Annotated in this window: 45 protein-coding genes; 26 read left to right on the forward strand and 19 right to left on the reverse strand. The window is 70.4% G+C overall.

Annotated features, from left to right (window positions below):
• The first annotated feature begins 112 nt into the window (after positions 1–112).
• The 13 genes from ADX84_RS14730 to ADX84_RS14790 all read left to right on the forward strand — a co-directional run bounded on the left by ADX84_RS14730 (position 113) and on the right by ADX84_RS14790 (position 13838).
• Positions 113–412, forward strand: coding sequence for a hypothetical protein (locus ADX84_RS14730; protein WP_049573950.1), 300 nt, complete (start codon positions 113–115; stop codon positions 410–412).
• 141 nt (positions 413–553) lie between these two features.
• Positions 554–1531, forward strand: a complete 978-nt coding sequence (gene mshD / locus ADX84_RS14735) for a mycothiol synthase (protein WP_049573955.1) — start codon at positions 554–556, stop codon at positions 1529–1531.
• A 283-nt stretch (positions 1532–1814) separates the two neighbouring features.
• Positions 1815–2780 carry a phosphate ABC transporter permease subunit PstC gene (gene pstC / locus ADX84_RS14740; RefSeq protein ID WP_049573959.1) on the forward strand — a complete coding sequence of 322 codons (966 nt, stop codon included), beginning with the start codon at positions 1815–1817 and terminating at the stop codon, positions 2778–2780.
• The gene (gene pstA, locus ADX84_RS14745; RefSeq protein WP_017544214.1) at positions 2777–3856 is read left to right on the forward strand and encodes a phosphate ABC transporter permease PstA; all 1080 of its coding nucleotides are present in this window, start codon (positions 2777–2779) and stop codon (positions 3854–3856) included. Before pstC ends, pstA begins: the two co-directional genes overlap by 4 nt.
• A 15-nt stretch (positions 3857–3871) precedes the next feature.
• The gene (gene pstB, locus ADX84_RS14750) at positions 3872–4651 is read left to right on the forward strand and encodes a phosphate ABC transporter ATP-binding protein PstB (RefSeq protein ID WP_049573962.1); all 780 of its coding nucleotides are present in this window, start codon (positions 3872–3874) and stop codon (positions 4649–4651) included.
• Between the two features lie 102 nt (positions 4652–4753).
• The gene (locus ADX84_RS14755) at positions 4754–7234 is read left to right on the forward strand and encodes a CRISPR-associated helicase/endonuclease Cas3 (RefSeq protein WP_049573965.1); all 2481 of its coding nucleotides are present in this window, start codon (positions 4754–4756) and stop codon (positions 7232–7234) included.
• Positions 7235–7269: 35 nt separating this feature from the next.
• Complete coding sequence (locus ADX84_RS14760; protein WP_049573969.1) at positions 7270–7623, forward strand: hypothetical protein; 354 nt, start codon at positions 7270–7272, stop codon at positions 7621–7623.
• A 146-nt stretch (positions 7624–7769) separates the two neighbouring features.
• A complete protein-coding gene (gene casA, locus ADX84_RS14765) occupies positions 7770–9437 on the forward strand; it encodes a type I-E CRISPR-associated protein Cse1/CasA (RefSeq protein ID WP_049573974.1) in 1668 nt (555 codons plus the stop codon).
• Positions 9430–10008 carry a type I-E CRISPR-associated protein Cse2/CasB gene (casB, locus tag ADX84_RS14770; protein ID WP_156208091.1) on the forward strand — a complete coding sequence of 193 codons (579 nt, stop codon included), beginning with the start codon at positions 9430–9432 and terminating at the stop codon, positions 10006–10008. Before casA ends, casB begins: the two co-directional genes overlap by 8 nt.
• A 46-nt stretch (positions 10009–10054) precedes the next feature.
• Complete coding sequence (gene cas7e / locus ADX84_RS14775; RefSeq protein WP_049573980.1) at positions 10055–11329, forward strand: type I-E CRISPR-associated protein Cas7/Cse4/CasC; 1275 nt, start codon at positions 10055–10057, stop codon at positions 11327–11329.
• A 5-nt stretch (positions 11330–11334) separates the two neighbouring features.
• Entirely contained in the window at positions 11335–12099 is a 765-nt protein-coding gene (cas5e, locus tag ADX84_RS14780) for a type I-E CRISPR-associated protein Cas5/CasD (protein WP_234003980.1), read from the forward strand.
• Positions 12090–12794 (forward strand): type I-E CRISPR-associated protein Cas6/Cse3/CasE, encoded by a 705-nt coding sequence (cas6e, locus tag ADX84_RS14785; RefSeq protein ID WP_049573983.1) that lies wholly within the window; start codon positions 12090–12092, stop codon positions 12792–12794. The genes cas5e and cas6e overlap by 10 nt, the downstream gene beginning before the upstream one ends.
• Before the next feature lie 78 nt (positions 12795–12872).
• Positions 12873–13838: a nucleoside hydrolase gene (locus ADX84_RS14790; RefSeq protein ID WP_049573988.1), complete on the forward strand. Its 966-nt coding sequence runs from the start codon at positions 12873–12875 to the stop codon at positions 13836–13838.
• Here the strand turns inward: ADX84_RS14790 and ADX84_RS14795 are convergent.
• The 3 genes from ADX84_RS14795 to ADX84_RS14805 all read right to left on the reverse strand — a co-directional run bounded on the left by ADX84_RS14795 (position 13825) and on the right by ADX84_RS14805 (position 16123).
• Positions 13825–14244, reverse strand: a complete 420-nt coding sequence (locus tag ADX84_RS14795) for a PaaI family thioesterase (RefSeq protein ID WP_049573992.1) — start codon at positions 14242–14244, stop codon at positions 13825–13827. The two genes, ADX84_RS14790 and ADX84_RS14795, sit on opposite strands and share 14 nt — an antisense overlap.
• Positions 14245–14331: 87 nt before the next feature.
• Positions 14332–14784, reverse strand: a complete 453-nt coding sequence (locus ADX84_RS14800; RefSeq protein WP_049573997.1) for a GreA/GreB family elongation factor — start codon at positions 14782–14784, stop codon at positions 14332–14334.
• A gap of 79 nt (positions 14785–14863) precedes the next feature.
• Positions 14864–16123: an FAD-binding oxidoreductase gene (locus ADX84_RS14805; protein ID WP_049574001.1), complete on the reverse strand. Its 1260-nt coding sequence runs from the start codon at positions 16121–16123 to the stop codon at positions 14864–14866.
• 163 nt (positions 16124–16286) lie between these two features.
• Here ADX84_RS14805 and ADX84_RS14810 point away from each other — a divergent pair, with 163 nt between their 5' ends.
• Entirely contained in the window at positions 16287–17837 is a 1551-nt protein-coding gene (locus tag ADX84_RS14810; protein ID WP_049574006.1) for a CdaR family transcriptional regulator, read from the forward strand.
• A gap of 18 nt (positions 17838–17855) precedes the next feature.
• Here the strand turns inward: ADX84_RS14810 and ADX84_RS14815 are convergent, their stop codons facing one another.
• A complete protein-coding gene (locus ADX84_RS14815) occupies positions 17856–18473 on the reverse strand; it encodes a DUF47 domain-containing protein (RefSeq protein ID WP_017544221.1) in 618 nt (205 codons plus the stop codon).
• 452 nt (positions 18474–18925) lie between these two features.
• On the opposite strand from ADX84_RS14815, the gene ADX84_RS14820 reads away from it, so the two are divergent.
• From ADX84_RS14820 to purM, 3 genes are all read left to right on the forward strand, one after another.
• Positions 18926–19390, forward strand: a complete 465-nt coding sequence (locus ADX84_RS14820; RefSeq protein ID WP_049574011.1) for a sterol carrier family protein — start codon at positions 18926–18928, stop codon at positions 19388–19390.
• Positions 19391–19434: 44 nt separating this feature from the next.
• A complete protein-coding gene (gene purF / locus ADX84_RS14825; RefSeq protein ID WP_049574092.1) occupies positions 19435–20931 on the forward strand; it encodes an amidophosphoribosyltransferase in 1497 nt (498 codons plus the stop codon).
• 132 nt (positions 20932–21063) lie between these two features.
• Positions 21064–22128 (forward strand): phosphoribosylformylglycinamidine cyclo-ligase, encoded by a 1065-nt coding sequence (gene purM, locus ADX84_RS14830; protein ID WP_049574016.1) that lies wholly within the window; start codon positions 21064–21066, stop codon positions 22126–22128.
• Between the two features lie 169 nt (positions 22129–22297).
• Here the strand turns inward: purM and ADX84_RS14835 are convergent, their stop codons facing one another.
• Complete coding sequence (locus ADX84_RS14835) at positions 22298–22525, reverse strand: DUF3073 domain-containing protein (RefSeq protein ID WP_017544226.1); 228 nt, start codon at positions 22523–22525, stop codon at positions 22298–22300.
• A 253-nt stretch (positions 22526–22778) separates the two neighbouring features.
• Here ADX84_RS14835 and ADX84_RS14840 point away from each other — a divergent pair, with 253 nt between their 5' ends.
• Together ADX84_RS14840 and bldC are read left to right on the forward strand one after the other, a co-directional pair.
• A complete protein-coding gene (locus tag ADX84_RS14840; protein ID WP_199776598.1) occupies positions 22779–23612 on the forward strand; it encodes a hypothetical protein in 834 nt (277 codons plus the stop codon).
• 716 nt (positions 23613–24328) lie between these two features.
• Complete coding sequence (gene bldC / locus ADX84_RS14845) at positions 24329–24532, forward strand: developmental transcriptional regulator BldC (protein ID WP_013155387.1); 204 nt, start codon at positions 24329–24331, stop codon at positions 24530–24532.
• 176 nt (positions 24533–24708) lie between these two features.
• Here bldC and ADX84_RS14850 read toward each other — a convergent pair whose 3' ends face one another.
• A complete protein-coding gene (locus ADX84_RS14850; RefSeq protein WP_369801085.1) occupies positions 24709–25902 on the reverse strand; it encodes a hypothetical protein in 1194 nt (397 codons plus the stop codon).
• Positions 25903–26362: 460 nt separating this feature from the next.
• Here ADX84_RS14850 and ADX84_RS14855 point away from each other — a divergent pair, with 460 nt between their 5' ends.
• Entirely contained in the window at positions 26363–27250 is an 888-nt protein-coding gene (locus tag ADX84_RS14855) for an N-acetylmuramoyl-L-alanine amidase (RefSeq protein WP_049574026.1), read from the forward strand.
• 128 nt (positions 27251–27378) lie between these two features.
• Here ADX84_RS14855 and ADX84_RS14860 read toward each other — a convergent pair whose 3' ends face one another.
• The gene (locus ADX84_RS14860) at positions 27379–28596 is read right to left on the reverse strand and encodes an LPXTG cell wall anchor domain-containing protein (protein WP_234003982.1); all 1218 of its coding nucleotides are present in this window, start codon (positions 28594–28596) and stop codon (positions 27379–27381) included.
• Positions 28597–29263: 667 nt separating this feature from the next.
• Between ADX84_RS14860 and ADX84_RS14865 the strand changes: the two genes are divergently transcribed.
• From ADX84_RS14865 to ADX84_RS14875, 3 genes are all read left to right on the forward strand, one after another.
• Positions 29264–29947: a DivIVA domain-containing protein gene (locus ADX84_RS14865; protein ID WP_049574033.1), complete on the forward strand. Its 684-nt coding sequence runs from the start codon at positions 29264–29266 to the stop codon at positions 29945–29947.
• A gap of 117 nt (positions 29948–30064) precedes the next feature.
• Positions 30065–30994, forward strand: a complete 930-nt coding sequence (locus ADX84_RS14870; RefSeq protein WP_082206519.1) for a M48 family metallopeptidase — start codon at positions 30065–30067, stop codon at positions 30992–30994.
• Between the two features lie 229 nt (positions 30995–31223).
• A complete protein-coding gene (locus tag ADX84_RS14875; RefSeq protein ID WP_049574103.1) occupies positions 31224–31484 on the forward strand; it encodes a DUF6504 family protein in 261 nt (86 codons plus the stop codon).
• A gap of 80 nt (positions 31485–31564) precedes the next feature.
• On the opposite strand, the gene thrS is transcribed toward ADX84_RS14875, so the two are convergent.
• The 3 genes from thrS to ADX84_RS14890 form a co-directional block, all read right to left on the reverse strand.
• Positions 31565–32848 carry a threonine--tRNA ligase gene (thrS, locus tag ADX84_RS14880; protein WP_255352575.1) on the reverse strand — a complete coding sequence of 428 codons (1284 nt, stop codon included), beginning with the start codon at positions 32846–32848 and terminating at the stop codon, positions 31565–31567.
• Between the two features lie 92 nt (positions 32849–32940).
• Positions 32941–33411, reverse strand: coding sequence for an NUDIX domain-containing protein (locus tag ADX84_RS14885; protein ID WP_049574041.1), 471 nt, complete (start codon positions 33409–33411; stop codon positions 32941–32943).
• A 39-nt stretch (positions 33412–33450) separates the two neighbouring features.
• Entirely contained in the window at positions 33451–34032 is a 582-nt protein-coding gene (locus ADX84_RS14890) for a GNAT family N-acetyltransferase (protein ID WP_049574045.1), read from the reverse strand.
• 60 nt (positions 34033–34092) lie between these two features.
• Between ADX84_RS14890 and ADX84_RS14895 the strand changes: the two genes are divergently transcribed.
• Positions 34093–35325 (forward strand): ROK family transcriptional regulator, encoded by a 1233-nt coding sequence (locus ADX84_RS14895; protein WP_049574050.1) that lies wholly within the window; start codon positions 34093–34095, stop codon positions 35323–35325.
• A 273-nt stretch (positions 35326–35598) separates the two neighbouring features.
• On the forward strand, positions 35599–36756 hold the full coding sequence (gene xylA, locus ADX84_RS14900; protein ID WP_049574053.1) for a xylose isomerase: 1158 nt from the start codon (positions 35599–35601) through the stop codon (positions 36754–36756).
• A gap of 78 nt (positions 36757–36834) precedes the next feature.
• On the opposite strand, the gene ADX84_RS14905 is transcribed toward xylA, so the two are convergent.
• The 6 genes from ADX84_RS14905 to ADX84_RS14930 all read right to left on the reverse strand — a co-directional run bounded on the left by ADX84_RS14905 (position 36835) and on the right by ADX84_RS14930 (position 44439).
• Positions 36835–37512, reverse strand: coding sequence for a hypothetical protein (locus tag ADX84_RS14905; RefSeq protein ID WP_049574056.1), 678 nt, complete (start codon positions 37510–37512; stop codon positions 36835–36837).
• Positions 37513–37538: 26 nt separating this feature from the next.
• On the reverse strand, positions 37539–38261 hold the full coding sequence (locus ADX84_RS14910) for a hypothetical protein (protein ID WP_049574059.1): 723 nt from the start codon (positions 38259–38261) through the stop codon (positions 37539–37541).
• 158 nt (positions 38262–38419) lie between these two features.
• Positions 38420–38791, reverse strand: a complete 372-nt coding sequence (locus ADX84_RS14915; protein ID WP_017544239.1) for an STAS domain-containing protein — start codon at positions 38789–38791, stop codon at positions 38420–38422.
• Positions 38792–39100: 309 nt separating this feature from the next.
• On the reverse strand, positions 39101–40165 hold the full coding sequence (gene meaB / locus ADX84_RS14920) for a methylmalonyl Co-A mutase-associated GTPase MeaB (protein ID WP_049574064.1): 1065 nt from the start codon (positions 40163–40165) through the stop codon (positions 39101–39103).
• A gap of 69 nt (positions 40166–40234) precedes the next feature.
• Positions 40235–42472: a methylmalonyl-CoA mutase gene (scpA, locus tag ADX84_RS14925; RefSeq protein WP_049574069.1), complete on the reverse strand. Its 2238-nt coding sequence runs from the start codon at positions 42470–42472 to the stop codon at positions 40235–40237.
• Positions 42469–44439 (reverse strand): methylmalonyl-CoA mutase family protein, encoded by a 1971-nt coding sequence (locus tag ADX84_RS14930; RefSeq protein WP_049574073.1) that lies wholly within the window; start codon positions 44437–44439, stop codon positions 42469–42471. The genes scpA and ADX84_RS14930 overlap by 4 nt, the downstream gene beginning before the upstream one ends.
• A gap of 227 nt (positions 44440–44666) precedes the next feature.
• On the opposite strand from ADX84_RS14930, the gene ADX84_RS14935 reads away from it, so the two are divergent.
• Positions 44667–45341, forward strand: coding sequence for a hypothetical protein (locus ADX84_RS14935; protein ID WP_049574077.1), 675 nt, complete (start codon positions 44667–44669; stop codon positions 45339–45341).
• 82 nt (positions 45342–45423) lie between these two features.
• Here ADX84_RS14935 and ADX84_RS14940 read toward each other — a convergent pair whose 3' ends face one another.
• From ADX84_RS14940 to ADX84_RS14950, 3 genes are all read right to left on the reverse strand, one after another.
• Positions 45424–45825 carry a hypothetical protein gene (locus ADX84_RS14940; protein ID WP_049574081.1) on the reverse strand — a complete coding sequence of 134 codons (402 nt, stop codon included), beginning with the start codon at positions 45823–45825 and terminating at the stop codon, positions 45424–45426.
• 11 nt (positions 45826–45836) lie between these two features.
• On the reverse strand, positions 45837–47474 hold the full coding sequence (locus tag ADX84_RS14945) for a serine/threonine-protein kinase (RefSeq protein ID WP_049574085.1): 1638 nt from the start codon (positions 47472–47474) through the stop codon (positions 45837–45839).
• Between the two features lie 169 nt (positions 47475–47643).
• Positions 47644–51275 (reverse strand): FtsK/SpoIIIE domain-containing protein (locus ADX84_RS14950; RefSeq protein WP_049574106.1); only part of this gene is annotated, 3632 nt, incomplete at its 5' end.

The raw sequence follows: 51275 nt of genomic DNA on the forward strand, positions 1-51275 counted from the left end.
CCCGTCCGGCACGCCCACGCCCTCCCCCTCGGCGAGCGAGAGCAGCGCGGGCGGCGGTTCCGGGAACGAGCGCGGCCCCGCCCGGACCCCGAACCAGCCACCGCGTTCGACCGTGAGCACCGCCCCCACCAGCGGCGCGAGCATCCCCACGCTTCCCCGCAACGAGGCGGACCTGCCCGACCTCTCTCCCGGGGAGGCCGAGGACCTGGCCGAACTGCCGCTGGTCACGCCCACGGCCGACGAGGACACCGAGACCGAGGTCGCAGCCGACCACTCGGACATGGGCCCCTCGATCGCACCGGCCGTCCTGCTCGCGGCGTTCCTGCTCGCCCTGTTGCTCGCCACCCCGCTGGCACCCACCCGCCGGGTCCGGCTCGGCGGCGGTTACCAGGGCAGGCGACGCAAGGTCTGACACGTCGACGAGCGGCCCGGGGCCACGAACGCGCGTTCCGGCCCCGGGTCCGCTCACGTCCGCCCACCGGATCGCCGTCCAGGGAGGCAGTACGGGCGTCGACGTGGGGAATTCGGCCAACACGATCTAGGATTCTGGCTCATGAGTACCCCGCTAGTCACTGACAACCTCGCACCGGAGATGGCCGGGCCCGTACTGGCCCTGGCCGAGGCCGCGCGCGTGCGGGACGGGGCCGCCGCCCTGTCCGAGCACACCCTGCTCCGGATCAGACACGGCGCCCCCTCCGGCAGCAGCCGCTTCCACGTCGTCTCCCACGACGACCGGGTCGTGGGGTTCGCGTTCGTGGAGAGAGGCGAGGGCGAGCCGGACTCCGGCGAGGTCGTCGTGCACCCCGAGCACCGCCGAAGCGGACACGGATCCACGCTGCTGCGCTCGATCCGTGAGGACGCGGGTCCCCACGGGGTGCGGGTGTGGGCTCACGGGCGCACACCCGGTGCGGTCTCGGTGGCGGAGTCCGAGGGCTGGGAGCCGGTCCGGGAGCTGCACAAGATGCGCATGCCCCTGCGCGACCTGGGCCCCGAGGTCCCGGGCGGCCCGTGGACCGCGCCCGAGCTGCCCGAGCCCGTCCTGCGGCCCGAGGTCTCCGAGAAGGTGCGCATCCGGCCGTTCGTCGTGGGCCAGGACGAGCAGCCGTGGCTGAGGGCCAACGCGCTCGCCTTCGCCGACCACCCCGAGCAGGGTTCGCTCACCCTGGACGACCTGCTCCAGCGCGAGGTCGAGGACTGGTTCGACCCCCGGGGGTTCCTGGTGGCGTCCACCAACAGCGGCGCGATCGCCGCCTACCACTGGACCAAGACGCACGCCGACGGTGCCGGACTGAGCGACGACGAGGCCGTCGGCGAGGTCTACGTGGTGGGGGTCGACCCCGCGTGGCAGGGCACCGGGCTGGGCCGCGCCCTGACCCTGGCCGGACTCGTCCACCTGCGTGACGCCGGGCTGCCCTGGGTCCACCTGTACGTGGACGGTGACAACGAGGCCGCGGTGCGCCTGTACGAGTCCCTCGGCTTCACCATGTGGGACACGGACGTGATGTACGCCCCCTCCGAGCCCCGGAGCTGAACGCCGGTGCGGGCCGCCCCCGAAGGCCCGCGCGACGTGCGGCTTGTCACATTCACCGGACGAACCCCGGTGCGCCACAAGAGTGCGACACCGCGTTCACCTTCCGTTCATCTTCTCTGGGACAACTGGTCACTTCCTGCGCCTACCTTCGCAATCGGCGCGGTTCGGCTGTTTTCCGTGCGTTGGCCCTGGCACCGCGGTCGGGTCCCGCGTGGTTCACCGCCGTCCCGCTGGGACGCGGACCGATGACCAGCCCCGCACAAACTTCCGAACCGGAGAATCCATGACGACCACGGACGCGCCCAAGGCGGCACCCCCGCCCACGGGCAAGCGCCGGATCGGCGATGTCGTTTTCGCCGGGCTCGCCCGAGGATCGGGGCTCCTGATCCTGCTGATCCTCGCGGGTGTGGCCGCCTTCCTCCTGGTCCAGGCCTGGCCGTCGCTGCTGGCCAACACCTCGAACTTCCTGACGGACCAGTCGTGGAACGCCAACGTCCGGGAGAACCCGTCGTTCGGTGTGGCGGCACTGGCCTTCGGTACCGTCATGGCCGCCGCGATCGCGCTCCTGCTGGCCACCCCGGTGGCCATCGGCATCGCGCTGTTCATCGTCTACTACGCGCCCCGACGGCTCGCCACGACGCTCGGCTACCTGGTCGACCTGCTCGCCGCCATCCCCAGCGTGGTCTACGGCCTGTGGGGCATGATGGTGCTGGCCCCGCAGCTGGTGCCCGTCTACGAGGGCATGACGAAGTACCTGGGCTGGATCCCCCTCTTCGCGGGCCCCGCCTCCACCTCCGCCCGCACGCTGCTCACCGCGGGCGTCGTCCTGGCCGTGATGATCCTGCCGATCATCACCGCGATGTCCCGCGACGTGTTCCACCAGGTCCCGCAGGGCCACCGTGAGGCCGCGCTCGCCATGGGCGCCACCCGCTGGGAGATGATCCGCCTCGCCGTCCTGCCCTTCGGCAAGTCCGGGATCGTCGGCGGCGCCATGCTCGGCATGGGCCGCGCGCTGGGCGAGACCATGGCCGTCGCCATGATCCTCTCCCCGTCCCTGGCGATCTCCTTCAACCTGCTCCAGAGCGGCAACCAGACCATCGCCGCGCACATCGCCCTCCAGTACCCGGAGGCCACCGGCTACGGCGTGTCCGCGCTGATCGCCGCGGGCCTGGTGCTGTTCGCGATCACCCTGGCCGTCAACATGGGCGCCCGCTACGTCGTGGCCCGGGGCAACAAGGAGTCCGCATGAGCATGACGACGACGCAGCCTCCTGCCCCCGACGCGGGCCCGGCCGGGAACCACCTCCGCTCCGGCGCCCTGCCCAACCGCTTCCCGCTGGTCCTGCTGGTCGCGTGCGGCATGGTGGTGGCGGGCGTGCTGGCCGCCTTCTCCTCCTTCGGCGTGGTCCTGTGGGCCCTGCTCACCGCCGTCTCCTACGTGGTCATCGTCGTGACCGCCTCGGCGCGGATCGAGGGCGGCCGCAAGGCCAAGGACCGCCTGGTCACCTCGCTGGTCTACTCCGCGTTCCTGCTCGCCATGGCGCCGCTGGTGTCGCTGCTGTACACGGTGGTCGGCTACGGGCTGGACCGCTTCGACGGCCACTTCCTGTCCGTGTCGATGAACGGCGTGCTGCCGAGCATGGACGCGGGCGGCGTGTATCACGCGATCGTCGGAACCCTGGCGATCACCGGGATGGCCACGCTGATCTCGGTGCCGATCGGCGTGCTCACCGCCGTCTACCTGGTCGAGTACGCCCAGGGCCGCCTGAAGAAGGTCATCACGTTCTTCGTGGACGTCATGACCGGCATCCCGTCCATCGTCGCCGGTCTCTTCGTGGTGGCGCTGTGGATGATGCTGTTCGGCCCCGGCAAGACCAACGGCGCGGCGGGCGCGATCTCCCTCGCCGTGCTGATGATCCCGGTCGTGGTCCGCTCCAGCGAGGAGATGCTCCGCCTGGTCCCCCGCGACCTGCGTGAGGCCTCCTACGCCCTGGGCGTGCCCAAGTGGCGCACGATCACCAAGGTGGTGCTCCCCACCTCCGCGGCCGGGCTGACCACCGGAATCATGCTCGCCATCGCGCGCGTTATCGGAGAGACGGCACCGCTGGTCCTCACCGCCGGGTCGTCGGCCGTGTCCATCAACTGGAACCTGTTCGACGGCCAGATGATGAGCCTGCCGGTGTTCATCTACTCGCAGTTCCGCATGGGTGGGGCCGTCAACTACGAGAGGGCCTGGGCCGCCGCCCTGACGCTGGTCCTGACGGTCATGCTGCTGTTCGTCCTGGCCCGCGTGATCGGCCGCCTCTTCGCACCCAAGACCCGCTAAAACGAGGAACACCCTGTGGCGAAACGAATCGACGTCTCCGGACTGCACGTCTACTACAGCGACTTCCTCGCGGTCGAGGACGTGTCCATGACCATCGAACCCCGCTCCGTGACGGCGTTCATCGGCTCCTCCGGCTGCGGCAAGTCGACCTTCCTGCGCACCCTGAACCGCATGCACGAGGTCACCCCCGGCGCCCGCGCCGAGGGCAAGGTCCTCCTGGACGACCTCGACATCTACGGTCGCGAGGTCGACCCGGTGATGGTCCGCAGCGAGATCGGCATGGTCTTCCAGAAGGCCAACCCGTTCCCCACGATGTCGATCTACGACAACGTGATCGCCGGGGCCCGGCTCAACAACACGCGGATGAGCAAGTCCGAGGCGGACGGGCTGGTCGAGGAGTCGCTGCGCGGCGCCAACCTCTGGGAAGAGGTCAAGGACCGCCTGAACAAGCCCGGCTCGGGCCTGTCCGGCGGCCAGCAGCAGCGCCTGTGCATCGCCCGTGCCACGGCCGTGAAGCCGTCCGTGCTCCTCATGGACGAGCCCTGCTCGGCGCTGGACCCCATCTCGACCCTGGCGATCGAGGACCTCATTCACAAGCTGAAGGAGGACTACACGATCGTGATCGTCACCCACAACATGCAGCAGGCCGCCCGCGTCTCCGACCGGACCGCCTTCTTCAACCTCTCGGCCCCGGGCAAGCCCGGCAAGCTGATCGAGATGGGCGAGACGAACCAGATCTTCACCCGCCCGGAGAAGAAGGAGACCGAGAACTACATCACCGGCCGGTTCGGGTAGCCGACCACGGATCGGTTCGGCTCGAATCCGTTCTGTCACTGCCCTGTGCTTCCCTGAGGGGGTCCCGTTGATCGGGGCCCCTTCTGCGTTGGAAAGCAGGACATGTCACCTCCTGAGTACACCGCGTTCACGTCACCGATCCAGATCGAGAAGCTGGTCCTCACCGCCTGGGGAAAGCTGGGACCGAAGACGGACGCTGAGCCGCACGCGCTGATCTGCCACGCCCTGGACACCTACGCAGCGGCCGAGGCCCTGTACGAGGTCTTCCTGGGGCCGGAGATCCGCCGAGAACTGGAGGAGGGGCTGTCCCCTCTCGCGAATCAAGGTCTGGATCCGGAGGAGGCGAGGCAACAGGTTCGCGCCTGGATCTTCCTCCTGTGCGCCCTGCACGACCTCGGCAAGCTCTCCCCCGCGTTCCAGGCGCTCCGGAAGGACCGGGCCAGGGTCCACATCCCCGAGGAGTTCCACCGGAGCCTGGAGGGCGACTGGCGCAAGGCCCGCCACGAACGCGTGACCGCGGTGCACTTGGAGACATGGCTCGGAAAGCGGGGCGCGCCCTGGTCGGCCAGGTACAACATCGTCGACGCGCTGGGCGGCCACCACGGTTGGCTCCCCCATCCGAAGCAGACCCGCCAGGCCGCGGCGCAGGCACACAACCTGGGTGACGAACGCTGGGAACGGGCGAGGCACCTCTTCATCGAACTCGTCGCCGGTGCCGTGGGACTGGCTCCCTACACCGAGGGTTGGCGGGAGACCCATCTCTCTCCGGCGGCTGCGGTGGGGCTGGCCGGGCTGACCATGGTCAGCGACTGGACCGCCTCGGACGAGACGACCCTGAAAGGTGAGTCCTACCCGCGTCGCAGCAGCCTTTCCGTGGACGAGCTGCCCGGCTACCTGGACAGCGCTCGTACCTGGATCCACACCAACCTCGGCCGGGTGAACTGGGTGCCCTGGGAACCTCCTGCGGACACCTCCTTCGGCTCTCTCTTTCCGAAGGAGAAGGGCGCCCGGCCGCTCCAACAGGCCGTCTCCCAGCTCCTGGAGGGAGTCAGCGGGCCCGGCATCCTCGTGGCTCAGGCGCCGACCGGAGAGGGCAAGACCAAGGCCGGGCTCCTGGCCTCCACCATCCTCGCCGCACGGCTGCGGCGGGCAGGTGCCTACCTCGCCTCTCCCAACCGTTCCCTGGCCCGGGACGTGCACGCTCAGGCGAACGACCTGCTGGACCGTGCCGGGTCGGGACTCCGCTCACACCTGCTGTACGCCAAGGATCCCCACGACCCGGACAGCGACCCCACCCTGCTCGAGACCCTCGCTCCGAGAGACGTCTGTCCTGAGGATCACGAGATCCGAAAGTGGGCCCTGAAGACGTTCCACATCAACCGAGGCATCATCTTTCCCTTCGGAACCGGAACCATCGACCAACTCCTCAAGGCCGCGATCCGCGGCAAGAGCGTCACCATGCGTCTGTCCGCCGTGAGCAACAAGGTCCTGCTCCTGGACGAGGTGCACTCCTACAACGCCCACATGTCCGCGTTCCTCGAAGTGCTGCTCTGGTGGTGCGGTCGTATGGGCGTTCCGGTCGTAATGCTGTCGGCGACCCTCACCGACGCCCAGAGGACGAAGCTCGTCAACTCCTGGCGCAACGGTGCCAGGGTGCGACAGGGACTCCGCCCCGAGTGGGTGGAGATCCCCTCCCAGTCGGGTGACCCATGGAAGCTCACCTGGGCCGAGCCCTCTGATATCCCGCAGGTCCAACCGGTGAAGCTGTCCGAGGACAACCCCCTCCGGACCATTGAATGGGAGCCAGTCCCCAACGACCCCCAGGAGATCGCTGGCCAGGTCCTCGATCGGCTGGGCGAGGGGGGTTGCGCGGCGGTCATCCGCAACACCAAGAACGGGGCTCGCGACGTGTTCGAGGCGTTGGAGCACCAGTTGGAAGCACGTGGGTGGAATGGGACCGCGACACTCCTCCACCTGACCGGTGATCGCACCTACCAGCGCCGCCGGCGGGAGAACGAGGCCACGCTCAACGAGCTGCGCGGTCCGGAGTCCGTTCAGCGGGAGAACGCCGGCGCCGAGCGAGTCATCGCCGTGGGTACCCAGGTGCTGGAGCACGGCGTGGACGTCGACTTCGATTTCATGGTGACGGACCCGGCACCGGTGGACCATCTGTGCCAGCGGCTCGGGCGGCTACACAGACACCGAGGGCGCTCACGGCCCGCACCGGTGGCCGAACCACGGGTCCTGATCATCAGGGGCAACACCCCCGGGACCTTTCCTCCCGGATCCGCGATCATCTATGCCAGGAGTCTGCTCCTGGCGACGGAGGGTCTTCTCTCCGAGCGGAGTTCCATCGCCCTGCCCCACGACCTGCCCGAGCTGGTGCGCAGAGCCTACGAGGACCACTCTTCCCTCCCTGTCGAGTACGGCCGGAGAGTCGCTTCCGCTGAACTCGAACGCCGAATCCGCATCGATCGGGAGTGGACCGGTGCTCAGACCCGCCGGATCGAACGCCTGGTGGACGGAGACCGCATCAACCAGCTCACCCACGACGCCCACTCCAGCCGAGGCACTCGGGACTGAGCCCGAAACGACGCTCCACACTCGAAGGAGGTTCCATGGACGAGGAACTGGATGGCCTGACGCTCATTCCCCTGTGGGAAACGGAGGGTGGGCACCGAACACATTTCGGCAGGAGAGTCAACCTGTCAGCGGTTCGGATCGACTCCGACACCGTGTCCGCGCTGAGAGACTCGTCGATCCTCCTGGAGGTCGACGAGGAGATCACCGAGGAGATACTCGAAGCCCTTCGTGATCAGCTCGGCCTTCCAGAGTCCTTCGAGGCGACCGGTTGGTTGAGCGGGCACCGTGTCCTGCACGTGGGTCCTGACGACCGCGCGACCGTCGGACCATTCACCTTTACCCTGCATCCGGTGTTCGGGCTGGGGATCGTGAACTCGGACTCCGTCTGACCATTACCGGCCAGCTTTTTCCGGCGAGAGCTTTCGAATTCCGAACACAGGGCACAGCAGCTCGGATAGGGTCGGGCCCAGACTCCCTTCTTCCTTGCCACCCCTGGCCCCATCACTGATGAACGATCGGCACGGAAAGACGAGCATTGAGGTTCGACCTTCTCCGAGAACCCTGGATACCGGTAGTCACCCTCAAGGGCGAACCGGAAACTGTCGGTCTTCAGGAGGCCCTGGACAGGGCACACGAATTCCGCTGGCTCCAGGGTGAGACCCCCACTGTCACGGCAGCCCTGCACCGACTGCTGGTCACGCTGACCTTCCGCGTCTATTTCGACGGGATCGAGAGCGCGGGATGGCGCACGCGGTGGTCCGAGCTGTGGCACCGAGGGCCCTTCCCCACGGAGCGGCTGGACCGCTATCTGAACGGTGAGGGGGATTCCCCCGGATACCGCGACCGGTTCGACCTGTTCGGAGACCGCCCCTTCTTCCAGACGCCCGACATCCCGGAAGAGTTGCTCGGCTCCACCGCCAAGCTCACCATGTTCCGCGCCGCGGGCAACAACGCCACGCTCTTCGATCACAGCACCCAGGAAGACCAGGTGGAACTGAGCCCCGCCGAGGCGGCTCGGTGGCTGGTCACGGTTCAGGCCTTCGACACCGGCGGCCTCAAGACGGGGAAACTTCCCTCGCAGCCGTCCCTGGGCAACAGCTCAGCGACGGTCCTCATCGAGGGTTCCACCCTGCGCGAGACCCTCCTGCTCAACACGACCCCGAACTGGGGCGACGACACTCTGGACCCGCGACCGGGGCCCGGCGATCGGCCCGTCTGGGAACGTGACCCCACGGACTCCCAGGGTTCGCAGGAGGCCGACAAGCGAGGCCGCGCCCCCTATGGTCTGCTGGACCTCCTCACCTGGCCGTCACGCCACGTGCGGCTCCGTGGTCGGGTTGGCGCGAACGGCGTCGTCATCGACGGGGTGGCCATCCTTCCCGGCCCCCGGCTGAGTACGGATCTCCGTCTCGTCGAGAACATGGCGGCCTACCGTCGCACCTTCACCAAGAAGAAGAACGTGCCCGGCAAGGGAGTCGCCAGCCCTTGGAAGCCCGTCCAGCTGGAGGAGCTGCGTGGGGTGTGGCGGCACTGCCGCGAACTCCTGTTGGCCGACGAGGACAACGACAGTCAGCGAGAACGCTTCCGCCCCCGAAACCTGGACCACGTGGCCGAAAGGCACCAGGGGAGGGACGCCCTGCCCGGATCCACCGTCTACACGATCCGTGTGCTGGGGCAGCAGCTCGACCCCAACCGAGGCGCGGTGCACACCTGGCTGGAGGAGGTCGTGCCCGCCCCCGCAGCTGTGCTTCGGGCACGGCCGCAGGAGACACGGCTGGAACCCCTCATGGGATTGGCCGTTTCCCTGGCCGATGACGTGGGTGACGAACTCGGAAAACTGGAACGGGAATATCACGCACTACTCCGGGATACTCCGAGAGCGGAAAGGAAACTCCTCCAGCAGTGGTTCTGGCCTCGGCTCTCCGAGCACTTCAACGACTACCTGGTCGATCTCGGCGAGAAAATCAAGGAGGACCACGAAGGTGCCTTCGGGCCCACGGAGAACTGGGCGAACGTCGTTGAGGAGACCGCGGAGGAGGCCCAGCACCGATGGGTGGAGATCCTTCCCCGAAGATCAGCGAGAAACCTCCTGGCGCTCGCGGAATGCACCTCGGGGTTCCAGGAACGGGTGCGTGGGATCCGGCACGAATTCGACAGGAACCTGAGGAGCTACGACCCCAGGCCGAGGACAGAGGATGAGTGACATGAGCACCCCGGGCCCCCGGATCCACCGAGGCCGAAAGAACTTCGTCCACGGACTGTACTCACTGGGGCGTGACCTGGAGTCCCAGGAGGCGAGCCGGGTCGCGAGGGCGCGGAGGATCCTCGCCCGGGTACGTCGGAGTACCAACGATCCGCACTACCTGCCCGACGTCGTCGACCTCGTCCTCCCCCACTCACCCGAGCCGGACGAGAAGGAGGTCTGGAACTTCGTCGCGGTCCTGTTCTCCCTGAACCCGCGATCAGCCACGAGTGGATGGCGAAGGCCCCTCGGCATCGCCATGAGGGACTGCGGGACCGGCTCGTCCGCCGAGGCCCGTCTGCGCCAACTGCTCACCTCCGACTGGAACGTCCTCCAGAACCGGTTGCGCCAGGCCGTGCGGATGCTTCAGCAGCAGAAGGTGGCGCTGGACTACGGCCAACTCCTCGACGACCTGGTCGATCTCCGTCAGGCGCCAGCGGGGAGCCCACGTGCGCACCAGGTGCATCTGCGTTGGGCCGAGCACTTCCATACCGGTCGGACCGCGCCACGGGATCAGAGTCCCACCCGGTAACGCCTTCTCCCACCCCTCGACAGCACACACCGCACGGAGTCCGCACGTGAACATCGAACTGCACCTGCTCCAGTCCTTCCCCACCAGCAACCTGAACCGGGACGACGTCGGCCAGCCGAAGAGCGTCACCTTCGGCGGGGTCGTTCGCGGCAGGGTCTCCAGTCAGTGCCTGAAGCGCTCGGCCCGGACGCTCTTCCCCCGATACGGGCTCGACCAGTCGGAGCTCGGTGAGCGCACCAAACGCCTGCTACTCGTCACCGCACGGTTGCTCGACGGCGCGTCCGACGCCGATGTCCCCTCCGACGAGGCACGTGGAATCGTCCAGCAGGCCTTGGCCTGGATGGGTTTCGCCATCGCGGAGAAGGACCTCACGCAGTACCTGTTCTTCCTGGGCCCCAAGGCTGCCGAAGAGCTCGCCGTGTACTGCCGCGAGCACTGGGATGATCTCGCTGAGCAGGGCGACAAGCGGCGCAAGCTCATGAGCGACCTCGAGAAGGCTCAGGAGAAGCACAAGCTGGCCGAGGGCGAGGACCGGAAGAAGACCAAGACCCAGGTCGACAGCCACAAGAAGAAGCTCGACAAGCTCGACGAGGTCCCGGCCGCGAAGAAGAAGGAGACGAGGACGGCCGCCGACCGCGTCCTCAGCGCCGGTCGTTCCGTGGACATCGCGCTGTTCGGTCGGATGATCGCGAACAACAAGGATTTCAACGTCGACGCCGCTTCCCAGGTCGCGCACGCCATCTCCACGCACGCGGTGTCCACCGAGTTCGACTTCTTCACCGCAGTGGACGACCTCAAGGTCAACGAGGCCGACCAGGACGCCGGTGCGGACATGATCGGGGTGGTGGACTTCAACGCAGCCTGTTACTACCGCTACGCCAACGTCGATCTCGATCAGCTTCGGCGCAACCTGGTCAGCGGTTCGGGAGCCACAGCGGACGACGGCGAGATCAACGAGCTCATGGATCGGGCTCTGGGTGCCTGGATCCGCGCGTTCGTGAACGCGACTCCCAGCGGCAAGCAGAACTCGATGGCCGCGCACACGCGACCCGACACCCTCATGATGGTGGCCCGCGAGCACGGTTCCTGGAACCTCGCCAACGCCTTCCTCAAGCCGGTGGAGGGAACCGCGATCATGGAGGACTCCACTGAGCGCCTCTTCGCGCACTTCAGCAAGCTCCGGGGCTTCTACGGCGACGACGAGATCAGCGAGGTCGCCGCCTCCTCGTTGTCCGGTGAGGTCAGCGGCCTGAAGGAGGGGGAGACCGTGCCCTCGCTGGACGCTCTGGTCGAGCGTGCCGTGGCCGCGTCGCACGGGTGAACCACGTGCACACACAGACACTCGCCCTGCGTATCGACGCCCCCATGCAGTCCTGGGGCGTGCGGTCGAGGTTCGTCAAGCGAGACACCGCCTCGGAACCGACCAAGTCGGGGGTGGTCGGGTTGTTGGCTTCGGCACGCGGCATCGACCGGGACGACGACGCGGCACTCGGGGAGATCTCGAAGCTGAAGTTGGGTGTCCGGGTCGACAGGGAGGGCCTGCTGGAGCGCGACTTCCACACCGCGCAGGAGGTCCCCAACACCATGGGAACCAGCCATCGGACCGTGATCAGCGATCGCTACTACCTCGCGGACGCGCTGTTCCTGGTGGTGTTGGAGGGCCCGGCCTCGCTGCTCCAGGAGCTTGAGGAAGCGGTGCGCCGACCGCACTGGCCCCTCTTCTTCGGCCGCAAGGCCTTCGTCCCCGCGGCTCCCCTCGTCGAGCCCGTCGCCGAACGTGGGCGATGGGGTACCGGTCTCTCCCAGCGACCCTTGGAAGACGTGCTTCGGGACCATCCCTGGCTGGAACGGGACCCCGAGCGCCAGCGGGAGATGCTGGGTCTCGAACCGGACCAGCGGAGGCTGCGGACGGTGGTCGACGTCCGCCCCGACCACGAATACGCCGAGCGGCGGCACGACCTCCCGCTGTCCTTCACCGAGGGGGCCCGTCGTTACGCTTCCCGCGCCGTCCGGGTCGACCAGGTCCTCCTGACCGACGGCATGATCAGCGGCCACACCACCGGCGCGGAAGGAGAGACCCCGTGTATCTGAGCCGAGTCCCGGTCAACCCCCTGTCACCGGCCTTCCGGCGGGACTACGCCGATGTCCACGACATGCACCGCACGCTGATGGCACGGTTCCCCGAAGCCCCGGACGGCGTGCCCGCACGGGAACACCAGGACCTGCTGTGGCGGCTCGAAGGGCAGGGGCGCGAACTCGTCATGTACGTGCAGAGCAGGGACCATCCGAACTGGGGTTCCCTCCCGGAGGGGTACCTCAGCGGCCGCGCCCTGGTGAGAAGCCTTCAGCCGGTCCTCTCAGCGGTCACGGACAAGGCCGAGTTCAGCTTCCGCCTGACCGCCAACCCCACCCGGAGCGTGTCTCCGCCCTACTCCGGGCAGAAGCGCCCCCGAGGCGTGCGACGCCCCATCCACGACCCCGAACTCCAGGTCCAGTGGCTGGTCCGTCAGGGGGAGCGCCATGGCTTCGCCCTCCTGGACTCCTCCGCCGACGCTCCGGACGTCGTGGCCCTGCCCCGTCCCCCGGCCGTCGGGTACAAGAAGGCTCCGGAGAACTCCCGGGGGCCGGACCGGCTCAAGATCACAGTGGCCTCGGTGACGTTCGACGGTCGACTCCGGGTCACCGACCCCGAGGCGTTCCGAGCCGCGCTGGGCAACGGGATCGGTCGGGCCAAGGCCTACGGCTGCGGCCTGCTCAGCCTGGCTCCCGCACGCAGAGCAGGTTAGACAGCCGGGACCCGGGCTGATAGACACGCGATGCCCGGGATCCCGGCATTTCACCCTCCCTGCGGAAGGACTCGACTGATGGCCGTTCCCCTGGTGATCGACACCGACACCGCCCAGGACGACTGTGTGGCGCTCCTGGTGGGCCTGCTGGACCCGGCGGCCGACCTGCGGGCGGTCACGATGGTGGCCGGGAACGTGGGGTTCGACCAGCAGGTCCGCAACGCCTTCATGACGCTGAACGTCGCGGGCGGGCGCTCCGACGTGCCCGTGTATCTGGGCTGTCGGCGTCCGCTGGTGCGTGAGTGGGTGAGCGCCGAGAACGTGCACGGGGACGGGTCCGGCGGGCTCTCGATGGACCAGGACGGGCTGGAGCCCCGGAGCGAGCACGCCGTGGACGCCCTGGTGCGCATGGCCGCCGAGAATCCCGGTGAGCTGTCGATCGTGGCGATCGGACCGCTCACCAACATCGCAGCCGCGGTGGTCCGGGACCCCGACTTCGCGGGCAACGTGAAGTCCCTGTTCGTCATGGGCGGGTCCAACAACGGCCGGGGCAACATCACCGCCGCCGCCGAGTTCAACTTCTACGTGGACCCCGAGGCCGCCAAGGCGGTCTTCGCCGCCGGATTCGACGTGACCGTGGTGCCCTGGGACCCGCTCACACTGCGGCAGGCGGTGTTCGGGCAGGACCGGTTGGACCGTATCGCCGAGCTGGACACGCCGCTGTCCCGGTTCTTCACGACGATCTGCGCCGCCACCCTGGACTTCGACCGCAGGGTGGGCATCGACGGCACCACCCACCCGGACTCGTTGACCGCGGCCGTGCTCCTCCACCCGGAACTCGTACTCGCGGCCTCTCCGTACCACGTGGACGTGGAGACGGCCGGGGAGCTCACCCGCGGCTACTCGGCGATGTCCTGGGGCGTCCACGGGCTTGAGCCCAACGCGCGGGTCATCGAGGAGATCGACGCGGAGGGCTTCTTCGAGTACCTCCTGTCGCTGCTGTCCCGCGAGACCCTGCCGCCGAGGGTGATCACCGGTCCGTGAGGGCGATGGTGCCCTGCGCGGCCGCCACTGTCCTCTCGGAACCCTCGTCGTCGACCATCACGAGGTCGCAGCGGCACACCGCCCTGCGGCGGGTGGACTCCACCACGTGGGCGCGGGCGCTGAGCAGGCGTCCCCGGGCGGGTCGCAGGTACTCGACGGAGAACCCGCTTGTGAGCACCGAGGCGCCGAGCACGGTACCTCCCGCGAAGGTCAGCGCTTTGTCCGCCGCGTAGGCGAGCACCCCGCCGTGCAGGAAGCCGTTCTGCTGGCGGAGCTCGTCGCGGACGTCGACCTCCAGGACGGCCCTGCCGGGCTCGAAGACGGCGATCCGGGCCCCGACCAGCTGGCTGAAGGGCTGGGCGGCCAGGACGCGGTTGGCGAGCTCCGGGGTGATCTCCTCGGCCATGGGCTTCCTTCCTGAGGCGGGTACCGCCACCCTAGGGCCATGTCCGGGGGCGGGGCCGATCCCGATGTGAGCGACCCCGCCCCGGACTCAGGGAACCTCGACGGCCTCCGAGCCGTAGGGAACGGCGCGCACCAGACTCACCCTGAGTGTCCGCCCGTTGGGTGCCGTGTAGGTGCGCTCCTCCCCCTGCTCGGCGCCGAGGATGGCCTGTCCCAGGGGCGACTCCGTCGAGCACACCGGCATGCCGTCGGAGTCCGCGCGGTCGCGCACGCCCAGCAGGAAGGTCTCCGGGTCGGGGTCGTCGCCGTAGCGGACGGTGACGACCATGCCGGGCTCGGCGATGCCGTCGTCCGGAGGGGCCTCCCCGATGACCGCGTCCCTGAGGATCTCCTGGATGCGGTTGACGCGGGTCTCCCGGGCGTCCTTGTCCTCGATGAGGGGGAAGCCCCCGGTTCCCGGAGCGGACGTGCCGGTGAGGACCGCCAGTTCGGTGGTGAGGCGTTGGTGGGTGCCCGGGGTCAGCCAGGTGCGGTTCGTCATGGGGTCTCCTTGTACGAAGGCGCCCCGCCGGGGTTCGGCGGGGCGCGGACGGGACCTGCTGGGTTTCGTGGAACGGACCTCAGCGGGTGGGGTCGAAGGGGCGCAGTGCCGGGGACGGTGCGCCGGTGGCGACCGCGCGCGCCAGGAGGCGCCCGGTGACGGGCCCGTGGGTGAGCCCCCACATGCCGTGCCCGCCCGCCACGTGGAGCCCCGGGACGTCGGTCTGCCCGATCAGGGGCAGGCCGTCCGAGGTGACGGGTCTGGAACCCACCCAGTCGTCGGTGCGCTTGTCGAGGTCGACCCCGTCCAGGTAGGGCGCGGCCGACTCGGTGATCGCCCTGACCCGCTCCGCGCGGAAGGGTGCGTCGATGGCCCGGAACTCCATGGTTCCGGCCACGCGCAGCCCCTCACCGTGCGGTGTGCAGGCCACCCGGACCTCGGGCAGGTAGACCGGGCCGGGGACGATCCGCTCCGTGGGGACCATGAAGCTGTAGCCGCGTCCGGCGCGCAGGGGCACGTTGACGCCCCACGGCCTGGCCTGTCGTCCCAGCCACGCCCCCGTGGCCACCACGACCGCGTCGCCGGACTCGGTCTCGCCGTGCGCGGAGTGCAGCCGGAACCCGCCGTCGCGGGCGGCCTCCACCTTGGTGACCCGGAACTTCTCGATCACGCTCCCGCCGCGTTCGCGCACGGAGTCCGCGAGCGCGTGGGTGTACACCCCGGGGTTGACGTAGCGCTGTCCGTCGATGCGCACGCCCGCCTGCACCTGATTCGAGGCGAGCGGGACACCGGCTCGGGCGGCCTCTCCCTCGAGCGCCGAGTAGGTCAGCGGCAGACCCGCCTCGCGGGCGGTGTCCAGCTCCATGAGCAGCCGGGCGGCGTGCTTCCTGGAGGTGAACAGCGCGGTGATCGGGGACGACTCGACCTTCGCGGACACACCTCCCTCGGAGAGCTCCTCGAAGGCGTCCAGGCAGGCGGAGCTGAGCGGCACGTTGCCGCGCAGCGCCCGCTCCCAGGTCCGCTGACCGCTGTTCAGGGCGAACGACGCGAGGAAGTGCAGGAGCCCGGTGTCCGTGGTGGGCGGGACGGACAGCGGCGCCCGGGGGTCGAACAGGGCCTTCAGGCCGTTGCCGAGCACACCAGGCTCGTTGAGCGGGATCGCCAGACCGGGCGAGATCCAGCCCGCGTTGCCCCAGGACGAACCCGAGGCCACCGTGTCGCGTTCGACCACGGTGACCCCGACCCCGTACTTCTGGAGGAACCAGGCGGTCGAGAGGCCGACGATCCCGGCCCCGACGACGATGACGGTACGCGGTGCGCCCGCGCCCTTCCCGGACATGGCGAGTTCTCCTGTGCGTGCTGGACGGCGGGTGCGGTGCCGCACCCGACCAGAGTCTCTCCCGTAAGCGCACCGGACCCTTTGTCCGTGCCCGACAATCTCGGCGTACGCTCGTGTGGAGATCACACAACGTGAGCGTTCCATGCCCAAGGGAGTGGCTTCCATGGTGTTGCTGGACCGGCTGGTCACCATCCTCGGCACGTACGGAACCCGGCTGGTCGGCCCCCGTCCTGCCCCGGACACGGTGCTGCGCGGGGTCGCGGTGCACGATCCGGCCGACCCCGGGCCGGAGGAGGCCGACGTCCTGCTCGCCGTGGGCGTCCAGGACCCGCTCCACGCGGTCGAGCTGGCCGAGCGCTCCCGGTCCCTGGCCGTGGTGGTGCGGATCGTGCGGGAGGGCGGGGTCGACCCGTACGGCGAGGCCGCCGCCCGAGCCCGGAACCAGGGGATCGCCCTGCTCACGGTGGACCCCTCGGTGTCCTGGGGCCAGGTCGCCGGGGTGGTCTACGGGCTGGTGCTGGAGGGCGGGGAGACCGAGGCGGGACGGGGCCCCGCCGACCTCCCCGCGCTGGCGGACACGATCGCCGCGCGGGTTGGCGGGCCGGTGACCATCGAGGACCCCCGTCTGCGCGTCCTCGCGTACTCGAACCGCCAGTCCGAGGCCGACCAGGCCCGCTGGGACACCATCCTTGGGCGCGGGGTCCCCGAGGCGCTCCAGCGCCATCTGGAGGCCACCGGGGTCGTCACGCACCTGGCCTCCTCCGCCGACCCCGTGTACCTCCCGCCGGAGCCGGGGCTGGGGCTGGGCGGCCGTACGGCGGTGGCGGTCCGGGTGGGCCGGGAGTTCCTGGGGTCGCTCTGGGCTGCCTGTGAGGAGCCGCTGGACGCCGAGCGTTCGGCCCTGCTGGCCGAGGGTGCCCGCACGGTGGCGCTGCACCTGCTGCGTACGAGGGTCAGCGCGGACCTGGAACGCCAGGTGGAGTCGGATCTGGTGAGCCGCCTGCTGGAGGGCGCGATGGACCCGACCGAGGCCGCCGGGCGCCTGGGGTTGGCAGCCACCCCGCACCGGGTGGTCGCCCTCCAGGCGCACACGCCCGACGAACGCCACTCCGCCACCCTCATGACCTTCGAGCGGGCCACCACCGGTTTCGGCTGGTCACGCCAGGGGCGGAGCACGGTGTTCGGGAGCACCGTCTACACGGTCCTGCCCTGCGGGGCCGACCCAGCACCGGCCCGCGCGTGGGTGGCCGAGACCACCCGCGGGCTGCCCGCGCACGTGGTGGTGAACGCGGGGATCGGCGCCCCGGCCGACCTCGCCGGTCTGACCGCGAGCCGCAGGGAGGCGGACGAGAGCCTCACCCTGCACGCGGCCCGGCCCGAGGGAGCGGCGGTCGCCTACGACGAGTCCTGGGGCGACGTGCTCATCCACCGCCTGCGCATGGCCTCGGCGTCCGGCCGCCGCCCCGCCGACGGCCCGGTGGCCGCCCTGACCCGGCACGACGCCGAGCACGGCACGGACCACGCCCGCACTCTGCGCGCCTGGCTGCGGGCCCAGGGAGACCCCACGGCGGCGGCGCAGGAACTGGGGGTGCACCCCAACACCGTCCGGCACCGGATGCGGAGGATGGCCGAGGTGACCCCGCTCGGCCTGGACCAGCCCGGCATGCGGCTGGCCCTGGCCATCGCGCTGGAGGCCTACGCGCCCGGGGGTTGAGGCGCGGGGCCGGCCCTCCTACCCGTTCTTCACCACGATGGTCTCCACCGTGTTGGCGACGTGCTCGAAGGCGTCGGCGGCGGTCTCCAGCTCCTCGATGACATCCTTGAGCTTGAGCACGGTCAGGGCGTCGTACTCTCCGCTGAAGAGCTTCGCCAGCAGCTTGCGGTAGATGCGGTCGGCCTGGTTCTCCAGCTGGTTGATCTCGATCCAGTAGCGGGTGAGGTCCCGCATACTCCGCAGTCGGGGCATGGCCTCGGCGGTGAGTTCGGCGGCCCGCTCCAGCACCTCGATCTGGTCGATGATGCCCTTGGGCAGCTGTTCCAACCCGTACAGGTTGATGAGATCGACGGCCGCCTCCATGGAGTCGATGACGTCGTCGAGGTTGGAGGCCAGGCGGTAGATGTCCTCACGGTGCAGGGGAGGCGCCGAGCTCTTGTTGAGTCGGCGCATGATCGCGTGGGTGGCGTCGTCACCGGCGTGCTCACAGGCACGCATCTTCTCGGTGATGGCCTCCCTGTCGGCCCCGTCGCTCATCAGCTCCACCAGCAGGCGGGCTCCGATGACCAGGTTGTTCGCCGAGTCGGTGAACAGCTCGTAGTAACTGTCATCACGCGGGCGCAAGCGCAGGCGCACGTCGTTCTCCCGATGGTGCGGTGGTCTTCCTTGGTGGATGTTAAGGGCGCTGACCAGCTGCTTCAGCGCGACAGTGCGGATGCCGCACGTCCGGACCCCGGTCGGGGGAGGCGGGTCCGGGTATGGTCACCCCTCGTTCGTCTGTCTGTGTCGACGCGTGGATCGCCATCTGCGCGGGTCCCCTCGCAATCCTCCCAATCTCGGACGACACCGGGACGGTTCGGGACGCTACCGTGTCCCGCTCCCCCTGGCCAGCGGGGCGTTGAGACACGAATCACTCGATCGCTCGGAGACCAACGGACAGTTCCTGCTGAAACCCCCGATATCCACCTTCGGTCCATTGACCCGTAATAACAAGCACCCCTCGCGTCCACCTTCCTCATGACTCGGGCGCCAGGGCCGTGACCTCGGCGAACCCGCTTCGGTCGGCGGCCCCGCCTAGGATCTCGTCCATGCCTTCAGCCCTGACGCCGAGCGCCGCGCGCCGGTTGCGCGCCGCCCTGGACGACCAGCTCTCCGCCCTGGGCGAACCCGCCTTCGCGGGCACCGACGAGGAAGCCGTCGCGGCGGCCACGCGGGCGGTCCTGCGGGCCGAGGAACCGCACCGTCCCGCGCTGAAGGCCGCCGTCAGGTGCAGTCTGGCGGTCCTGGCGGACCGCGCCCCGGGCCGCAGCCTGGAGGTGCGCGTCCCCCCGTACGGCGCGGTCCAGGTCATCGAGGGGCCCACGCACACCCGGGGAACCCCGCCAGGGGTCGTCGAGACCGACCCCCTCACGTGGCTGAGGCTGGCCGTGGGCGCGGCCGAGTGGGACGACACCCTGCACGACCACGGCGTTCGCGCCAGCGGTGTGCGCTCCGACCTGTCCGCCCACCTGCCGCTGTGGCCGGGCGAGGGGGCGGGGCAGGCGTCCGCCTGACCCCGAGGGGCCACCCTGCGTCGGCCAGCGGCTAAGCTGTGCGTGTGTCGTACTCCGACGGCCGGCTCTCCATGGACCTCGATCCGCTCGAACGCGGCCCGCAGGACGCCTGCGGCGTCTTCGGGGTCTGGGCACCCGGCGAAGAAGTCAGCAAGCTCACCTACTTCGGCCTCTACGCGCTCCAGCACCGCGGGCAGGAATCCGCGGGCATCGCCACGAGCGATGGGGAACGGATCGTCGTCTACAAGGACATGGGACTGGTCTCCCAGGTCTTCAACGAGGCGACGCTCGATTCCCTGAAGGGCCACCTCGCGATCGGCCACTGCCGTTACTCCACCACCGGTTCACCGGTGTGGGAGAACGCTCAGCCGACCTTCTACACCGCGCGTGAGGGAGGTCTGGCGCTCGGCCACAACGGCAATCTGATCAACACCCCGGAACTGGCCGCGATGCTTCCCGACCAACGGCGGGACGCGACCACCGACACCGAGGTGCTCACCAACCTCCTCGCGGCGCGCGCCAGGGAGGGACTCTCCCTGGAGGACGCGGCGCTGGAGCTGCTACCCCAGGTGCGGGGCGCCTTCTCCCTCGTCTTCATGGACGAGAACACCCTCTTCGCCGCGCGTGACCCGCAGGGCATCCGCCCGTTCGTGCTGGGCCGCCTCGGCGAGAACTCCGGCTCCGGCGGGTGGGTGGTGGCCAGTGAGACCGCCGCCCTGGACATCGTGGGCGCCAAGGTGGTCCGCGAGATCGAACCGGGCGAACTCCTGGTGATCGACGGGGACGGGGTCCGTTCCACCCGCTTCGCCCCGGCCAAGCGCAAGGGCTGCCTGTTCGAGTACGTCTACCTGGCCCGCCCGGACACCACCATCAACGGGCGCAACGTGAACTCCACCCGCGTGGAGGTGGGCCGCCGCCTGGCGAAGGAGCACCCGGTCGAGGCCGACCTCGTGATCCCGGTCCCGGAGTCCGGCACGCCCGCCGCGGTGGGTTACGCGGAGGCGAGCGGCATCCCGTTCGCCCAGGGCCTGGTGAAGAACTCCTACGTGGGGCGCACGTTCATCCAGCCCAGCCAGACCCTGCGCCAGCTGGGCATCCGGCTCAAGCTGAACCCCCTGCGGGAGGTCATCGAGGGCCGCCGCCTGGTGGTCGTGGACGACTCGATCGTGCGCGGCAACACCCAGCGGGCGCTGGTCCGGATGCTGCGCGACGCGGGCGCCGCCGAGGTGCACGTGCGCATCTCCAGCCCGCCCGTGCTCTGGCCCTGCTACTACGGCATCGACTTCGCCACCCGCGCCGAGCTCATCGCCGCGAACCTGTCGGTGGAGGAGATCGCCGAGTCGGTCAACGCGGACTCGCTGGCCTACGTGGACCTGGAGGAGCTCATCGCCGCCTCCGAGCAGCCCAAGGACCAGCTGTGCCGGGCCTGCTTCGACGGGGTCTACCCGTTGGAGGTCGACTCCGACGCCCAGGGCAAGTACCTGTTGGAGAAGGCCTGCGGCACCCCCGAGGGCTCCACCCTCGCCACCAGCCAAAAGTAACGCGCGCGGCGGGCCACGGCTCGCCGCGTCCGGCGGGAGCACCCTTCCGGATCCTCCGGCGTGCCCCGGGACGGGGCCCGGAGGCTCGCACAGCAGCGAACACCGCACACACCGAACACGAGGAGAACTCGCGTGGCAGCCGACAGCACAGGGGCGACGGGCGCGTACGCGGCCGCGGGCGTCGACATCGCCGCCGGTGAGCGCGCCGTCGACCTGATGAAGCGTCACGTCGCGCGCACCCGCAGGCCCGAGCAGGTCACCGACGCCAGTGGTTTCGCCGGCCTGTTCCGTCTGGACACGGCCAAGTACAGGGACCCGGTCCTGGCCACCTCCACTGACGGCGTCGGCACCAAGGTCATGCTCGCCCAGCAGATGGACAAGCACGACACCATCGGTATCGACCTGGTGGGGATGGTCGTCGACGACCTGGTCGTCAGCGGCGCCGAGCCCCTCTTCATGACCGACTACATCGCGACCGGCGCCGTGGTGCCCGAGCGGGTGGCCGAGATCGTCGGCGGCATCGCCGAGGGCTGCCACCAGGCGGGGTGCGCGCTCATCGGCGGCGAGACCGCCGAGCACCCGGGCGCGATGGACCCGGAGGAGTACGACCTGGCCGGCGCCGGTACGGGTGTGGTCGAGGGTGACGCCATCCTGGGCCCGGACCGGGTGCGCGAGGGCGACGTCGTGATCGCGATGGCCTCCTCGGGTCCGCACTCCAACGGCTACTCGCTCATCCGCCACATCGTGGACCAGGCCGACCTCGACCTGTACTCCGAGGCACCCGAACTGGGCGGTGTCCTGGGCGAGGTGCTGCTCACCCCGACCCGCGTCTACGCGAAGGACTGCGTGGCGCTGACCTCCGAGGTCGAGGTGCACGCGTACTCGCACATCACCGGTGGTGGTCTGGCCGCGAACCTGTCCCGGTCGCTGCCGGAGGGCCTGGACGCCGAGCTGGACCGCTCCACGTGGGCGCCGTCGCCGGTCTTCGGCTACCTGGCGGAGAAGGGCTCGGTCAGCCGCGAGGACATGGAGGCCACGTTCAACATGGGCGTGGGCATGGTGGCGGTCGTCGCCGAGGACGACGCCGATCGTGCGCTGAGCGTGCTGGCCGGGCGCGGCGTGGAGGCCTGGCGCCTGGGCGTGGTGAAGGGCGGTTCCGGACGGGCCGTGCTGAGCGGCGAGTACCGGAACGGCTAGGCGGGTCGGTTCGCGCCCGAAGGACGCGAACATAGCCGGTGCGAACCACCGCAGTGGTTCGCACCGGCTATATCCACCTGTCCGCGACGACCCCCCGACGGAGAGCCGTGACCGCTACAGGTCAGCGGTTGTTGTCCGAGCGACCCGAAAGACTCGACGGTTCCGACGTCTACTTGTCGGAGTCCGAGTACTTGTCGGCAAGATCCGCGTAGCGGTCGACCAGGTCGTCCTGAGGTTCCGTGTAGGAATCGTCCGGACCCGACGGCCCGGAGGGAGACCCCTCGTCCTCAGCGACACCCAGCTCCGACCGCAGCCGCTCAAGGTCGGTCCCACCGGAGCTGTACTTGAGCTTCCGGGCGACCTTCTGCTGCTTGGCCTTGGCTCGGCCGCGCCCCATTGGCTCGACCCCCTCAACGATTGGGTTCCGACGAACCCCAGATCACTTACTAACCCGCACTACCAGGCTGACGGCCGTCAAACGCGACTGACGTCTGGCGCCAGCTTACGTACACATACAACCGTACCTGGTCGGACCCCACCGTGCCTACGCCACCCGGGTGTGACGGATGTGGTGTGCGCACGGAACCCCTTCCAGCCTGGCCGTTCTCACGGTGAGTGCCAGACGGAACGATCTGTGCCACGATGCGATCGTGCTGCCCTACACCGCCTATCTGCGCGTCTACCAGCCGATCACGGCCTTCTCCCCTCGTGACCGAAGGTACTGGGAGGGGTACGCGGAGTCCGCGGATCGGCCCAAACGCGTGAACGCGCTGGCCGCGGAGCACGCGGAGAGTCTGGGCAGAGCCATCACGACCCCGCCGGTGGTCGCCCCCGCAGAGGAGAGCGGGAACGCCTACCTGCGACGGGTGAGCGAGCGGTTGTACGTCTGCCCCTGGCAGACCCGCCTGCGCTCATGGCGCGCGTTCGGCGAGTTCGCGGAGTCCATGCCGCGTCCGCTGGTCGAGGCGTTCGTCCCCGCGCGGGAGGCCGACCGCGCCGAGACGGGGTACCGGCAGTGGCGCGACTCCGGGGCTCCGGCGCAACCGGGAATCCTGTCGAGCAACTGGACGATCCCGATCCCGTGGTTCGTCGCCTTCGAACCGCAGGAACGCTGCCTGGTCCTCTCCGCAGGGCCCACCAGGGCCCTGCTCTACCTGACCAGCACGGCGCAGGCCAGGCGTCGACTGGACCACACCGCCGCCGTCCTGCGTGAGCGTGTCGGAGAACACGCGGTGTCCACCTCGGCCGAGCAGCTCACGGAGTGGCTGGCCACGACCGCCCACCCCGATTCCCTGCTCGAACTGGACTACGGGGGGCTCCCGCACCTGCTGAGCGACGAGCACCTCAGCGAGGACCACTCCGTGGCCGAGGTGTCCCAGGCCGTGGAGGCGCTCGCCAAGGGCGAGGGGTCGCGGGTGAAGGAACTGCGCGGACGACTCACCCGGCGCTGGAGGTCGGTGCGCGCCCTGGAGCACGCCAACTGACGGTCATGACTCCGTCGAACTTTCATGGACACTTCACACACCCTGTCGCCATCCCTACCGGGGACCGGGCCTTGAGGGGAGGCGCCACGCCGTGTCCCAACCTGGTACACCAGGTTTCTCGGTCGCACGAATCCGTCTTTTCGCACGTGACGACGGCGGGCGGGACCGCCTGACGAGAACACTCCACCAAGCGCCGTGAAACTGGGCATAACGCCCGATAGGGATCGGCGTAGACTGTAGCGAGTCGACCACGGAGAGCACTCAGAGTAACCAGGAAAGCCTTGCCACGCCAGGGATCCGCGTGGCCCGACCCCTCGGGCACAGCGGACCGGCGCCACGCACGCCACCCCGCACCATCCCGTCCCGAACCGCGACCGACCAGGGGCCCACACCCTCCTCCCCCAGGCCCGGACCCCGGGTTTCGGTCAGCCCCGCCCTAGCACTTCGGATTCTCCGGATCGAGAAAAACGAGGCCCGAGAACGAAGTTTTGACCGAATACGCCACATGCCACTAAACGTGTCGCTAGAATCACTTAGCGTGACGCGGCCACGGGCGGCTTTCAACGGCCTCCCACGTGCAAAGTTGCTTGGAGTGGTCGCGCAAACACCTCGGGTGATATCAATAGGACTCAAGTGGGACTATTGGACATCCGGGCCAAGTGCCAGGAATCAGGCTCAAGGATCGGCACACAGATCCAGGAGGAGAGGCCGTACACATGTCGACTCGCACGCCCGAGGCGGAGCCCCTGTTGACCCCCGCCGAGGTTGCCACCATGTTCCGCGTTGACCCCAAGACCGTGACACGCTGGGCCAAGGCGGGCAAGCTGACCTCTATCCGCACCTTGGGTGGCCACCGCCGCTACCGCGAGACCGAGGTCCGCGCCCTGCTGGCCGGAATCCCCAGCCAGCGCACGGAGTGATCTCCCCGGTCTGTGCCGATTCCGGGGGGAACGGCTGGACGCGCTCCGGCTGCTGACAGATTTCTCAGGGCGGGCCACCCAGACGGGGTGGCCCGCCCTCCCTCACCCACCACGCGCCCCACACGACTCGGCGGACCCGGTCACCCACGGCCACCGCCGGGGAATCCCGGTCACTGTCAGTCCTCGATCTGGTCGTCCATAGCGGTGGTCCGCTTGCGCGCGAGGAAGGTCGCCGCGGCCCCGCCGCCGACCGCCACCACCGCGGCGGTGACCAGCGCCGCGAGGGAACTCCCGGTGGTGGCCAGCCGCTGGCTCGCCGCCGTCGTCTCCCGTTCCCCCTCGCCGCGTTCCCCCTCACCGGGCGCGTCCGGCGCGATGTGGGTGGAGCCGATCGCCCAGGCGTCCGCGAAGTCCACCGCGAACGCCCGCGCCTGTTCGGGGTCGCCCACCTGGACCAACACCGAGAGCGAGGAGCGCACGCCCTCGCCCTCCCAGTCCCCGTCCTCGTCGTCGAAGGCGTCGGAGCTGGTCACGAAGCGCACGCTGACGGGCACCTCGGCCAGCGTCCCGCCCTTCTCGTCGAGGATCTCCAGGGTCTCCTCCACCAGGTGATCGCCGTCGAAGTCCACCACCGGTTCACCGAAGGCGGTCAGTTCCCCGTACTCGAAGGACGTCTCCGTCGCACCGTCGTAGGCCGCCGCAGCGCTGGTCCGCACGTCCCTGAGCGTGAACTCGACCGCGTTGGCGTCGGAGGAGACGGTCTCGGAATCCCCTTCGCCCAAGGCCACCACGTCCTCCTCGGTGGGCGTGGCGCCGGGCTCCTCCGAGGGGTCCTGGAAGGGTGTGTCCGGAGTGGGCCGGTCCGACCACCGGGGTTCCGGGGCGCCGGGCTCGCCCTCCTCGGCCGCACCTTCCCCGTCAGCTTCCTCAGCCGGCGGCTCGGTCTCCGTCTCCGGTTCCTCCGAGGGGGTCTCCTCGGCCCCGGCGTCCGGGCCGTCGACCGGGTCGATCATGCCGAGGCCGATCAGGTCGTCGACTCCGATCCGGACCGTCGCGCTCTCCACCACCGACTGGGCCAGGGCGCCCCTGTCGTTGACCAAGGTGCGGCTCTCCCCCTTGACCCGCGTGAACTCGGCCAGTGCTCCCACGACGGGGTCGGCCCCGGCCTCGTCCTCGGTCTCACCGCCGAAGCTGATCGCGGTGGAGTACCCCGAGACGATGTCACCGTCGCCGACCCAGGCCTGTGCGTTGGCCCAGACCAGCTGGTCGGCCGAGGCGGGGAGCGCGGACACGACCCCGAGCGCGCCCAGGGCGGCGAAGAGGGTGCCACCCGCCAGGAGGCGGCGAGCGGACATTCTGGCGGGAGTCACCACAACACTCCTGTTGTTGCTGGGGGATGACCGGCCCTGGGACCGGTCCCGCCCCGGCGCTGTCGCGGCGGAGCGGGGTGTTCCGACCGGCCTGGCGGCCGGGAGCGGTGTTCCGGGGTGGGGCCTCGCGCCCCTTTCCCGGTCGAGGTACGGGTTCGGTGTGGAGTGCCGTGTGCGGGGCGGTCCACACGGCGAGCCTAGTCGCTTGATCACAAAACGGAAACCGTTCTGTCGACGCGGGGGCGGTGGTTCGCGGGCTCCGAGGGGTCGGTGGCGCACCGTTCTGAGCTGGCGGAACGCGGAACCGAAAGGGATGGCGCACCAGGAGGACGTGACAGGTGGGGGGCGTGGGGACCGTGCCAACTCCGGCGCTCGTCCGGACGCGGGAACTCAAAGGGACCCCGTACGTCCTGCTTTGTTGGGGTACGACGGGGTCACGGACTGCCGCTACGTTTGGGGCATGCTCGTCTGCGTACCAACAGGGCGCCGGAGCCGCGCCACCCGCGCTCTGGCCCTGCTCTCGCTCGCCGTCGTCTGGACCGCGGGCTGCTCGTCCCCTGCGGGCGGCGTACCCGGTACCGACCCGACCGCGGCGCCTCCGCTGCCCGGTCCGGAGGACGGGTCCGGTGCCCCAGGAGATGACGGTTCACCCGCTGACGACGAGGCGGTCCCGCCCGGCGGCGGCCCGCTCGGTGACCGGATCGTGGTCATCGACCCGGGTCACAACGGGGGCAACGCCGACGCCCCGAGTGAGATCAACGCGCTGGTGCCCGCCGGACCCGGCGAGAAGGCCTGCGACACCGTCGGCGCCGAGAGCGTCAACGGCTACGCGGAACACGAGTTCAACTGGGACCTGTCACTGCTCGTCCAGGAACGGCTGGAGGCGGACGGCGCCACGGTGATCCTCACCCGCGAGGACAACGAGGGCGTGGGACCGTGCGTCAACGAGCGGGCCGAGATCGCCAACGAGAACGGGGCCGACGTCGCCCTGTCCATCCACGCGGACGGCGGACCCGGTTCGGGACGGGGCTTCCACGTCATCACCCCCGGTGAGGTGAGCGGGTTCACCGAGGAGATCGTCGAGCCGTCCGCTCTCCTCGCCGAGGACATCCGCCGTGAGTACCTCGAGGGCAGCGAGATCCCCTACGCCGACTACCTCGCGGAGGAGGGCCTGGACGAGCGCACGGACCTGGGCGGACTGAACATGTCCACGGTTCCGAAGGTGTTCCTGGAGGCCGGGAACATGCGCAACACCGACGACGCCGAACTCCTGGAGGACGCCGAGTGGCGTGAGCGCGCCGCCGACTCCATCGCCCGCGGGCTGGCCACCTACCTCCTGCGCCGGTAGGAGCGGACCCGGACGCAAACAGGGCGGGCCCCGGGGATCCCTCCCCGGGGCCCGCCCCGGCGTCGGTCGGACCGAACCGTCCGCGCCGCTCATCTCACACGGCCCGGACGGTGTCGGAACCGGACCGGCTAGCCCTCGTTGGTCTCGGGGGCCTCTTCACCGCTCTTCTTCTTGCGACGCGCCAGGTAGGCGGCGGCGCCACCACCGGCGGCGATCGCGGCACCGGCAGCGATCAGACCGGCGATCGGCGAACCGGTCTTGGCCAGGGGCTGGGCGTCCTTGGCCTCCGTCTTCGGGACGGTGTCGGTGTCGCGCTCCTTGACCGGCGGGTTCTTGGCGTCGTCGTCGCCACCGTCCTCGCCACCATCGTCGACCGAGCCGGTGGTGATGCCCGCGGCGCTCTCGGCGATCAGGAAGCCGGAGACGATCTCGTCGCCGACGCTGAAGGTGATGTACATGTCGGTGACGGCGTCGTTCCAGACGAACCCGGCGTCCTCGGTCTCGAAGACACCGCTGACGGGCTCAAGCGACACCTGGAGCTCGACGGTCTCGTCCTCGACCTGGGCCTGGAGCGTGGACTCGCCGAGGACCCCGGCGTCGAAGCCGTGGTTGACCGAACCGTCCCAGCCCTGGCTGGTGGAGACGCTCGCACCGTTGATGGTGGCCTCGAGCAGGATCTCGCCGCCGTTGTCGACCAGCTCGGAGTTTTCCTCGTCGAGCTCGATGACGTCGGCGGAGGCCGTGGTGTTCTCGTTGTCCTCGTCGTCGTCACCGTCCTCGGCGGGGTCGGCGGGCTCGTCGGACGGCTGCTCGTTGGGCTGCTCGGTCGGCTGGTCCGTGGGCTGGTCGGTGCCGCCGTCGTCCGGGACGTCGGTGTCACCCCCGCCGTCACCGGCCTCCGTGGTGTCGTCACCTTCGGGGGCGTCGTCGTCGCCCTCGTCTTCGGCGGCCTCGGTGTCCTCGTCGTCCTCGTCCGGGGTCTCCTCGTCCTCGTCCGCGTCGTCCTCGGGGTCGAGGATTCCGGGGAGGTCGGCCTCGGTGATGACGATGCGGGCGGTGTCCACGACGGCGGTACCGGTGGCTCCGCTGGAGTTGACGGTGGCGGTGGTGGTGCCCTCAACGGTCAGCCAGCTGCCGATGGCGCCGCTGAAGGAGTCCGAGACCGTCTGGTCCTTGGTGATGTAGGTCTGCGTGGGGCTGGAGGCGCCCAGGGCCGAGGCGTAGCCCCACCCGTAGGTGTCGGCGTGGGCGGGCGAGGCGGCAGCCAGGGTGAGGGCGCCCAGCGCGGCGAAGGCGGCACCGCCCTGGAGCACGCGGCGTGCGGAGATTCGAGAAGCGTTCTTCAAGATCAATCCTCGTTTGGATCATCCAGGCCCACATGAGTCGGGGCCAGGCCTGGTCTGGGCTTCCACCGCCGGAACACAAAGGCGGGAAGTCTCGGAACGCGGAATCACGGACCAGGGTCGAATGGGGGACGGCCAAGGCACACAGAAGCCCGTGACCTGCGGAAATAGAGAGCGTGCACGGTTTCGGCCCGCAGAGGGCAAGAGCCGGAAGAACCGGCCGAGTTGCTTTCCATTCCCTATGGAGACAATACAGTCACCACAAAGATCAAATACATGATCACTGATATCGAAAAGGTCACGATGGATCTTCGAACGCACTGAGTAATCGCCATCGACAATTCCAGTCATTCTTTTTGGTTCCGGTAAACCTTCACCGGAATGGGGCGTCTTACAAGGAAGACCGCGCCCGAGAGGACGCCTGGTCACGGCCGGAGTCACGTCCACACCCGGCCAGAACCACCGGTCGTGTGGCGCACGCCACGTCCACTCGGCATAATGCAGGCCATGAGTCTCCCCCGGCCCTTCCGCGCCCGCGTTCTGTTCGAGTCCCCACGCGGCAGAGGACGCCTGCGGGCCACCTCCCGCCGAACACCGGCGTCCGACCGGGCGGCCCCGGACTCACACGCGGATGCGTGATACCGCACCTACGAACCTCGTGAACTGCACAATGGGGACCATGCCTCTGACACCGGCGGACATCCGCAACAAGAAGTTCCACACGGTGCGTCTGCGCCCGGGCTACAACGAGGAGGACGTCGACGCGCTCCTCGACCGGATCGAGGCGACACTGGTGGCGCTGGAGGGCGGTCCGCGCACGGGCCCGTTGCTCACCGCGGACGAAATCCGCAACTCCCGGTTCCGCACCACCCGGATGAGCCCCGGCTACCGCGAGGACGAGGTGGACGACTTCCTCGACCTCGTCGTCGCCGACCTCGCCGGACGCGGCCTGGGCCAGCCCGCCTCGCCGCCTCCCCTGCCTCCGGGTGCAGGCCAGGCCGACCCCGGACAGCCCCACCCCGGCCAAGGGCAGGGGTACGCGGACCCGAACCGGACCGACCTGCCGTCCGACGGTCCGGGGATGGCTCCCCGGGACATCAGGGAGAAGCGCTTCGCCACCACCCGGCTGACCACCGGCTACAACGAGCAGGAGGTGGACGACTTCCTGGACCGCGCCGAGTACAGCCTGGAGGTCCTCCTCCAGGGGCGCCCGGACCGGGCCACGCTCACCTCCGCCGAGGTGGAGCGGGTCCAGTTCGCCACCACACGGGCCCGCCCCGGGTACGACCCGGCGCAGGTGGACCAGTTCCTGGACGAGCTCGCCGAGGAGTTCCGCCGCCACGAGCGCTCCTGAGCCCGGACACGCCGCCCCCGCCACACCACACAAAGGAAAGCGGAAAGTAATATTTGTGCACAGGGAGTAGTCATTCCCTGTCAAGGGCGGCCCGAGGGGAGCAGTATGCGACATTCCATGCCGTCTTGGGGTACCTCCCCGACGAGCACGGTCCAGGGGATTCCAAGCTGCACCACCATCCCCGGACCGTGGCCCGCGCCCCGGCCGCCCTCTCCGCGTGGGCACGCGGCCGACCCGTACCCGACCGACGCCGACACCGACGAGGAGGTCGTCCCGGCCTCGGCACACCCGTGGGAGAGACCGCTGCTCGCGCTCAGCATGACGGTGACGCTGGCCCTGGCGGTGATGCTGGTGAGGCTGGTGTGGTCAGCCTCGGGTTCCCTGCTGTGGACGGCCCTGGCGCTGGCCACGCTGCCGTTCGTGTGCTGGTCGGCACGTGGTCTCCGGTACGCCCGTGAGCGCGCGGAGTCGGTCCGGATCTCGCCCACCCAGTTCCCCGAGGCGTACCGGGTGGTGGTCTCGCTGGCCCGGGACATGGGGCTGGCCCGCCCCCCGGAGGCGTACGTCCGCCCCGGCCCGGTCTCTGCTCACGCGGACGCCGCCGCCCACGGACTCCGGCGCTACCTGGTGCTGCCGGACGCCCTGCTCGACGACAGGGGCCTCCCGCGCGACCGGGAGGCCCTCGCCTTCCTCGTCGCCCACCAGGTGGGTCACCTCGCCGCCGGGCACACCGGCTACTGGCGGCGGGTGGCCACCCTAGGCGCGGACCTGGTCCCCGGCCTGGGCTCGGCGCTGTCCCGGGCCTGCGAGTACACGGCCGACAACCACGCGCACGCGCACGTTCCCGAGGGGTCCCACTCGGTGCGGCTCTTCGCCGGTGGCCCCACCCTGTATACGCGAGTGAACCTGGGCGAGATGGCCGCCCGGGCACGCACGGACCGAGACTGCTCGCTGATCCTCTACCACCTGCTCTCGCGGCGCCCCAGCAACACCCGCAGGATGGCCGCCCTGCGCGACCGCGACCGCCGCGGCCGGGTGTTCCTCTAGGCAGCGCCCCTGGCCGCCTTCACAGGTGCCATCGGCGCGAACGGCCGCGCTGCGAGCGGTCTGAGGGCGGCGCGAGGACACGCCGCCCGCGGAACTCCCTCCGCTGGGGGCACAGGCGCGCGACGATCGCACCACAGCGCCCCGACCAGGGTGTTCTCGACGAAAAGCGACCCGTGCCACCTCCCGGAGACTTGACGTGTTCGAACACCTGTTCGATACACTGTTCCTTGTGAGTCTCCTGAACGAACAGATCGACGTCCGTTCCACCGACCGTGGACACCCCGCCAAGTTCACGTGGCGCGGCCACACCTTCCGCGTGCGCCGGATCATCGGCGACTGGCCCGCCCGGCCCGGGGCCCCGGGCGTACCGGCCACCCACATCCACCTGCTCCGCGTCTCCGCGGAGTCCGAGACCGGGCACCCCAGCATCATCGACATCTCCCGGGACGCCGCCTCGGACCGCTGGACCATGCGGCGCCAGTGGGGCTGACCGGCCCACCGGACGCGACCCCGGGTCCGACCGAGTCCCCGGGTGGCCCGCCGGGCCGAGACCCGGCGGGCCTGCCCGTCTCAGGCCCAGAGTTCGACTGCGTGCGCCCCCACCAGGTCACGAGCCCGTTCCGCGAACGCGTGCGCGGGCATCGGGTCCAGGCGACGGCCGTCCCGCAGCCGCACGGCCACGGTGTCCTCCACGGTCTCCCTCGCACCAATCACCACCTGGTAGGGCACCAACCGGGCCGCCCTGATCCGCGCGCCCAGACTGCCGCGTTCCGGTGGGGCGACCTCCGCGCGCAGTCCCAACTCCGCGCACCGGTCCACCAGCCGGGCCGCGTCGGCGACCTGCTCTCCGGAGACTGGCACGGCCACGACCTGCACCGGTGCGAGCCAGGCTGGGAACGCGCCGCCGTGCACCTCGATCAGATGGGCCACCGCCCGTTCCACACTGCCGATCACGCTCCGGTGCACCATGACCGGCCGGTGCCGCGCCCCGTCAGCGCCGACGTAGGCCAGATCGAACCTTTCCGGCTGGTGGAAGTCCACCTGGACGGTGGAGAGGGTGAACTCCCGCCCCGCGGCGTCGGTGAACTGCACGTCGATCTTGGGGCCGTAGAAGGCCGCCTCGTCCTCGGCCCGTTCGTAAGCCATCCCCGATCGGTCCAGGGCCTCAGCGAGGAGTTCGGTGGACCGGCGCCACAGGTCCGGAGCGTCCACGTACCTGCCGTTCGGACCGGGTAGGGACAGCCGGTGGCGGGACGCCACGATCCCCATGGCCGCGTGCGCCCGCCGCACCAGTTCCAGTGCCGCCACCACCTCGTCCACGACCTGTTCGAGAGCGCAGAAGACGTGGGCGTCGTTGAGCTGGATCGCGCGGACCCGGCCCAGCCCGCCCAGGACCCCGGACCTCTCTGACCGGTACATGCCGCCGATCTCGGCTATGCGCAACGGGAGCTCGCGGTGGCTGCGCGAGCGGGAACGGTAGATCACCGCGTGGTGCGGGCACAGGCTCGGCCTCAGCACGAGCTGTTCGTCACCGCCGCCCAGGTCCATCGGCGGGTACATGTCGTCGCGATAGTGCGACCAGTGACCGGAGATCTCGTACAACTCGCGTTTGCCCAGGACCGGCGAGTACACGTGCTGATAGCCCGCGCTCCGTTCGGCGGCCCGGACGTACTCCTCCAGGGCGTGCCGCACGGCGGCTCCGTGCGGCAACCAGTAGGGCAGGCCGGACCCGATCAGCGGATCGGTGCCGAAGAGCTCCAGCTCACGGCCGAGCCTGCGGTGGTCGTGTCGAACAGTCATCTCGTTCCTCCTCGTGTGGGGACGAGTGACCGCAAGACGAAGGCCCCGGGGCACTCGCCCCGGGGCCTGTCGAAAACTCGGTTCAGCGCGCCGGGACTGGTTCCGGCGTCGTCGTCACTGCGGCGCGCTGCATGTCGGTCACCGTATCAGCGCTCGTAGTACGGTTCACCGTCGTCGCTGCGGGCCCAGCGGACACGTTCCAGGATGCGTTCGGCCATGGGCGGCATCTCGGACTCGGCGAACCAGTCCACGTCCAGGCTCTCGTCACCGTCGACCCGGGGCCGCCCGCCGACCGGACGGCACCGGAAGGCGAGGTCGAGGAACTGCACCCGGTCGCCGTTGGGGTAGGTGTGCGGTTCCTGACCGATCACGGTGACCAGTCGGTCCACCTCGACCCGCACACCGGTCTCCTCCCACACCTCGCGGACCACCGCCTGCGCGGGCTGCTCCCCCGGTTCGAGGATGCCGCCGGGGGTGGCCCAGCGCCCGTCGTCGGAACGCTGGTGCAGGAGCACGCGCCCGTCGTCGTCGAGCACCACACCGGTCACCCCCACCAGGGGCAGGAGGGAGTGGCCGACGTGCTCGCGCAACTGGGTGACGAAGTCCGGAACGGGCATGGCACCGACACTAACGCCGAACCGGGCGGGTCCGGCTGATCAACCACGCCCACGGCGGAGTTCGGCGTACTCGTGGTCCAGGACCGACATCAGGACCGCGTCGTGCCAGGCGCCGTCCCAGCGCAGGTGCTCGCGCCACACTCCTTCGCGGACGAAACCCGACCTGGCGTAGGAGCGCTCGGCGTGGGTGTTGAAGGCGAACACCTCCAGGGCCACACGGTGCAGACCGGCGGTCTCGAAGGCGTACTCCAGGACCAGGTCGGTGGCCTCCGTTCCGAAGCCCTGGCCGGTGACCGCCATGGAGCCGAGGGCGATCCGGTAGTGCGCTTCCGCGTTGTCCGGGTCCAGTTCGATGAGCGCGCACTCCCCGAGGACCGCGCCGTCCGCCCGCGCGCGAATCACCCAGTCGGCCCGGTCGTGTCGGTGCTCACGCGCCGTGAACACTCGGAGCAGCTCCTCGGCGTCGAACTCCCGGTGGGTGCCAGTGAGCCTGCGGACCTGCGGGTCCATGTCCACCAGGCCGGGGATGAGCTCGTGCGCGTTGACGGCTCCGAGCGGTTCGAGCCGGACCCGGTCACCGCAGAGGGAGGGCTGGTCGCGGAAGACGTCGGGAGGCACCATGATGGGAATCCAACCAGCGCCCCCACACGCGGGCAACGGGTTTTCGAACGGGGGGTACGGGTGGCGGCCGGTACGGGCACGGCGGGTCTGCACACCATTCGCGAGAACAACCTCCGGGCCGTGCTGAGGACCGTCCGCGCGCTCTCCCCGTGTTCGCGCGCCGCCGTCGCCACGGCCACCGGGTTGAACAAGACCACCGTGTCCAGCCTGGTCACCGACCTCATGGACCGCGGCCTGGTCAGGGAGACCGGGCAGACCCCACAGGGTCGGGTGGGCCGCCCCGGCGTCCTGCTGGCCCTGGACGACCGCTCCGTGGCCGCCGTCGGCGTGGAGGTGAACGTCGACTACCTCTCGGTGGTGGCCGTGGACCTGGTCCACCGGGAACTGGCGCGAGGGCACGTGCCGCTGGACGCCCGTTCCGCCGGGGCACACGCCTGCGCGGACCGGATCGCGACCGCCCTGCGCGAGGTCACCGAGGAACCCGCGATGAAGGGCCGCACGGTGGTCGGGGTGAGCGTCGCGGTGCCCGGGCTGATCGACGCCCCCTCGGGCACGGTGACACGGGCACCCAACCTGGACTGGCGGAACATCCCCCTCCGCGACCTCCTGCGCACCAGGTTGGAGGGTTCGACTCTGGCGGAGGCCACCGTCCTGGTCGACAACGACGCCAACCTCGGCGCCATGGCCGAGTACCGGTTCGGTTCCCTGGCCGGTCTCGGCGACCTCGTGTACGTGACCGGTGAGGTGGGGATCGGTGCGGGCGTGCTGACCGGGGGCGAGCTGCTGAGGGGAGCGGGCGGCTTCGCCGGGGAGATCGGCCATCTGGAGCTGACCGCCGACGGCCCGGAGTGCTCCTGCGGGCGACGGGGCTGCCTTGAGGCGTTGGCCGGGATCGGGGCGATCCTGCGCGCCGCCCTGCCCGATCTGGTCGCGAACCGCCCCCTGAACGGCGGGGACGTCGCGGACCTGGTGGACACCGTGGTGGCCCGCGCGTCGGCGGCCGACCCGACCGCCGTCGACGCCCTGGAACGGGCCGGAACCTGGTTGGGGCGCGGGGTGGCGACCCTGGTCAACGTGGTCAACCCCGGGGCCGTGATGGTGGGCGGGTACTTCGTGCCGATGGCCCCGTGGCTGCTCCCCGCCTGCCGCGCGCAGGCCCGGGCCCGGTCCTTCGCCCCCGAGGCGGGCGGGTGCCGGGTGGAGCCCTCCGACCTCGGCATGAGCGCCGCCTCACGGGGTGGCGCCGCCGTGATGATCCACGGCCTGGACTCGGGTGACCTGCCGCTGCCATAGGCGGAACGGCGGGACGTCGGGGCCCTCCCCTGCGGGCTCCCGGCCTGGTCGATTCGCTGGAGCCCGGCCGGCTCGTGCTGTACCCCGACCTCCACCACGACGCTCCCTGGCCCGTTGGACGGTCGGAGATCCACCGCCGACGATCCGGGCCGACCTCGACCAGGCGTGCGCGACACCCGGGCTGGACGAAACGACCCGTTGACAATTAGTTGTGACTCTAGACAAACTGGCCGGGTCCGATGCCCTCCACGGACCGACCCCCCAGGAGCACACATGACCGACCTCCGCCCCACACCCGAGGACCGCTTCACCTTCGGCCTGTGGACCGTGGGCTGGCGCGGCGTCAACACCTTCGGCGACCCGGTCCGCCCGGTCCTCGACCCGGTGGACGCCGTGCACCGCCTCGCGGACCTCGGCGCCTACGGCATCACCTTCCACGACGACGACCTCGTCCCGCCTGGCAGCACCTCCGCTGAACGGGAGGAGATCCTCCGGCGCTTCCGGGGTGCACTCGACGAGACCGGGCTGCGGGTGCCGATGGTCACCACCAACCTGTTCAGCCATCCGGTCTTCCGGGACGGCGGGTTCACCTCCAACAGCAGGGACGTGCGCCGCTACGCACTGCGCAAGGTCATCCGCAACATCGACCTCGCGGTCTCCCTCGGCGCGCGGACCTTCGTGTGCTGGGGCGGCCAGGACGGTGCCGAGACCGAGGCGGGCAAGGACCACCGCGCGGCCCTCGACCGCCTGCGCGAGGCCTTCGACCTCCTGTGCTCGTACGTGCTTGAACAGGGGTACGACCTGCGCTTCGCCATCGAACCCAAGCCCAACGAACCGCGCGGCGACGTGCTGCTGCCCACGGTCGGCCACGCCCTCGCCTTCATCGAACGGCTGGCCCACCCGGAGATGGTGGGGGTCAACCCGGAGGTCGGCCACGAGCAGATGGCCGGTCTGAACTTCGCGCACGGGGTCGCCCAGGCGCTGTGGGCGGACAAGCTCTTCCACATCGACCTCAACGGACAGCGCGGAGTCAAGTACGACCAGGACCTGCGCTTCGGCGCGGGCGACGTCAAGGAGGCCTTCTTCCTCGTCGACCTGCTGGAGCGGTCCGGGTACGAGGGTCCGAGGCACTTCGACTTCAAGCCGCCCCGCACCGAGGACGTGTCCGGGGTGTGGGAGTCGGCGGCTGGCTGCATGCGCAACTACCTGATCCTCAAGGAGAGGGCCGCCGCCTTCCGCGCCGACCCGGAGGTGGCCGCCGCGCTGGCCGAGTCCCGGGTCGCCGAGCTGTCCGAACCCACGCTCTCGCACGGGGAGAGCGTGAAGGACCTGCTCGGGGAGGAGCTGGACCTGGAGGCGGTGGGGCCACGCGGGTACCACTTCGAGCGGCTGGACCAGCTCGCCCTGGACCACCTCTTCGGCGTGCGCTGACTGGGGGGCGCCCCCGGCGGACCGGGGCGTCCGCCCCGGGGGCGCGGGGTCTCGGAGCGTTATCCGGGCAGTCGCAGATCAGCCGCCGACAGTCCCCGGGGCCTCTTCCTGGACGGCGGCGCGCTCATCGTAGAGCCGCGCGAAGTCCCGCGCCCGCTGGCGGTAGCGCTTCGTCCAGGGTCCGAGGAAGAGCAGGTACGCCACGAACAGCAGGGTGAACGTCGCGGTGAAGAAGAAGTCAAAATCCATGCCGCTGAGCAGGTAGTTCATGATCGTCAGCGCACCGAACATCACCAGTCCGACCGCGCTCAGCACGTTGACGGTCTTCGGGGAGTTGATCTTCGCCTCCGCCTGAGCGGCGACCACCCGCGCGATCCGGTTGACCTCGTCCCGCTCGTGGAGACCACCACGGCGCAGCTGACGCTTCGCCTCCAGCAGGTCCACCGGGTCAGTGTCCGGATGCAGGGTCGAGGTGCCGAGGGTCCGGCGCAGGAACTTGGGCATCAGCCACACCATCAGGGCGCCGATGACCACGACGGGGGCTGCCGCACCGAGGAGCACCGGGACGAACGCCGTCCAGTCGTCGAGCAGGATCACGCAGAGAACGAGTGGCGGGAGCAGCGCCATGAGAAGGACGGCCGACATGACCCTGACGGCGTAGGCACGCGGGTTGTTCTGCGCGTAGACCTGCATCTGGCCGAACAGGGCCCTGGGATGTCGGCGAGCGGACCGGGGGTGTGTCGTGTGCTCGTTCATGCCGAACCCACTACCCCGAATTCTCGTTACCAATCCGAGACCCCTTGGTGGGGCCCCGATGACTGACCGCCGCGCGCCCCCGTGGCGGCGAAGGCCTCGACCACGGCCCGGGCTCTCCGCTTGGACCTGAGGTCCTGGGGGACGGCCAGGGTCACCAGGACCACCACGAAGAAGCCCACCGCGAGGAAGAACGTGGACGCGGCGCCCCAGAAGCCGAGGGAGGCGTACCGGTCGAGGGCCAGGAACAGGTTGAACCCGGCCAGGACGCACAGTCCCAGCGTCGTCGGCCACATCCGCTGCCCCCGGACCTGGGCGGCCAGAGCCGCGGCGATCCGGTCGACGGCGGGGACGCCGGTCAGCGTTCCCGCGCGGAGTACCCTCCTCGCGGCGCGCAGGTCGGCGGGACGGGTGCCAGCGGGGAGTTCGACCCTGGACGGCGCCAGGCTCAGGAGAGCGGTGAGCCCCACCACGAAGAGCGGGAGGCCCACGACCCCTCCGAACAGGACCAGGGTGATGCGAGCGGCCGCGGAGAGATCGAGGGCGAAGACGAAGCCCAGGAGGACGGTCAGGAGGAAGAGCAGCGCGATGCTGATCCCGGCCACACGTACGGCGTGACGCGGATCGTTCAGGGCGCGGACCTGGAAGCGGATCAGGGGATCGAGGAGGCGGCTGGGGGACCTGGGGGAGGGATGTGCGTCGTTGATGGCTCCATTGTCCCCCAGAGAACGGGGACGCACGGAGTTGTCCACAGGGCGACCTCACCACCCCGCTTCGGGGCGGTCATGGCCGGGCGACACCCGATCCTCTCCGGGCAGGGCACCGCGCCTGCCGGAGGAGGGCACGGGAGAGGAGGGGCGTCAGCGGCTGTCACGGTCCCGGGAGGGGATCCACGGAACCCTGTGGACCACTAACCAGCCTGGCGTTTGGCCTCCAGGGCCTCCATCGCCGCGACGGCGGTGGCGACGGTCTGGTGGACCGGAACCTGCCGGTGCAGGCCGACCAGTCGGACGACCTTGGTGACGCGTTCGTTCAAAGCCGCCAGAGACAGGGAACCGTCCAGCTCACGGACGTTCCGATAGGCGTTGATGATGACGTTCAGCCCGCTGGAGTCCATGAAGTCCAGGGCGGACAGATCCAGGATCAGCCACGGACCGTGGTCCTCGATCGCGGTCTTGATGTGTTCCTGGAGGTCGGCGGCGGTCGCGATGTCGAGTTCTCCCTCGATCGCGACGATGACGCTGCGGCTCTCGAACCGCGTGCTCAGTCCAAGCCTGTGCACGTTCACTCCTCCCGGCCCCACGTTCAGATGGTGAGGGGTCCCTCGCTTAACCATACGCAGCCCGACCGGGAACGACTACCGGACCCGGCTCCACTCCCACAGAGCCGGTCCGGTGAGGGGAGACACTTGCGCGCCCGAGCGGCCTGGTAAGTCGTTGGACACACACGGTATAAGCGAACCGCTCCCACGGGAATGGCATCGGGGAAGAAATTTTCGCCTCATGGGCAAGAACCCCCTCCCCCATGGGTGATATCTCCCGTTCACCCTGGGTCATATCACGACATGGAACCCGGTCTTGCTTCGTACCCGTCAGGCGTCGTCACCGTCATTCGAGGGCCGGTCACGCCCCGTTCGCCGCTTCGAGTCGTTGTCACCCTGAGTGAAGGAGTCCAGCAGGGACCGCGCGGCCAGGGTGGCGGTGGTCTCACCCGAACGCACCCGCGACTCCATCGTGGGGATGAGGTCGGCCACATCCGCGTCCCGCAGGAACGTGTCCATGAGCTGGTCCCGCACCTGGTCCCACATCCAGCTCACGCCCTGGGCACTGCGACGGTCGGCGAGGGCGCCGTCGCGCTCCAGCACGCGCCGGTGTTCGAGCACGGTCTCCCACACCTCGTCCAGCCCGTCTCCGGTCAGTCCGCTGCACGTCAGCACCGGCGGGCGCCACTCGGGGTGGACCGGCTGGAGCAGGCGCAGGGCGCGGGAGAGCTCCCGGCCGGCCTTGCGGGCGTCGTCGGCGTGCGGGCCGTCGGCCTTGTTGACCGCGACCACGTCCACGAGTTCCAGGACGCCCTTCTTGATGCCCTGGAGCTGGTCACCGGTGCGGGCCAGCGTGAGGAACAGGAAGCAGTCCACCATGGCGGCGACGGTGACCTCGGACTGGCCGACCCCCACTGTCTCGACCAGAACGACGTCGAACCCGGCCGCCTCCATGAGCAGCATGGTCTCCCTGGTCGCGCGTGCCACCCCGCCGAGGGTGCCCGCCGTGGGAGAGGGCCGGATGAAGGCGTCGGGGTCCACCGCGAGGTCGGCCATGCGGGTCTTGTCGCCCAGGATGCTGCCGCCGGTGCGGGTGGAGGACGGGTCGACCGCGAGCACGGCCACCCGGTGTCCGCGCGAGGTGAGCCGGGTGCCGAGCGCGTCGATGAAGGTCGACTTGCCCACGCCGGGCACCCCGGTGATGCCCACCCGCTGGGCCTTGCCCGTGTGCGGAAGCAGGCGCACCAACAGCTCCTGGGCGGCGCGCGCGTGGTCCGGGCGGCGCGACTCCACGAGGGTGATCGCCCTGGCCAGGGTGGGCCGGTGCCCGGACAGCACCCCCTCCGCCAAGGCGTCCACGTCCACCGGACGCCTCCCGCGCACCGCCACGTCCACTCCCCCTCCCGGCCGGAACCCGACCGCTCGCACTCCGGCCGGGCCGCTGCGGCCCGCCGCGCTGAACAGCTACCCCCGGCGCCCCGCGCCCTCCGGGTCCAGCCGATCCTCCAGCTGGTCGAGGAGGTCGATCGCGGCCTCCGCGATCACCGTTCCGGGCGGGAAGATCGCCGACGCCCCGGCGGCGCGGAGCTCGTCGAAGTCGCCGGGCGGGATCACCCCGCCCACCACGATCATGATGTCCTCGCGGTCGAGGGCGGCCAGTTCCTCACGCAACGCGGGCACCAGGGTGAGGTGTCCGGCCGCCAGTGAGGAGACGCCGACCACGTGGACGTCGGCCTCCACCGCCTGGACGGCGACCTCGGCGGGGGTCTGGAACAGCGGGCCCACGTCCACGTCGAAACCGAGGTCGGCGAAGGCGGTCGCGATCACCTTCTGCCCCCGGTCGTGGCCGTCCTGGCCCATCTTCGCCACGAGGATGCGTGGACGGCGCCCCTCGGCCTCGGCGAACTCGTCGACCCGGGCGATCACCCGGTCCATCAGTCCGGCGGCGTCGGAGCTACCGGCCGCCTCGTTCCTGTACACACCCTGAATCGTACGGATCTGGCCGGAGTGACGGTTGAAGACCTTCTCCATGGCGTCGGAGATCTCCCCGACCGTCGCCTTCGCACGGGCCGCGTCGACGGCGGCCGCGAGCAGGTTGTTCGTGAGGGACTCGTCCGCCCTGGACTCCCGTCCCGCCGCCTCGGTGAGGGCGTCCAGAGCCGCGCGCACCTCCTGGTCGTCGCGCTCCTCGCGCAGGCGCCGCAGCTTGTCCAGCTGCTCGGTGCGGACCCTGGAGTTCTCGACCTTGAGGACGTCGATCTCGTCCGCCGAGTCGGGCCGGTACTTGTTGACCCCGATCACCGGTTGGCGCCCCGAGTCGATGCGCGCCTGCGTGCGGGCGGCCGCCTCCTCGATGCGCATCTTGGGCAGCCCGGCGTCGATCGCGGCGGCCATGCCCCCGGCCTTCTCGACCTCCTGGATGTGCCCCCACGCCTTCTCCGCGAGCTGCTGGGTGAGTCGCTCCACGTAGTAGCTCCCACCCCAGGGGTCGACCACGCGGGTGGTGCCCGACTCCTGCTGCAACAGCAGCTGGGTGTTGCGGGCGATGCGCGCGGAGAAGTCCGTGGGCAGGGCGAGCGCCTCGTCCAGGGCGTTGGTGTGCAGCGACTGGGTGTGGCCCTGGGTGGCGGCCATGGCCTCCACGCAGGTGCGCGCGACGTTGTTGAACACGTCCTGCGCGGTGAGGGACCAGCCGGAGGTCTGGGAGTGGGTGCGCAGGCTCAGTGACTTGGCCTTGGCCGCGCCCAGGTCCTTGACCAGGCGGGCCCACAGCAGACGGGCCGCGCGCAGCTTGGCGACCTCCATGAAGAAGTTCATCCCGATCGCCCAGAAGAACGACAGCCGGGGGGCGAACGCGTCCACGTCCAACCCGGACCTCTGACCCGCCCGGATGTACTCCACCCCGTCGGCGAGGGTGTACGCCAGCTCGAGGTCGGCCGTGGCCCCGGCCTCCTGCATGTGGTAGCCGGAGATGGAGATGGAGTTGAAGCGCGGCATCCGCTGCGAGGTGAAGGCGAAGATGTCGGAGATGATCCGCATCGACGGCTGCGGCGGATAGATGTAGGTGTTGCGGACCATGAACTCCTTGAGGATGTCGTTCTGGATGGTCCCCGACAGCTTCTCGGGGGACACACCCTGCTCCTCGGCGGCGACGATGTACAGCGCCAGGACGGGCAGCACCGCGCCGTTCATGGTCATGGACACGCTCATCCGGTCCAACGGGATGCCGTCGAACAGCTGGCGCATGTCGTAGATGGAGTCGATGGCCACGCCCGCCATGCCGACGTCACCGGCGACCCGGGGGTGGTCGGAGTCGTAGCCGCGGTGGGTGGCCAGGTCGAAGGCGACCGAGAGGCCCTTCTGCCCGGCGGCGAGGTTGCGGCGGTAGAAGGCGTTGGACTCCTCGGCGGTGGAGAAGCCCGCGTACTGGCGGATGGTCCACGGCTGGTTCACATACATGGTCGGGTAGGGCCCGCGCAGGTACGGCGGCACACCCGGGAGACCGTCCACGAAGTCCAGGCCCTCGCGGTCGGCGGGCGTGTAGAGCGGTCTGACCCCGATGCCCTCGGGGGTCTCCCACTCCAGGGCGTCCGCGGCCTTGCCGGTGGTCTCCTCCAGGGCGCGCCGCCAGTCGGCCGCGCCCTGGTCGGCGCCGGTGAAGGCGGGGAGACGGGGGTCGACGGTGGAGAAGTCGGGAATCATGCCCTCGCCCCCTGGGTGGAGTCGTTCGCGGCGGTCGGCGGGTCGGTGAGGAGCACGTCCACCAGGTCGGTGAGCAGGGCGACGGCGTCACAGCCCCTGTGGGCGAAGGCGTCCACCCCGGCCTCGCGGTAGGAGTCGCGGGGCGCCCCGGCGAGCAGGACGCGGCGGGCCCCGACCCCCTTGAGCGCGCGGGCGACGTCCTCGGCGTGTTCACCGTAGAGCCGGTCCGAGGAGCAGATCACGGCGACCCGGCTGCCGGAGTCGGCGAAGGCGCGCGCGGCCGAGGCCGGGTCGTCGATCGGCCCCGGGTCCTTGGCCTCGATGCCCCCGGCGGCGAGGAGGTTGGTGGCGAAGGAGGCGCGCGCGGTGTGCGCGGCGACGGGCCCGAGGGTGACCAGGAACGCGGCGGGCCGGTGGCCGGTCGCGGCGGTGTGGGCGTCGGAGCGGTCGCGCAGGCTCTCGTAGTCCTGGGCGTAGCGGCGGGCCGGGAAGCCCCCGTGGACCGGTGCCCGGCGGGCCGGGTCGGGGGCGCGGACCAGGGGTTTCTCGTGCGGGTCGGGGAACTCGCTGACCCCGGTGAGCGGGGCCGTCCGGCGGGCGAGGTCGTGGCGGCGGCGGTCCCACACCTGGTCCACGGCCGCGCGGAGTTCACCGTGCGCGATCGCCGCGCCGATACCCCCGGCGCGCTCCAGTTCCTGGAAGAAGCCCCATCCGGCGCCGTAGAGGTCCCGGGTGAGGGCCTCCACGTAGAAGGAGCCCCCGGCCGGGTCGACGACCCGGGCCAGGTGGGACTCCTCGATCAGGAGCGACTGGGTGTTGCGCGCGATGCGGCGGGCGAAGTCGTCGGGCAGGCCCACGGCGGAGTCGAAGGGCGCGACGGTGACCGCGTCGGCGCCGCCAACCCCGGCGGCGAAGCAGGCCACGGTGGTGCGGAGCATGTTCACGTGCGGGTCGCGGCGCGTGAGCATGGCGTTCGAGGTGGTGACGTGCAGACTCATGCCGCGCTGGTCGGCGGGCACCCCGGAGGCCTCCAGCACCTGGTTCCACATGGCGCGGACGGCACGGAGCTTGGCGATGACGGAGAACTGGTCGGCGTTCGCGGCGAGCCGGAACTCGATCCGGCGGGCGGCGTCGGCCAGGTCCAGCCCGGCGTCGGCGAGGGCACGCAGGTAGGCGGTCCCGGCGGCGACGGCGGAGCCGATCTCCTGTGCCTCGGAGCCGCCCGCGTCGTGGACGAGTGTGCCGTCGGCGACGAACAGGCCCAGCCCGGGGCGGGAGGCGGCGTGTTCCGCGGCGAAGCGGGCCGTGTCGGTCACGTCGGGGCGCTCACCGACCAGGGCCGCCGCGCTCAGGGGGTCCAGCCCGAGGTGGGAGACGACCCGGCCGTCGGGGATCTCGGCGTCGGCGTGCGCCCGGAGCAGGGCGGTGGCCGCGTCGAGTGCGTGGGGGCCGGGCGCGGACAGCACTACGGGGGCGAGGTCGAGGTAGACGTCGGCGAGGGCCTCGCCCAGGCGGGAGAGGGGGACCCCGCCCGGCTCCGGCTCGGTGGCTTCGGGGCCGGTGTCGGCGCCCACGGCCACCCACAGCGAACTGACGCCGTTCATGAGGTCGTTGTGCATGCGGCGCCGCAGCTCGGCGGGGTCGGCGTCGGTGTGCCGGGCGCGGATGTCCCACCCTCCGGCCACGCCTCCGCCCGGGCGGTAGCCGCGCGTGAAGGGTGCCAGCCCGGGATAGCCGGGGTCCGCGGCGGGCGGGTCGGCGGTGTAGAGGGGTTGGATGTCGAACCCGTCGTAGCCGTGCGTGGCCAGGACGGACTCGGGGGTGTCGGCGAGCCGTTCCTCCGCGACGCCGCTCTTGCGCAGCACTCCGGCGACGAGTTCGCGCCACCGCTCACGTGTGGCCGCCGGGAAGCCCTCGGCCAGGTTGGGGGCCGCGGTACCGGCGGCCCCGCTCTCAGGGACGTCCATACTTCGAGATGGTAGAGAATCGCGTTCGGTTCCGGCGAGCCGGGGTGTGGTGCTCGGCACAGGTTCGACCTCCCCCGTCCTGACCTGCGGGTTGACCAACGCCAATCACACAGGACACATCAGCCTCAGAATATGACATACGTCACATACAGGCCCGCCCCAGAACCAAAAGCCCCGGTCAGGGACCCAAGCGGATACCCCAACCCGCTCTCCCGACAGGATGCCCCATGCTGAACTCCACCCGCCGCCACCGTGTCGCCCTCGGCCTCGTCGCCGCCGGCTCCGCCCTCGCACTCGCCGCCTGTGGCGGCGACGACCCCGAGCCCGCCCAGCCCGACACGGCCGCCGTCGAGGAGGTCGAGGAGGAGGCCGTCGAGGTGGACACCTCCTCGTTCAACCAGGGCCCCATCCCCGACGAGGCACCCGAGATCGACCCGGAGACGGACCTGCCCGCCGAGCCCGACTCCTCGGCTCCCCTGGGGGACCGCATCGCCTGGGAGGCTCTGGAGCGGATCTCCACGTTCGCCTCCGTGACCGACCCCGACGCCGCCTCCACCTGCCCCGAGATCGCCGGTGAGGAGGGTGAGTCCGTCACCTGCACGGTGACCTTCCTGGACGAGGAGTTCGAGTACTCGATCGACATCAGTTCCTCGGGCATCCTGATCAACTACGAGTGGGACATGCCCGAGGGGCCGCTCGTGCGCGAGGCCCTCGAGGACAGCCTCCGGGTGAGCGCCGAGACCGAGCTCGTGCTCTGCGACATGGACTCCGACGTCGAGCGCGGCGAGACCGGCGGCGAGGCGCCCTTCCTGTGCCAGAGCCTGGACGAGGAGACCGGCGACGTCACCGAGTGGGAGGTCAGCATCTCCCAGTACGGCGCCTTCTCGTTCTACCGGGTCTGATCCGCCGCCCCGCCTGGCCCGGAACGAACGAAGGCCCCGCCGAACACGCTGTTCGGCGGGGCCCCTCGCGTTCCTCGCGGTGTCAGCCGCAGTTGGTGCCGTTGCGTACGACCCACTCGCCGCCGATCGAACCGCCCCAGTCCACGCAGTGACCCGCGGCGTCCAGGTACACCGGACCGGCGTAGGTGGTGAAGCTGCCCGGGTCGGTCTTCCAGGAGGTGGAGTCGGAGCGCTTGAGGGAGGCGTCCATGTTCATCGCGGAGCCGGGGCTGGACCGGGTCACGACCACGCAGTTCCTGCCGTTGGAGTTGTTGTAGGTCAGGTGGACCGTACCCCCGGGAACGGAGGCCGAGTTCACCACCCCGTACCCGCTCCCGCACTCCCCGCTGTAGGAGGCGGCGGAGGCCGGGGCGGGGCTGGCAAGGGCCGCGACCAGGACGACGGTGAGCCCGCAGGAGATCCGGCGGGTGAGAGACTTCAGCACTTGTGCTCCTCCTACCAGGGCGGGGTTCCGCTACCGCTGGTCTTGTGGTGCTCCACGAGTCGGGTGATGGTGACGGTGCCGCCGCTCTCGGTGTAGGTGACCTCGGCCGAGACCGTTCGGCTGCCGGAGTTGACGTAGCCGGTCAGGGCACCGGGGCTGGAGGAGACCGTTCCGGCGGCACCGTCGGCCACGCCGCCCCCCTGCTCCTGGCAGAAGCTCCACGCGCACACCACCGTGGCGCCGTCGACCACCGCGTACTGGCCGGATCCGCCCGCGGGCTGGAAGGCCACCACGTGGTCACCGGCCGGGCGCGACCCCGAGGCGCTCACCCCGGCGCCGACCGTGGCCATGGTGGTGGTCGAACCACCGTCCTCCTCGGCCTCCTCGTCCGCGTCGTCGTCGGCGTCGTCCTCGTCGCCCGCCTCCTCGGAGGGCTCGTCCGAGGGCGAGGCGTCCTCCGTGGGCTCCTTGCCGACCGGGCCGGGACGCCTCTGCTCCTCGTCGGAGCTCTCCTTCGCGGTGTCCCCGCCCTCGTCGTCCTCGTCTCCGGAGAACCACGCGGCGACCGGCAGGGAGTCCCAGTTGTTGGCCAGGGCCACACCACCGAAACCGAGTCCGGCGATCAGCAGGAGGGCGCCCAGGACCGCACCGACCAGAGCCAGGGCCCTGCCCGCGCCCTTGGTCGGCTTCACCGCGAACTCACGTTCGGGTGCGGTCTGCACTCCGTGCCAGTTGTTGTCGACCAGGGCGCCCATCACGCTGCCTGCGGCTTCGGCCGAGGCCACCGGCGCGAAGGACCGCCCGGGGTGGGTCACGGACACCATCTCCGAGACCAGTTGCAGCGCCGTGGGCCGCTGGGCGCCCTCCTTCTGGAGCGCGCGCCGCGCGAGGTCGGCCAGCGGACCGGTGAACCCCTCGGTGTCCGGTTCCCCGCTGATCACCCGGTGGGCGATGGCGGCCGGGTCGCCGCTGCCGAAGGGCGGCCGCCCGGTGGCCGCGTAGGTCACCAGGGCGCCCCAGGCGAAGATGTCGTCGGCGGTGCTGGCGGGCTTGCCCTGGTAGTGGTCGGGGCTGATCCATCCGGGCGAGCCCATGACCGATCCGGTCCGGGTGAGCGCGGTCTGGTCCACCGCCCGAGCCACTCCGAAGTCGAGGACGCGGGGGCCCTCGGGTGACAGCACGATGTTGGCGGGCTTGAGGTCGCGGTGCGCGATACCCGCCTCGTGGATCTGGGCCAGCGCCTCGGCCACCCCCGCGGCGAGGCCGATCAGCAGCTGTTCGTCGAGGGCTCCGTGCTTGCGCATGTAGGCGCTGAGCGTCATGCCCCGCACCAACGGGGTGACCAGCCAGGGCCGCTCGGCCTCGGTGTCGGCGTCCAGGAGGGGCACCGCGCACGCGCCGCCCACCCTGCGGAGCAGGTCGACCTCACGGGTGAAGCGCGCCCGGAAGTCCTCGTCCGCCGCGTACTCGGGGTGGATGAGTTTGACCGCGACCAGCTCGCCGCCGTTGGCCTGGGCCGCGTACACGACGCCCATGCCACCAGCCCCCAGGCGTTTGAGGAGCTGGTAGGGGCCGATCCTCGTGGGGTCGGTGGAGGTCAGGTCGGTGGCGGTGACGGGAAGTGAGACGGCTGAGGGGGTTGGGTTCACTGGGAACAGATCCTGATCGGCATACGGGTGGGACGGTTGACTCTGGCAGCGGGGTCAGGCGCCCACCGAGAACAGGGGGAGGACAAACGGGGCCAAGGGGAGTAGGTGGATACTAGCGCCTCGAACCTCGCGCACAAGGTACCTGTCGTCACACCCCGGTTTCCGGTGGTCACGGCATCGGCACCCTCACCTGCTGGACCCTGCCGTCGCCCAGGTGCAGGTAGGCGGTCCCCGGGGTGAGCCTCGGGCTGGACACCCCCTTGGGCAGGCGCAGTCCCAGAACCTCGCCGTCGGCCTGGCTCTGCGGAGAGAGCAGCGCACCGATCCGGTTGCGCTTGAGGTGGACGTGCCAGCCGTTGAAGCCGCCTTGGAGCGCCTCGTTGGTGCCCGCCGCGACGATGCCCCAGCCCGCGCCCACCATGCCGCGTGCGATCCGCGTGAACTCCTTGCCGAGGTCGCTCTGGAGCAGCAGTTCGGCGTCGTCGATCACCACGACCGCGGTGTCCGCCTCGAAGCGGCCGAGCGCCTCGTGCAGCTGCGACAGCCTCGGTTCGGCGGAGTCGACGACGGCCCGCACCCCGCGCTCGTTCCGCAGGTCGGCCAGGCGTGATCCCCGCGGGGTCACGAGCAGCAGCTCCGTCCCTCCCTCCAGCAGGGACGCGGCCATGGTCGTGAGCATGCTGGACCGCCCGGACTGGGGCGGACCGCTCACGAGGAAGGTCGGGATCCGCGACAGGTCCGCGGTGACGGCGGTGAGTTCGTTGCCTCCGACGCCGATCAGGGCGTGCAGCGGCCGCGGGGCCCGGGTCCGGTACCGGGGCATGTCCGCGTAGGTCAGCTGGTCCGGCAGGACGTCGACGCGGAACGGCCTCGGCCCGTCGCCCGGCTGGGGTCGCTGGGAGACGAACTCGGCGATGCGCGCGAGCTCGGCACCCTGGGCCGCGCCCTGGGGGTTCTTCGTCAGCAGCGCGATCTGCACCTCCAGCGCGTCGCCCGCGCGGAAGGCCCGGCCGTCCGGGACCTCCTCGGGCAGCGCGCGGGCCTGGAGCCCGGCCGAACCGTAGTCCCCGCTGTCGTTGCAGCGCAGGACCAGCAGGTCCTCCGTGGTGGAGGAGTACTTGGTGCGCGTCAGCAGGCGGTCACCGGTGGCGACCACGTGGACGCCCACGCCCGCACCGTCCCTCATCAGAGTGGTGACGTCCTCGACCAGGGCCCCGTAGTTGTACTCGCCGAAGGCCTGCTCGAAGGCGTCCAGGCGGTCGATGAAGAGCACGATGTGGGCCGGTCGCTCCTGACCGGGCAGTTTGGCCCGGAGCTCCTCCAGGTCGGCGCAGCCGTGCGCCGCGAGCAGCTTCTGCCTGCGGTCCAGCTCCTCTCCGAGCAGCCCCAGCAGGCGCACGACACGGTCGCTCTGGGTGCGCTGGGCGACCGCCCCGCAGTGCGGCAGCCTCTCCATGGGCAGGAGGGCACCGTTGCCGCAGTCCAGGCCGTACATGTGCACGTCGTCCGGGTGGTGGCCCAGGGCGAGGGAGGCGGCGAGGGTGCGCAGTGTCTGGGAGCGGCCCGTGCGGCCCGACCCCATGATGTGCAGGTGTCCGGTTCTGGCCAGGTCGAACGTGTACGGCATCTGGCGCTGCTGCGCCGGGACGTCGATGAGGCCGATCGGCACCGGACGCACGACCCCGGGCTCGGCCTGCGGGGGCCGCCCCCGCAGGAGCGTGGACAGGGTCAGCGACGTGGGCAGCGCCTCCAGCCAGGGGCTTGGCTGACGCCGCGCGCCGACCTGCTCGGTGGCCTCCCGCACGGCCGCGACCAACGCCGTGAGGTCGGTGGCCTCCACGTCGCCGCTCTGCTGGCTCTCCTTGGCGGCGATCGGGGCGGGGAGCGCCAGGTCCGACCACTTCACCGCGTGGGCGACGGGAGCCGAGGCGTTCTCCACGGCCACGACCCTGCGGCCGCCCACCCGACCCGACTGGAACGGCAGGAGCGACGCGTGGCCGAGCCGGACGTAGGCGCGTCCGGGGGTGTCGATCCCGATGTGCGCCGACTCCGCCGCGTCGATGACGTCGCGGCTCTCGGTCTCGTCGGTCATCCGCAGCGCGATCCGCAGGTTGGTGTTGGCGCGGATGTCGTTGGTGACCACGCCGCCGGGACGCTGGGTGGCCAGCACCAGGTGGATGCCGAGCGAGCGGCCGCGCTGGGCGATGTTGACCAGACCCTTGACGAAGTCCGGCAGCTCGCGCGCCATGGACGCGAACTCGTCGATGACCAGCATCAGCCGGGGCATCTGCGGCATGCGGGGGTCGCGGTCCAGGAGTTCGAGGTAGTCCTCGATGTCCTTCGCTCCGGCCTTGGCCAGGATGTGCTCGCGGCGGTGCAGCTCCGCGCCGAGCGAGACCAGGGCGCGTCCCACCAGGTGGGTGTCCAGGTCGGTGACCATGCCGACGGTGTGCGGCAGGTCCACGCAGTCCTTGAACGCGCTGCCGCCCTTGTAGTCGACCAGCACGAACGACATCGACTCGGGACGGTTCACCGCGGCCAGCGACGCCACCAGTGTCTGGAGGAGTTCGGACTTGCCGGAACCCGTCGTGCCCGCGATGAGCGCGTGGGGGCCGTCCCGCCGGATGTCGACGGCGAACGGGCCGTCCAGGCCGACGCCGAGGGTGGCGACCGTGCTCCGGCCGCCGCTCGTCCAATGGGCGGCGATCGCGTCGCCGTTGGGCGGCTCCAGGCCGATCACGTCGAGCAGGCGCGCGCTGCGCGGCAGCGACCCGCCGGACTCGCCGACGCTGCTGTCCCGCAGCGGGGCCAGGGCGCGCCCGAGCCGATCCGCCCAGGCGGCGGAGGGGACGTCGGCGCGCACGTCCTCGACGTTGTCGAAGGAGGTCCGGCGCAGACGCATCCCGTGCGGGGTGATGCTGACGACCGCCCGGCACTCCTCGGGGAGCAGCCGCTCCTCGGCGTCCAGGCACAGGACGTGGATACCGACCTCGGGGCCCTCTCGCAGCAGCTGGACGACCCCGGGGAGCGAGCGGATCCGGCGGGCGCCGTCGAGCACGACCACGATCGCGGGCTCGTCGTCGACGGCTGCGCGCGCGGCCTTGGCCCGCGCCTCCAGGATCATCAGGAGTTCGGAGACGCGGCGGGCGCACGTGGTGGCGTCGATGCCGATCCGGCCCAGCGAGAGCTGGGGCAGGTCCCCGCGCAGGTGCGGCACGTAGCGGGTCCACCGCCAGCGGGTGTGGTCACCCTCCATGGACAGCAGGTACAGCTGGAGCTCGGCGGGGCTGTGCAGGGCGACGAGCTGGGCGACCAGCCAGCGTTCCAGGGCGTGGGCCCCCTCGCCGGTCCCGGCCACGCCCACGACGCCGTTGTCCCTGACCGACACGCTCACCGGCACGTCCCGCATGTCCCAGGTGACCTCCTTGCGGTGGTCGTCCTTGGTGGGGTCCATGAGGACCACCTCGGAGGGGATGCTGCCGGTGCCCACGCGCAGCTGGGTGAAGTCCTCGTCGATCTTGCGGCGCTCCCACAGGCGGGAGCGCGGGCCGGTGGACAGCAGCAGGACCGCCGCCGGGTCGGGGCAGGTGTCGCGCAGGCGCCGCTGCGCGGAGACGAGGGCGTCACGGGCGTCCCTGGTGACCCGCTCCGTCTTCTCCTCGAACTCGCGCAGCTGCTTCTCGTAGCGGGCCTTGGTGGTCCTGCGCTGCATCAACTGCATGAACAGCACGGAGACGGGCGCCAGCAGTCCGATGAGGAGCATCTGCGGGCGGTTCATGATGAGCGCGCCGCCGACCGCCA

The sequence above is a fragment of the Nocardiopsis sp. SBT366 genome, from assembly GCF_001083815.1.
Lineage (GTDB): Bacteria > Actinomycetota > Actinomycetes > Streptosporangiales > Streptosporangiaceae > Nocardiopsis > Nocardiopsis prasina.

Excerpts from the sequence above, each read along its gene's own strand:
- ADX84_RS14855 (WP_049574026.1), top strand. The coding sequence starts at position 26,363 with ATGCTCGTCTGCGTACCAACAGGGCGCCGGAGCCGCGCCACCCGCGCT.
- bldC (WP_013155387.1), top strand. The coding sequence starts at position 24,329 with ATGTCGACTCGCACGCCCGAGGCGGAGCCCCTGTTGACCCCCGCCGAG.
- ADX84_RS14805 (WP_049574001.1), bottom strand. The coding sequence starts at position 16,123 with ATGTCCGGGAAGGGCGCGGGCGCACCGCGTACCGTCATCGTCGTCGGG.
- scpA (WP_049574069.1), bottom strand. The coding sequence starts at position 42,472 with ATGATTCCCGACTTCTCCACCGTCGACCCCCGTCTCCCCGCCTTCACC.
- ADX84_RS14905 (WP_049574056.1), bottom strand. The coding sequence starts at position 37,512 with ATGAACGAGCACACGACACACCCCCGGTCCGCTCGCCGACATCCCAGG.
- ADX84_RS14820 (WP_049574011.1), top strand. The coding sequence starts at position 18,926 with ATGCCTTCAGCCCTGACGCCGAGCGCCGCGCGCCGGTTGCGCGCCGCC.
- pstC (WP_049573959.1), top strand. The coding sequence starts at position 1,815 with ATGACGACCACGGACGCGCCCAAGGCGGCACCCCCGCCCACGGGCAAG.
- pstA (WP_017544214.1), top strand. The coding sequence starts at position 2,777 with ATGAGCATGACGACGACGCAGCCTCCTGCCCCCGACGCGGGCCCGGCC.
- ADX84_RS14755 (WP_049573965.1), top strand. The coding sequence starts at position 4,754 with ATGTCACCTCCTGAGTACACCGCGTTCACGTCACCGATCCAGATCGAG.
- ADX84_RS14890 (WP_049574045.1), bottom strand. The coding sequence starts at position 34,032 with ATGGTGCCTCCCGACGTCTTCCGCGACCAGCCCTCCCTCTGCGGTGAC.
- ADX84_RS14790 (WP_049573988.1), top strand. The coding sequence starts at position 12,873 with ATGGCCGTTCCCCTGGTGATCGACACCGACACCGCCCAGGACGACTGT.
- casB (WP_156208091.1), top strand. The coding sequence starts at position 9,430 with ATGAGTGACATGAGCACCCCGGGCCCCCGGATCCACCGAGGCCGAAAG.
- ADX84_RS14795 (WP_049573992.1), bottom strand. The coding sequence starts at position 14,244 with ATGGCCGAGGAGATCACCCCGGAGCTCGCCAACCGCGTCCTGGCCGCC.
- ADX84_RS14870 (WP_082206519.1), top strand. The coding sequence starts at position 30,065 with ATGCCGTCTTGGGGTACCTCCCCGACGAGCACGGTCCAGGGGATTCCA.
- ADX84_RS14885 (WP_049574041.1), bottom strand. The coding sequence starts at position 33,411 with ATGCCCGTTCCGGACTTCGTCACCCAGTTGCGCGAGCACGTCGGCCAC.
- mshD (WP_049573955.1), top strand. The coding sequence starts at position 554 with ATGAGTACCCCGCTAGTCACTGACAACCTCGCACCGGAGATGGCCGGG.
- ADX84_RS14800 (WP_049573997.1), bottom strand. The coding sequence starts at position 14,784 with ATGACGAACCGCACCTGGCTGACCCCGGGCACCCACCAACGCCTCACC.
- ADX84_RS14760 (WP_049573969.1), top strand. The coding sequence starts at position 7,270 with ATGGACGAGGAACTGGATGGCCTGACGCTCATTCCCCTGTGGGAAACG.
- ADX84_RS14835 (WP_017544226.1), bottom strand. The coding sequence starts at position 22,525 with ATGGGGCGCGGCCGAGCCAAGGCCAAGCAGCAGAAGGTCGCCCGGAAG.
- ADX84_RS14935 (WP_049574077.1), top strand. The coding sequence starts at position 44,667 with ATGCTGAACTCCACCCGCCGCCACCGTGTCGCCCTCGGCCTCGTCGCC.
- xylA (WP_049574053.1), top strand. The coding sequence starts at position 35,599 with ATGACCGACCTCCGCCCCACACCCGAGGACCGCTTCACCTTCGGCCTG.
- ADX84_RS14865 (WP_049574033.1), top strand. The coding sequence starts at position 29,264 with ATGGGGACCATGCCTCTGACACCGGCGGACATCCGCAACAAGAAGTTC.
- ADX84_RS14810 (WP_049574006.1), top strand. The coding sequence starts at position 16,287 with ATGGTGTTGCTGGACCGGCTGGTCACCATCCTCGGCACGTACGGAACC.
- ADX84_RS14930 (WP_049574073.1), bottom strand. The coding sequence starts at position 44,439 with ATGGACGTCCCTGAGAGCGGGGCCGCCGGTACCGCGGCCCCCAACCTG.